The 57,671-nt window shown below is 54.6% G+C and carries 45 protein-coding genes and 1 riboswitch (2 of these 46 cut by a window edge); of the genes, 21 read left to right on the top strand and 24 right to left on the bottom strand.

Annotated elements, in window-relative coordinates; genetic code table 11:
- A protein-coding gene (gene apbC / locus ACQE3Y_RS02385) for an iron-sulfur cluster carrier protein ApbC (RefSeq protein ID WP_426971987.1) crosses the window boundary here: on the top strand, positions 1-653 show its 3' portion. It extends 460 nt beyond the left edge of the window; the window shows 653 of its 1,113 coding nt (coding positions 461-1,113); the start codon falls outside the window, past its left edge; its stop codon occupies positions 651-653.
- Positions 654-656: 3 nt separating this feature from the next.
- On the opposite strand, the gene fucO is transcribed toward apbC, so the two are convergent.
- From fucO to ACQE3Y_RS02410, 5 genes are all read right to left on the bottom strand, one after another.
- Positions 657-1,805 carry a lactaldehyde reductase gene (fucO, locus tag ACQE3Y_RS02390; protein WP_426980771.1) on the bottom strand — a complete coding sequence of 383 codons (1,149 nt, stop codon included), beginning with the start codon at positions 1,803-1,805 and terminating at the stop codon, positions 657-659.
- 233 nt (positions 1,806-2,038) lie between these two features.
- Complete coding sequence (locus ACQE3Y_RS02395; protein WP_426971991.1) at positions 2,039-2,494, bottom strand: N-acetyltransferase family protein; 456 nt, start codon at positions 2,492-2,494, stop codon at positions 2,039-2,041.
- A 141-nt stretch (positions 2,495-2,635) separates the two neighbouring features.
- On the bottom strand, positions 2,636-5,113 hold the full coding sequence (gene torA / locus ACQE3Y_RS02400; protein ID WP_426980772.1) for a trimethylamine-N-oxide reductase TorA: 2,478 nt from the start codon (positions 5,111-5,113) through the stop codon (positions 2,636-2,638).
- A complete protein-coding gene (locus ACQE3Y_RS02405) occupies positions 5,110-6,276 on the bottom strand; it encodes a NapC/NirT family cytochrome c (protein ID WP_426980773.1) in 1,167 nt (388 codons plus the stop codon). The genes torA and ACQE3Y_RS02405 overlap by 4 nt, the downstream gene beginning before the upstream one ends.
- A gap of 321 nt (positions 6,277-6,597) precedes the next feature.
- Positions 6,598-8,016 (bottom strand): sugar porter family MFS transporter, encoded by a 1,419-nt coding sequence (locus ACQE3Y_RS02410; RefSeq protein ID WP_426971995.1) that lies wholly within the window; start codon positions 8,014-8,016, stop codon positions 6,598-6,600.
- A gap of 299 nt (positions 8,017-8,315) precedes the next feature.
- Here ACQE3Y_RS02410 and eco point away from each other — a divergent pair, with 299 nt between their 5' ends.
- From eco to ACQE3Y_RS02430, 4 genes are all read left to right on the top strand, one after another.
- The gene (gene eco / locus ACQE3Y_RS02415) at positions 8,316-8,816 is read left to right on the top strand and encodes a serine protease inhibitor ecotin (protein WP_426980774.1); all 501 of its coding nucleotides are present in this window, start codon (positions 8,316-8,318) and stop codon (positions 8,814-8,816) included.
- Positions 8,817-8,866: 50 nt separating this feature from the next.
- On the top strand, positions 8,867-9,103 hold the full coding sequence (locus ACQE3Y_RS02420) for a putative hemolysin (protein WP_426971997.1): 237 nt from the start codon (positions 8,867-8,869) through the stop codon (positions 9,101-9,103).
- 196 nt (positions 9,104-9,299) lie between these two features.
- Positions 9,300-10,379 carry a lytic murein transglycosylase B gene (gene mltB, locus ACQE3Y_RS02425; RefSeq protein WP_426971998.1) on the top strand — a complete coding sequence of 360 codons (1,080 nt, stop codon included), beginning with the start codon at positions 9,300-9,302 and terminating at the stop codon, positions 10,377-10,379.
- Positions 10,380-10,558: 179 nt separating this feature from the next.
- Positions 10,559-10,981 (top strand): GFA family protein, encoded by a 423-nt coding sequence (locus tag ACQE3Y_RS02430; RefSeq protein WP_426980775.1) that lies wholly within the window; start codon positions 10,559-10,561, stop codon positions 10,979-10,981.
- A 92-nt stretch (positions 10,982-11,073) separates the two neighbouring features.
- Here the strand turns inward: ACQE3Y_RS02430 and ACQE3Y_RS02435 are convergent, their stop codons facing one another.
- A complete protein-coding gene (locus ACQE3Y_RS02435; RefSeq protein ID WP_426980776.1) occupies positions 11,074-11,583 on the bottom strand; it encodes a GNAT family N-acetyltransferase in 510 nt (169 codons plus the stop codon).
- 266 nt (positions 11,584-11,849) lie between these two features.
- Positions 11,850-11,946, top strand: a riboswitch (TPP riboswitch).
- A 32-nt stretch (positions 11,947-11,978) separates the two neighbouring features.
- Between ACQE3Y_RS02435 and thiM the strand changes: the two genes are divergently transcribed.
- From thiM to fbaB, 3 genes are all read left to right on the top strand, one after another.
- On the top strand, positions 11,979-12,770 hold the full coding sequence (gene thiM, locus ACQE3Y_RS02440) for a hydroxyethylthiazole kinase (RefSeq protein ID WP_426980778.1): 792 nt from the start codon (positions 11,979-11,981) through the stop codon (positions 12,768-12,770).
- A complete protein-coding gene (gene thiD / locus ACQE3Y_RS02445; protein WP_426980779.1) occupies positions 12,767-13,567 on the top strand; it encodes a bifunctional hydroxymethylpyrimidine kinase/phosphomethylpyrimidine kinase in 801 nt (266 codons plus the stop codon). Before thiM ends, thiD begins: the two co-directional genes overlap by 4 nt.
- Before the next feature lie 152 nt (positions 13,568-13,719).
- Positions 13,720-14,772, top strand: a complete 1,053-nt coding sequence (gene fbaB, locus ACQE3Y_RS02450) for a class I fructose-bisphosphate aldolase (RefSeq protein ID WP_250650342.1) — start codon at positions 13,720-13,722, stop codon at positions 14,770-14,772.
- Positions 14,773-14,809: 37 nt separating this feature from the next.
- On the opposite strand, the gene ACQE3Y_RS02455 is transcribed toward fbaB, so the two are convergent.
- The 13 genes from ACQE3Y_RS02455 to ACQE3Y_RS02515 form a co-directional block, all read right to left on the bottom strand.
- Complete coding sequence (locus ACQE3Y_RS02455; protein WP_085071150.1) at positions 14,810-15,496, bottom strand: GntR family transcriptional regulator; 687 nt, start codon at positions 15,494-15,496, stop codon at positions 14,810-14,812.
- Between the two features lie 88 nt (positions 15,497-15,584).
- The gene (locus ACQE3Y_RS02460) at positions 15,585-17,057 is read right to left on the bottom strand and encodes a mannitol dehydrogenase family protein (protein WP_426980780.1); all 1,473 of its coding nucleotides are present in this window, start codon (positions 17,055-17,057) and stop codon (positions 15,585-15,587) included.
- A gap of 53 nt (positions 17,058-17,110) precedes the next feature.
- A complete protein-coding gene (locus ACQE3Y_RS02465; RefSeq protein ID WP_426972005.1) occupies positions 17,111-18,394 on the bottom strand; it encodes an MFS transporter in 1,284 nt (427 codons plus the stop codon).
- Positions 18,395-18,463: 69 nt separating this feature from the next.
- Positions 18,464-19,474: a Zn-dependent oxidoreductase gene (locus ACQE3Y_RS02470; RefSeq protein ID WP_426980931.1), complete on the bottom strand. Its 1,011-nt coding sequence runs from the start codon at positions 19,472-19,474 to the stop codon at positions 18,464-18,466.
- Between the two features lie 10 nt (positions 19,475-19,484).
- Positions 19,485-20,699: a D-mannonate dehydratase ManD gene (gene manD / locus ACQE3Y_RS02475; protein ID WP_426972006.1), complete on the bottom strand. Its 1,215-nt coding sequence runs from the start codon at positions 20,697-20,699 to the stop codon at positions 19,485-19,487.
- A gap of 250 nt (positions 20,700-20,949) precedes the next feature.
- A complete protein-coding gene (gene yegS, locus ACQE3Y_RS02480; RefSeq protein WP_426980781.1) occupies positions 20,950-21,849 on the bottom strand; it encodes a lipid kinase YegS in 900 nt (299 codons plus the stop codon).
- Between the two features lie 326 nt (positions 21,850-22,175).
- Positions 22,176-23,558, bottom strand: a complete 1,383-nt coding sequence (gene yegQ / locus ACQE3Y_RS02485) for a tRNA 5-hydroxyuridine modification protein YegQ (protein WP_426980782.1) — start codon at positions 23,556-23,558, stop codon at positions 22,176-22,178.
- Between the two features lie 110 nt (positions 23,559-23,668).
- A complete protein-coding gene (gene baeR / locus ACQE3Y_RS02490) occupies positions 23,669-24,373 on the bottom strand; it encodes a two-component system response regulator BaeR (protein WP_250650335.1) in 705 nt (234 codons plus the stop codon).
- 10 nt (positions 24,374-24,383) lie between these two features.
- On the bottom strand, positions 24,384-25,766 hold the full coding sequence (baeS, locus tag ACQE3Y_RS02495; protein ID WP_426980783.1) for a two-component system sensor histidine kinase BaeS: 1,383 nt from the start codon (positions 25,764-25,766) through the stop codon (positions 24,384-24,386).
- Positions 25,766-27,178 carry a multidrug transporter subunit MdtD gene (gene mdtD, locus ACQE3Y_RS02500; protein ID WP_426972013.1) on the bottom strand — a complete coding sequence of 471 codons (1,413 nt, stop codon included), beginning with the start codon at positions 27,176-27,178 and terminating at the stop codon, positions 25,766-25,768. The genes baeS and mdtD overlap by 1 nt, the downstream gene beginning before the upstream one ends.
- Before the next feature lie 36 nt (positions 27,179-27,214).
- A complete protein-coding gene (gene mdtC / locus ACQE3Y_RS02505) occupies positions 27,215-30,283 on the bottom strand; it encodes a multidrug efflux RND transporter permease subunit MdtC (RefSeq protein ID WP_426980784.1) in 3,069 nt (1,022 codons plus the stop codon).
- A complete protein-coding gene (locus tag ACQE3Y_RS02510; protein WP_426972015.1) occupies positions 30,280-33,402 on the bottom strand; it encodes an MdtB/MuxB family multidrug efflux RND transporter permease subunit in 3,123 nt (1,040 codons plus the stop codon). Before ACQE3Y_RS02510 ends, mdtC begins: the two co-directional genes overlap by 4 nt.
- Positions 33,402-34,634, bottom strand: a complete 1,233-nt coding sequence (locus ACQE3Y_RS02515) for an MdtA/MuxA family multidrug efflux RND transporter periplasmic adaptor subunit (RefSeq protein ID WP_426972017.1) — start codon at positions 34,632-34,634, stop codon at positions 33,402-33,404. Before ACQE3Y_RS02515 ends, ACQE3Y_RS02510 begins: the two co-directional genes overlap by 1 nt.
- A 269-nt stretch (positions 34,635-34,903) precedes the next feature.
- Here ACQE3Y_RS02515 and ACQE3Y_RS02520 point away from each other — a divergent pair, with 269 nt between their 5' ends.
- Positions 34,904-35,866 carry an aldo/keto reductase gene (locus ACQE3Y_RS02520; protein WP_250652745.1) on the top strand — a complete coding sequence of 321 codons (963 nt, stop codon included), beginning with the start codon at positions 34,904-34,906 and terminating at the stop codon, positions 35,864-35,866.
- Positions 35,867-35,929: 63 nt separating this feature from the next.
- Here the strand turns inward: ACQE3Y_RS02520 and ACQE3Y_RS02525 are convergent, their stop codons facing one another.
- From ACQE3Y_RS02525 to ACQE3Y_RS02540, 4 genes are all read right to left on the bottom strand, one after another.
- Entirely contained in the window at positions 35,930-36,199 is a 270-nt protein-coding gene (locus ACQE3Y_RS02525) for a hypothetical protein (RefSeq protein ID WP_426972018.1), read from the bottom strand.
- 70 nt (positions 36,200-36,269) lie between these two features.
- A complete protein-coding gene (gene yegD, locus ACQE3Y_RS02530) occupies positions 36,270-37,622 on the bottom strand; it encodes a molecular chaperone (protein ID WP_426980785.1) in 1,353 nt (450 codons plus the stop codon).
- Between the two features lie 100 nt (positions 37,623-37,722).
- Positions 37,723-40,698, bottom strand: coding sequence for a diguanylate cyclase domain-containing protein (locus ACQE3Y_RS02535; protein ID WP_426980786.1), 2,976 nt, complete (start codon positions 40,696-40,698; stop codon positions 37,723-37,725).
- A 112-nt stretch (positions 40,699-40,810) separates the two neighbouring features.
- Entirely contained in the window at positions 40,811-41,452 is a 642-nt protein-coding gene (locus ACQE3Y_RS02540; protein WP_085071169.1) for a phosphatase PAP2 family protein, read from the bottom strand.
- Positions 41,453-41,774: 322 nt separating this feature from the next.
- Between ACQE3Y_RS02540 and udk the strand changes: the two genes are divergently transcribed.
- From udk to asmA, 3 genes are read left to right on the top strand one after another with little or no spacing between them, the layout of a single operon-like run.
- Positions 41,775-42,416, top strand: coding sequence for a uridine kinase (gene udk, locus ACQE3Y_RS02545; RefSeq protein ID WP_249891531.1), 642 nt, complete (start codon positions 41,775-41,777; stop codon positions 42,414-42,416).
- Positions 42,417-42,450: 34 nt separating this feature from the next.
- Entirely contained in the window at positions 42,451-43,032 is a 582-nt protein-coding gene (dcd, locus tag ACQE3Y_RS02550) for a dCTP deaminase (RefSeq protein ID WP_426972021.1), read from the top strand.
- A 20-nt stretch (positions 43,033-43,052) separates the two neighbouring features.
- Positions 43,053-44,876, top strand: coding sequence for an outer membrane assembly protein AsmA (gene asmA, locus ACQE3Y_RS02555; RefSeq protein ID WP_426980787.1), 1,824 nt, complete (start codon positions 43,053-43,055; stop codon positions 44,874-44,876).
- A 71-nt stretch (positions 44,877-44,947) separates the two neighbouring features.
- Here asmA and ACQE3Y_RS02560 read toward each other — a convergent pair whose 3' ends face one another.
- Positions 44,948-46,522, bottom strand: coding sequence for a TerC family protein (locus ACQE3Y_RS02560; protein WP_426980788.1), 1,575 nt, complete (start codon positions 46,520-46,522; stop codon positions 44,948-44,950).
- A gap of 978 nt (positions 46,523-47,500) precedes the next feature.
- Here ACQE3Y_RS02560 and ACQE3Y_RS02565 point away from each other — a divergent pair.
- The 9 genes from ACQE3Y_RS02565 to ACQE3Y_RS02605 form a co-directional block, all read left to right on the top strand.
- On the top strand, positions 47,501-48,631 hold the full coding sequence (locus tag ACQE3Y_RS02565) for a polysaccharide export protein (RefSeq protein WP_426980789.1): 1,131 nt from the start codon (positions 47,501-47,503) through the stop codon (positions 48,629-48,631).
- Positions 48,632-48,636: 5 nt separating this feature from the next.
- The gene (locus tag ACQE3Y_RS02570) at positions 48,637-49,071 is read left to right on the top strand and encodes a protein tyrosine phosphatase (protein WP_250650325.1); all 435 of its coding nucleotides are present in this window, start codon (positions 48,637-48,639) and stop codon (positions 49,069-49,071) included.
- A gap of 12 nt (positions 49,072-49,083) precedes the next feature.
- Positions 49,084-51,261: a tyrosine-protein kinase Wzc gene (wzc, locus tag ACQE3Y_RS02575; protein ID WP_426972026.1), complete on the top strand. Its 2,178-nt coding sequence runs from the start codon at positions 49,084-49,086 to the stop codon at positions 51,259-51,261.
- Between the two features lie 70 nt (positions 51,262-51,331).
- Positions 51,332-52,237 carry a glycosyltransferase family 2 protein gene (locus tag ACQE3Y_RS02580; protein ID WP_250650323.1) on the top strand — a complete coding sequence of 302 codons (906 nt, stop codon included), beginning with the start codon at positions 51,332-51,334 and terminating at the stop codon, positions 52,235-52,237.
- A 47-nt stretch (positions 52,238-52,284) separates the two neighbouring features.
- Positions 52,285-53,364, top strand: a complete 1,080-nt coding sequence (locus ACQE3Y_RS02585; protein WP_426972028.1) for a hypothetical protein — start codon at positions 52,285-52,287, stop codon at positions 53,362-53,364.
- Positions 53,365-54,447, top strand: a complete 1,083-nt coding sequence (locus ACQE3Y_RS02590) for a glycosyltransferase (protein WP_426972029.1) — start codon at positions 53,365-53,367, stop codon at positions 54,445-54,447.
- Positions 54,448-54,520: 73 nt separating this feature from the next.
- The gene (gene wcaJ / locus ACQE3Y_RS02595; RefSeq protein WP_085072328.1) at positions 54,521-55,921 is read left to right on the top strand and encodes an undecaprenyl-phosphate glucose phosphotransferase; all 1,401 of its coding nucleotides are present in this window, start codon (positions 54,521-54,523) and stop codon (positions 55,919-55,921) included.
- A 280-nt stretch (positions 55,922-56,201) separates the two neighbouring features.
- Positions 56,202-57,437 (top strand): glycosyltransferase, encoded by a 1,236-nt coding sequence (locus ACQE3Y_RS02600; protein WP_426972030.1) that lies wholly within the window; start codon positions 56,202-56,204, stop codon positions 57,435-57,437.
- A 47-nt stretch (positions 57,438-57,484) separates the two neighbouring features.
- Positions 57,485-57,671, top strand: the 5' end (the start) of a protein-coding gene (locus ACQE3Y_RS02605) for a glycosyltransferase family 2 protein (RefSeq protein ID WP_426972031.1). It continues 818 nt past the right edge of the window; only the first 187 of its 1,005 coding nucleotides appear in the window; it begins with the start codon at positions 57,485-57,487; its stop codon lies off the right edge, out of view.

Genomic DNA, 57,671 nt, shown 5'->3' on the forward strand with positions numbered 1-57,671 from the left:
CCATGCTGGGCACCGAAGATCAGCGTCCCTCTTCACCGGACGGCAAGCATATGGCACCGATTATGGTGCATGGCCTGGCCACCAACTCAATCGGCTATCTGGTTACCGAAGATAACGCGATGGTATGGCGCGGCCCGATGGCCAGCAAAGCGCTGATGCAGCTGCTTAATGAAACCCTGTGGCCAGATCTGGATTACCTGGTGCTGGATATGCCGCCGGGCACTGGCGATATTCAACTGACGCTGGCGCAAAACGTGCCGGTGACCGGCGCGGTAGTGGTAACGACGCCGCAGGATGTGGCATTGATCGATGCCCGCAAAGGGATTGTGATGTTTGAAAAGGTTGACGTGCCGGTGCTGGGCGTGGTGGAAAATATGAGCATGCATATTTGCAGCAACTGCGGCCATCATGAAGCGATTTTTGGCAGCGGCGGAGCAGAGATGCTGGCGGAAAAATATCATACCCGCCTGCTGGGCCAGCTGCCGCTGCATATTACGCTGCGTGAAGATCTTGATGCCGGTCAGCCCACAGTGATCCGCCGACCGGAGAGTGAATTTGCCGAGATCTATCGTCAACTGGCGGGCGCGGTGGCAGCTGAGCTTTACTGGCAGGGAGAGGTTATCCCTGGCGACATCGCTTTCCGCGCCCTGTAACCGTTACAGCGCCTGGAGATAGAGTTCCCGTACCTGCTCACGCGTGGCAGGGCGGGGATTCGCGGGCGCGCAGGGATCGGCCAGCGCTTTATCCAGCCAGCCTTCGATATCGTTTTCATTAATGCCCAGCTGGCGGAAGCCGGAAGGGATGCCAACCTGTGCTGCCAGCTGGCGCAGCGCCTGAATCGCGGCATGGCTGGCAGCCTCATCGTCCATAGCGGAAGTATCGACCCCCAGCGCAACGGCAATACGGGCGAAACGGGCCACGCTGGCGGAGCGGTTAAAGGCCGCCACTACCGGCAGTAAAATTGCGTTGCAGACGCCATGCGGAAGATTGTGAGTAGCGCCCGGCTGATGGGCCAGCGCATGCACCAGACCCAATCCGGCGCTGTTAAAAGCCATGCCTGCCAGATACTGCGCGCAGGCCATCATTTCGCGCGCCTCGCGATTGTCTCCTTCCTCAACTGCGATCGGCAGCCAGCGGCGGATAAGAGCCATCGCTTCCAGCGCTGAAGGATCGGTGAGAACATGCGCACCCAGCGAAACATAGGCTTCCAGCGCATGCGTCAGCGCATCCATACCGGTTGCAGCGGTGACATCAGGCGGAATGCCCAGCATCACCGCCGGATCGTCAACGGCAATATCAGGGATCAGGTGAGTATCGATAATAACCTGCTTAATTTGACGATCGCTGTCGGTGATCACCGCATTGCTGGTGGCTTCGGCGGCGGTACCGGCGGTGGTATTAATCGCCACCAATGGCACGCCGGGCTGACGCACTTTGCCAACGCCCGCGTAATCCACCGCGCGGCCCGGATTGGCGGTGAGAATTTTAATGGCTTTGGCGGTATCAATCGGGCTGCCGCCGCCAAAGGCGATCAGAAAATCGCACTGCTGCTCACGAAAGGCGGCAATACCGGCCTGCACCTGTTGTTCTGTGGGATTGGGCGCGACGCCGGTAAACAGCGCATAAGGAATCGCCTGTTGATCCAGGCTTTGGGTCAGGCTGCGGGTTAAACCCAGCTGCGCCAGCTGCGCGTCGGTCACAATCAGCGCCTTGCCCCAGTTTTTTTGCGTCAGCAGGCGCGCCATATCGGCAATCGCTTCATAGCCATGCAGGCTGATGCCCGGTAATGCCAGTTGAAAACTCATGTTTATCTCCATCAAGATCTGAAACCTGCCTGCGCCGGAACCCGCAGCGCAATCGGCAGCCTGAAAATGCGTCTTTCGATTGATAGAGATAAAACTAACGAAGCAAGTCGGGGGAAACCTTTCCGTTACGGTCACCGGCTCAGGCAATCTGGCACTGGCAGTAAGAAACGATGCTGAGAGTTCACGCTTTTAGGGGGTTAAATAAAATAATCAAATATTATCAATAGGTTAAATTATGCCTGCTGTTGTGCGTAGCGCAGTCGGGTCGCTTTACGATAGTGCATCAGCAGGTAGCGTCCATGTTCGCTTTCCCCCTCAGAAACGATTTGCCAGCCATGATGCAGATAAAATTGCTGGGCCGATTTATTTTCCAGCAGGCACTTTAGTGCGCCGGTAGAGGTAAAGCGCGCCTGAATTGCCTGGAGCAGCGCACTACCGACGCCGCGTCCCTGATACTGGGGATCGATAAACAGGCTATGCAGAAAATTGTCATTTTCCAGCCAGGCAGCAAAACCCAGCCGGTGCCCTTCCTCTTCGGCAACCAGCACCTTTTCGCCTAACACCACCTGGTCAAAATCTTCCAACTGCCAGCCCTCGGGATCAAGCCATGTCCAGTTTGCTTTACGCGAGGCAAGAAACAGCGTGCGCAAAAAAGGGCGGTCAGCTTCGGTAAAAGGTCGTATATGCATGCGTTCTCCTTATGCACCGTGCGAGATCAACAGATGTTAATAAAATTAGCATGATTAATGGCGGGTGGATGAAGCGGGGGGGAAGAAAGGCTTGTATCAGGTAAAACCGCCCCGGCTTCGGGGCGGCAGCGCAAACACCAATCAGACCACGCCGGACGGCATGGCGTGCGCTGTGTTGGGAGGCGCATCGCCCTGATACTTTTCAATCTCCAGCAGTGCCATATGGCCACAGTTGCCCTGCGCCAGCATAGAGGTACCGATATCAACGGTGAGGCAGTTTACGTTGCCGTTGCGACACAGCGTACCGGGCTGGGCGGGCTCGGCGGGATCGTACCAGGCACCTTCGCTGATACGCACCACGCCAGGACGGATATCTTCGGTAACCAGTGCGCCGACCAGAATCTGCCCGCGCGCGTTAAAGGCGCGCACCAGATCGCCGCTGCGAATTCCGCGCCGCGCGGCATCCTGCGGATTGATAAGGATCTCCTCGCGATTGGCAACCGCGTGCTTCTTGCGCAGCGGGGTATTATCCAGCTGTGAATGGAGCCGCAGGGCCGGATGCGCTGTGTTAAGCGACAGCGGCCAGCGTTCAGCCAGCGGGCTACCGTGCCACTCCTGCGGCGGTAGCCAGCCCGGTAGTCCCGGACAATCCGCGTACTGCATCGCAGCGATGCGCTGTGAGAAAATTTCAATCTTGCCGGAAGGCGTACCCAGCGGATTAAGCAGCGGGTCGGCGCGAAAATCGGCGAAGCGTACCCACTGTTTGTTAGCTTCAGGAACAGGAAAACGGATATAGCTGTTTGACTGCCAGAACATATCAAAAGGCGGCAGCGCCACGCCAGCAGTACGCGCCTGGCCTTTCATATTATCGTACATCGATTTCAGCCACAGCATCTCGTCCCGGCCTTCGGTAAAGGCCTGCTCCACGCCGAGGCGCGCCGCGATCGCCCGAAATATATCGAAGTCATTGCGAGCCTGATGCTGTGGCGCAACGCACTGGCACATCGGGAAAACATACAGCTGGGAGTAGTCGCCGCCCATATCGAGATCGTTGCGTTCATAGCTGGTGGTGCAGGGCAACACAATATCAGCGTGCCTGGCGGTCGCGGTCCAGTAAGGCTCCTGCACCACAATGGTTTCCGGCCGCCGCCACGCCTGCAGCAGATTATTGGTATCCTGATGATGATGAAAAGGGTTGCCGCCAGCAACATAGACCATTTTTACATCCGGATACGTCACCTGACGGCCGTTAAAATCAATTGTCTTGCCGGGGTTCGCCAGACAGTCGGCGATGCGTGCCACCGGAATCGGTGCGGGGGCGTTTTTGGGCGCGTCACCTGCGCTGATGCCGGAAATAATGCCGCCGCGCGCCGTGGGGCTGCCGCCGGAAGAGTAGTGATAGCTAAAGCCGAAGCCGCCGCCGGGCAGGCCAATCTGACCCAGCATCGCAGCCAGAGTAACCAGCAGCCAGTGCGGCTGTTCGCCATGGTGCTGACGCTGAATGCCCCAGCCAGCCATGATCATGGTGCGCTTTTGCGCCATATCACGCGCCAGCTGGCGGATGGTTTCCGCTTCAACGCCGCAGATTGTGCTGGCCCATTGCGCATTTTTCACCACCCCGTCATCTTCACCCAGCAGACTGGCGCGGAAGCGATCGAATCCCACGGTGTAACGTTTCAGGAAGGCCTCATCATGCAGCTGTTCGCTGAGCAAAGTATGGGCAATGCCCAGCATCATTGCGCTATCGGTATAGGCATGCGGCGCGATCCACTCGGCATTCAGCGTTTTTGCCCCTGGCTGGCGAATCGGATCGATGGCGATCGTCCTGACGCCTTTTTTCGCCAGTTGGGCAAAGCCCTCCAGACCCATATGATCCGGCACGTTCCAGCTGTTTTTCAGCGTGGTTTGAGGATTACAGCCCCACAAAATCACCAGCTCGCTATGCTCCAGCACGTTGGGCCAGCTGGTTTGCTGCTCGTAAACCTCCATAGAGCCGACCACGTGCGACATAATTACCTGGGCTGCGCCGGTGGAGTAGTCGCCGCTGTAGCTGAGAAAGCCGCCGCACAGGTTCATTAAACGCTGTAGCAGGGCGCGGCAGTTGTGCAGCATACCGGTGCTTTTCCAGCCGTAAGAGCCAGCGTAAATAGCGGAAGGGCCGTAATCCTGCTGCAGTCGCTTAATTTCCGTGCTCACCAGCGCGATCGCTTTTTCCCAGCTGACTGCAACCCACTTATCGCGCCCGCGTCGTTCAGGATGGCTGCCAGGTCCGTTTTCCAGCCAGCTTTTACGTACCATGGGTGTTTTGATGCGGTTAGGCGCATAAACCTGCCAGGGCGCCATCGCTATTAGCTCATTTGGCGCCGGATCGTCCGAAACCGGCTGTACGCCAATCATCCGATCATTTTCGATAATCGCTTCGAAAGCGCCCCAGTGCGCGGCGGTAAGGATGCCTTTTTGCGCCGGACGCAGGGCGGTAAACTGTGGCAGTGCCTGACCAATCGCTTTAGCCAGTGCGGTTTTACTGTAACCGAAATGCAGTGCGCTGGTGGCCAGCAGGCCGCTGCCCGCCTGTAAAAAGCGTCGGCGTGACCAGCCGGAGGTGAGATTTTTTTTCATTTTTCACGTCCCTCTCTGTTGTTCATATCGCTGGCGTGCTTCTGCGCATACTGGGTCAGCAGGCGCAGCTGCTCCTGATCCAGCGAGGTGCGCGGTGCCATGCCTTTCATCACGCCAATCCATTGGTTCGCGTTGTAGTGATCCAACGCGGTCAGACCGTGGCAGCCGGTACAGTTGGCGGACATCAGTCCGGCGGCGTACTGCCAGATTTTCTGCTGGTCATCAATCAGGGCTTTTTGCGGCAGCCAGAAGGTAAGCGAAATCTGATTCCACTGCTGGCCGGTTTCGCTGTCGGTCTGCCTGTGCAGCACGACCACCTGCGCGGCGGCACGCTCATCCAGCACCGCGCTCATAATGCGTTTTCCCGGCGCGGCATAGATGGCACCGGGCACATCCTGCTGCTGCCAGCCGTTAAGACGCGCCTGCAGCTGTTCGCCGTTGCGCTCTACCACGGTGATTTCGCTGGAAGGGAACAGGGTGCCGTGAGTCTGGTCAGATTTGGGATCAAGACGGAACGGCTGCGTGGCGACGGCATAGAGGCGTGTCGCCTGAGCCGGGGTATGGGCGGCGGCGTTCAACAGCTGCGTGGCACCGCTGGCATTGCTGGCACGCATGTCCGGCAGAATATGGGCGACGCCGCGATGGCAGTCGATACAGGTTTGACCGTCACGGATGGCGACGGGATGCGCTTTACGCGCCTCCGGGCGCTGAGCCAGCACATCCATCGCATCAAAGCTATGACAGCTACGGCAGGTTGCTGAGTCGTTGGCTTTCATGGTTTTCCAGACCGATTCCGCCATCGTGAGTTTATGGGCGTTATATTTCTCCTCACTATCGATCTTGCCGCTGATTTCGCCGACTACATCCTTTAACGCCCCCATTTTTGTCAGCATATAATCCACCGGCTGGGGCGGAACATGGCAATCAGCGCACCCGGCTCGGATGCCCGCCGGGTTTTGAAAATGAATGCTGCCCTGATATTCCGCCAGCGGACGTTGCATGCTGTGGCATGAAACGCAAAACTCGCTGTCGCTGGTTTTATGCATTATCGTGACGCTGCCGGCTAATACCGCAACACCCACTATCGCTCCCAGCAGCAACAGCCCCATAATTCGCCAGCTTTTAAGCCACGCGAAGCGTAAAAAGCGCCTGTTCCTCGCCATGTAACCTCCTGGTTTATAATTATTTATTTAATGAACGTTGCGTCCGTTAAAAAAACACACCTGTATACCTCTATATGGGTAGTTGCAGGTTGTGCGGTATCAAAAAAGGGTGGTTTCAACGGAATCAATAGTGGAAAGCGTGACGGCGCTGGCGAATGCACAACGCTGCGCATTTTCTTAGTTACAACATACTAAAGGGAGAGATAAACATGCCAGGGGCGGCAGCGGTGATGCCATCATGCAAAAACGTTTGGGCCTGCTGTTCAGGCCCAAACGGTACAAAGGTAATTGATACAGCATTGGCACAGGATACCAAAGGTGTTACTGCCCTAAATCCCGCAGCTTTTTACCAGCCATCAGGTTCTTCTCGATATGTTCCAGCGTGACGTTTTTCGTTTCAGGGATCAGCCAGAAAGTGATCGCGATAAACACCAGATTAAAACCGGTATAGAGCCAGAACGTGCCCGCAGCGCCAATCACATCCAGCAGCGTCAGGAACGTTGCGCCAATGATCATGTTAGCCACCCAGTTAGTGGTGGTAGAGCAGGTGATACCAAAATCACGACATTTCAGCGGCTGAATCTCTGAGCAGAGGATCCAGACCACCGGTGCGGCGCTCATGGCATAACCCGCGATGCACATCATGGTCATTCCCACCGACAGCCAGGAGAGGCCGGGAGTGATATCGCCTTTGCCAGCCTGCATCAGGCAGTAGCCCAGCACCAGCGTGGCAAACGCCATCACCGAAAAGCCAATCTTCAGCACCGGTTTCCTGCCCGCTTTATCCACGGTAAACACTGCAATCAGCGTAGCCAGCATAAAGGTTAATCCAACTACTACCGTCGCCATCATCTGCTGTTGCGTATTGCTGAAGCCCGCCATTTTGAAAATTTGCGGTGCGTAATACATGATGATGTTCATGCCGGTAAATTGCTGCATCGCCTGCAGCAGCATGCCCAGAAACACCGCCCGGCGTACGTTGCTGTTGCGTTTGAACAGCGTCCAGCCGCCCTGTTTCATCTGCAGGCTTTGACGGATCTCATTCAGTTCGGCGCGGGCTTTATCGGAGGTATCGCGCAGCATACGCAACACTTCTTCCGCCTCGATATGTAAGCCTTTCGCCGCCAGCCAGCGCGGGCTGTTTGGCAGGAAAATCACCAGGCCGAATAACAGCACCGCCGGGAGCGCCAGAATACCCAGCATGGCGCGCCAGTTGCCGCTGTAGCTCAGCGCAGTATCGGAAAGAAACGCCAGCAGAATGCCGAAGGTGATCATCAACTGATACATGCTGATCATTTTTCCGCGAATATTTTCGCTGGCCATTTCAGAAAGATAGAGCGGGGCGGTGTAAGAGGCGATGCCTACCGCTACGCCCAACACCACGCGCGCCCCCAGCAGCACTTCAAGGCTATCGGCAAAAGCGGACCCCAGTGAGCCAAGGATAAATAATACTGCGCCTGCCATCAGGCTATATTTGCGCCCCAGACGTGAAGAGACCCAACCGTTACAGATGGCACCCAGCGCCGCGCCGAGCATCATGCTGCTGACCACCCACTCCTGCTGGTGGCTGGTCAGGGAAAAATGGTCGGTAATAAAAGGTAAAGCCCCGGCAATCACGCCGATGTCCAGCCCGAACAGCAGGCCAGCCAGCGCGGCGGAAACAGAGATAAACAGATTCATACGACGCACTTTGCGTCTGTGCATATCATCTATATCTAAATTACTGTTAACGTAAGACATTTACCGCTCCAGATTTATTTACTGCACCATAGGGCAACATACAAAATTCTTTGCGGCGGGCGTGATGTTAAATGGTCCATAGAGATGGATATTCTTGCTGGTGGGGGGAGTTTTGTGATGCAGATCTCGCTCCATGTCACAGATATTTTCTTTTCGTTGCATCAGCTCACAACAATTTTCCACATCGCTCACGAATAACGCAGTCTGGCTTTTTACCCTTTTTTTGATTAGGTTCAGCATTAACTACGGCTGTTTCGTGTTAGCCTGGATAAATGCATCAATAAAAGGCAGAAATGAAGATGAAAATGAAAGCAATATTGCTTAGTGCGCTCTGTATCACGGTATCAGCGTGCGCGCAGCAGCCGAAGAAAGCGGAGGGGCATCCTCAGTTGGAAAGCGTCGCGCCTTATCCGGCTGCGGAAAAAGGCCAGGTCCGGCAGGTCATCTGGCTGCCGCAGCAGCAAAACGAAGAGTTGTATAAAGTAGAACTGCTGATCGGTAAAACGCTGGAAGTAGACTGTAACCAACATCTGATGGGCGCGCAGATAGAGCAGCAGACGCTGAACGGTTGGAGTTACAACTATTATGTGGTTAAAAACCTGACCCCTCCGGCCTCTACGCGGATGGCCTGTATCAATAGCAGCAAACATCAGGCATTTGTTACCGCCAATATCGGCGCCCACAGCCTGCAACGCTATAACAGCAAGCTACCGATTGTGGTTTATACGCCAGCCGACGTTCAGGTGAAATATCGCCTGTGGCAGGCGGATAGCGCCGTCAGCGACGCGGTTACGCAATAATCAGGTTTGGCGGTGAGCGATCGGCACGCCGCCCTGACAATGGGGTGAATATGAAAAAAAGTATCATGCTGCTGACTGCACTGGCGGTAACAGGGTGCAGCCACCAATCAGTGCCGCAGAAGGGGCAACCGCTGATTGGCATGCCAAATCCCGCCTCGGCTTACTGCATTAAGCAGGGGGGCACGCTGGAAAGGGTGCAAACCGCAGAAGGCGAGAAGAGCTATTGTCGTTTACCGGGCGGCGAGCGCATTGAAGAATGGACGCTGTTTCGGCGCGACCATCCGTAACAACAGCGGCAAGGAGGTCTGTGCTGACCCCCTTGCCGCGCTGTTCAAAACGCTTTGCATATTACCCCGCAACGCCGGTTATTTACACTTTCTCAACGCCATCAGAAATTTTCAGTAAATTAGGAATTTTCTTTTACGTATTACCAATCCATGATTACCATTAATTCTTTTTTATCGCTGAATATATGGATTTGTAATGCGTCATGCTCGCCTTCTTCTACCGCTGATTCTGACCCTGGCTGCCTGTAGCAGCAAACCGACGCCGACCCCGCCGCAAAGCGGCAACCCTTTTCTGGGAGAAGGTGGATTTTTACTTAAGCCCGCACACGAAATTCATCCGTTAAGCGGTGATTTTGCCGGTAATCCGGAGACCGAACGCTTTATCGATAAAATGGTGCGGGAGCATGGTTTTAATCGCCAACAGCTGCACGATGTGCTGGCGCAAACAAAACGCCTGGGCTGGGTGCTGCGCCTGATGGATCGCCAGGCGCCGACGCCCGGTTATCAGCCGCCTTCCGGGCCGAACGGCGCATGGATTCGTTACCGCAATAAATTCATTACGCCAGATAACGTACAGAACGGCGTGGTCTTCTGGAATCAGTATCAGGATGCGCTACAGCGCGCGCAGCGGGAATATGGCGTTCCGCCGGAAATCATTGTTGGCATTATTGGTGTGGAAACACGCTGGGGCCGCGTCATGGGTAAAACGCGCATTATCGATGCGCTGGCTACGCTTGCATTTGCCTATCCTCGTCGGGCGGAGTTTTTCAGCAGCGAACTGGAAACCTTTTTGCTGATGGCGCGTAAAGAACAGCAGGATCCGCTCGATCTGCGTGGTTCCTATGCGGGTGCGATGGGCTATGGACAATTTATGCCCTCTTCTGAAAAACAGTATGCGGTCGATTTTAACGGCGACGGACATATCAACCTTTGGGATCCGGTTGATGCCATTGGCAGCGTAGCAAACTATTTCAAACAGCACGGCTGGCAGCCGGGTAAAACCGTTGCGGTACCGGCCAGCGGTCAGGCGCCGGGGCTGGAGAATGGCTTTAAGACCCGCTACAGCCTGTCCAGCCTGGCGGCAGCGGGACTGCGTCCACAAGCCGCTATTAACGGTAATCCGCAGGTGAGCCTGCTGCGTTTTGATATGGGGAAATCTTATCAGTACTGGTACGGCCTGCCGAACTTCTATGTGATCACCCGCTATAACCACAGTAATCACTATGCGATGGCGGTATGGCAACTGGGTGAAGCGGTAGGCCTGGCGCGCCAGTAAGGCGGAAAGCTTAAGTATCTTGCCTGCCGGACGAATTATTTCCCGGCAGGCGAGGGACATCGCGTCTGTTTTCTTTTTCCGCTCCTGCTGGAATTCTATAGGCTATATGACCTGGCGGCGGAGCATTCTGCTGGAGCTGGGAACAGTGATAAAACAATAGCGTTTAAGGAAGGGATTTTATGGATGGTTCATGTCTGTGTGGCAGCGTAGGGTTTAGATTAGTTGTCCCGCCAAAGGCATTTTATCGCTGTCACTGTTCACTCTGTCGCAAGCAAACGGGAGTTGGCTTTAATCTGGCCACGCTGGTTAAGCTGGAAAACTTTGCCTGGATAAAGGGTGAGGGCGCGATCAAAAGCTGGACAAAACCAGGCGGTTACCGCACCGATTTTTGTTCGGCGTGTGGCTCAACGGTTCCTAATGTCTTAAGGGGAATGCCTTACGTATGGATCCCTGTGGGCTTGCTGGATGAGGATGCAAATATTCCCTGCATCGCTGATTACTGCACGGATGATGCAAAGTCCTGGGATACAACCCGTTCAACGGTGAATCACAGCGGCCCGGTAGCGTCACTGGATGCTCTTTTACGGTTGCTTGAGGTATAGGCAGGAGAGGATACGGCGTAACGCGCAGCACACCCGCGCTTTTCGCCGCTGACCGCCATTTATTGTTGAGTGCCCTGAAAACCAACCCGATATCAATAGAAGAGTTGCATCGCAACACGGCGTTGCGGGTTTAATCCTGATGCGACTTCCGCTGTGAGTAATTCTCTCAGACGGGGCTGAATGACCCTACCTTCAGCGATTTGAAACCCAAGCGAGGCGTAAAAAGGAGCATTAAATGGCGCATAGCGATCGGTTGTCAGCGAGGCACCCGTTAAGCCACGCCGCTTCCCTTCTGAAAGCAGCGCATTCATTAATTGTCGGCCAATCCCCTGACGCTGCCAGATTGGATGGACATCAGCTTCGGCGATATGCAGCCAGTTATCAACAATAAAGGCACCGGCGAACCCGACCGGAGTTTCTCCCGGAATAAAGGCAGCGAGCAGCAACCCTTCATGCAATAGCCTGCTGAATTCTTCCATACTGCCTGCGGCAGGCGATCCGGCAACGGCACCTGCGTTGCGTAACGTTTCAAACGATGCTAATTCAATAGCTTGTAGCGCGGCTAAGTGCTCAGCTCGCGTAGATCCGATCAATATATTCATGACATGAGGGCAGCCTGGCATCCTGTGATATCACTATCTGGCACAGCCGGATAGCCCGTTGCAGTTTGTGGTTTCGTTACAGATCCCGGTGAATAAAATAGTGTCAGGCCCATGGTTGTTCTCGCATTAGTTAGTGATTTTTCACAGACTGCGGCAAGTATCATTTATGCCTCTTCCTGTACTGATTTTAAAACTTGTTTCTCCTTGTTCCCACTGGCATTATCCTTAACAGGTCTGAACAAGACGCTAATCACAACCTATTGATTTTAAATGACTCGGGGTGCCCTTCTTTGTGAAGGCTGAGAAATACCCGTATTACCTGATCTGGATAATGCCAGCGTAGGGAAGTCAGATGCCTGGCCGGCATTGCTTCCTGAACGTCGGCCAGGAGCATTATGAAACAGCCTGATCTGCCTGATAACGCGCTTGTTGCGCACACACTCTCCCTGTTCCGCCAGCGCGCGCCGCTGATCCACTGCATGACTAACGATGTGGTGCAATCCTTTACTGCTAACGTCTTGCTGGCGCTGCACGCCTCGCCCGCGATGGTTATCGATGCCGAAGAAGCCGCGCAGTTTAGCGCTATCGCCGATGCGTTGCTGATTAATGTCGGGACGCTGACCCAGCCGCGTGCCGCAGCCATGCTGGCGGCAGTCAACGCCGCTAACGCAGCCGACACGCCCTGGACGCTCGATCCGGTAGCGGTAGGGGCGCTGCGCTTGCGTAGCGAATTCTGCCAGCAACTGCTGACGCTGCGGCCCGCAGCGATTCGTGGCAACGCCTCTGAAATTCTCGCGCTGGCGCTACAGCAGGGCGGCGGACGCGGCGTGGATACGCAGCACTCGACGGAATCAGCGCTTTCTGCTGCCCAGCAGCTGGCCCGGCGCTATGCCACCATCGTTGCCATTACCGGCGAGGTGGATTACGTCACCGATGGCGAGCGCACGCTGAGCATTCCAGGCGGCTCGCCGCTGATGACGCGCGTGGTTGGCACCGGCTGCGCGCTTTCGGCGGTGGTGGCTGGCTTTGCGGCGCTGCCGGGCGATCGGCTGCTGCATGTTGCCAGCGCCTGCCGGATTATCTCCTGCGTCGGCGCTCAGGCGGCAGCTTCAACAAGCGGGCCGGGCAGTTTTATCCCGGCCTTTCTTGACGGACTCTGGAACCTGAATGAGGAGGCGCTGGCATGATCCGCATCAACGCATTAACCATTGCCGGTACCGATCCCAGCGGCGGCGCAGGTATCCAGGCCGATCTGAAAACCTTTTCTGCGTTGGGCGCTTATGGCACCAGCGTAATCACGGCGCTGGTAGCGCAAAATACCTGCGGCGTGCAGTCGGTTTACCGTATCGAACCTGACTTTGTCGCCGCACAGCTGGATTCAGTATTAAGCGATGTGCATATTGATAGCGCCAAAATCGGCATGCTGGCGGAGAGTGATATTGTCGAAGCGGTAGCAGAAAGGCTTCGCCACGCCGCAATTCCCTGGGTAGTGCTGGATACGGTGATGCTGGCGAAAAGCGGCGATGCGCTGTTGTCGCCGCAGGCGGTCGAGACATTGCGCCAGCAGTTGTTGCCGCAGGTGTCGTTGATTACGCCTAACCTGCCAGAGGCGGCGGCGCTGCTGGAAACGCATCACGCGCGTAATGAGGCGGAAATGAAGCAGCAGGGCAGAGCGCTGCTGGCGCTGGGCTGCGAGGCGGTGCTGATCAAGGGCGGCCACCTCAGCGATGCCGAAAGCCCGGACTGGCTGTTTACCCGTGAAGGCGAGCAACGTTTTACTGCGCCGCGCATCGCCACGCGTAATACGCACGGTACCGGCTGTACGCTCTCTTCGGCGCTGGCTGCCCTACGCCCGCGTCATAATGACTGGGCCACTACGATTGCAGCGGCTAAAAGCTGGCTACAGGGCGCGCTGGAACAGGCTGATACGCTACAGGTAGGAAAGGGCATCGGGCCTGTGCACCATTTTTATCGCTGGTGGTAGGCGTAACGTAAAATTTACCCACGAATATTTCTGAAAAATGGAGTCAGCAGTTTGCGTTAGTGAGGGAAACGAGGTCAGTCTGTGCCGGGTCGTCGGGCGGTGGGAACCCTGCCCGACCAGTCAAGCCTCGCCTCAACCTTACAGGAGCAAACATGACGGACATCGTACAGTTATTGGGCAAAGAAGCAGACAGCCTTTTGCAACATCGCTGCATGACCATTCCAGCGGAAAGCCTTTACCTTCCGGGCGCGGATTATATCGATCGGGTAATGATTGATAACAATCGTCCTCCTGCGGTGCTGCGCAATATGCAGACGCTGTACAATTCCGGGCGGTTGGCGGGCACCGGCTATCTCTCTATTCTGCCGGTCGATCAGGGCGTGGAGCACTCCGCCGGTGCCTCTTTTGCCGCCAATCCGCGCTATTTCGATCCGAAAAACATTGTTGAGCTGGCTATTGAGGCGGGCTGTAACTGCGTGGCCTCAACCTATGGCGTGCTGGCATCGGTATCGCGCCGCTATGCGCATAAAATCCCGTTTATGGTAAAGCTGAACCATAACGAAACCCTGAGCTATCCGGCACAGTATGATCAAACCCTCTACGCCAGCGTTGAGCAGGCGTTTAATCTGGGCGCGGTAGCGGTGGGCGCCACTATTTATTTTGGCTCTGAACAGTCTCGCCGTCAGATTGAAGAGGTTTCCGCCGCCTTTGAGCGTGCACATGAGCTGGGAATGGTAACCGTGCTTTGGGCCTATCTGCGCAATAACGCCTTTAAAAAAGAGGGCGTGGATTATCACGTTAGCGCCGACCTTTCCGGTCAGGCCAACCATCTCGCCGCCACCATTGGTGCAGATATCGTAAAACAGAAAATGGCGGAGAATAACGGCGGCTACAATATGGTGAAATTTGGTCACACCGATGAACGCGTTTACAGCAAACTCACCAGTGAAAACCCGATTGATCTGGTGCGCTATCAGCTGGCTAACTGCTATATGGGCCGTGCCGGGTTGATTAACTCAGGCGGCGCATCGGCGGGCGAGACCGATATCGCTGAATCGGTTCGTACAGCGGTGATCAATAAACGCGCAGGCGGCATGGGCCTGATTCTGGGCCGCAAGGCGTTTAAGAAATCGATGAAGGATGGCGTGGCGTTAATCAATGCCGTGCAGGATGTCTATTTAGCTAACGACATTACTGTCGCCTGATTGCTGGCCGGGCGGCCTGGAGCCGCCCGGCCAGCCGTTAAACCTGCTCAAACCATTCGCTGTTCTGCTCGGCGATAGGCGTAATAGAGAAAATCATCTCCTGCAGATGTCGACGCATTGCCTGTTCAGCGCCGTCGGCATCTTTATTGCGCAACGTGCTGAGGATCTCCTCATGCTGTTCAATCAGACTCTCCGGCGGCGAAACTTTGCTGAGCGTTAGAAAGCGCACGCGGTCCATGGTGGCTTTGATATTTTCTACCGTCTCCCACGCCAGCTCACAGTGAATACTTTGTGCAATCAGCAGATGAAATTCATCGTCCAGCATTAAAAAAGCCTGTACGTCATGGCGCTGCGCCGCCATTTTTTGCAGCTGAAGGTTATGTTCCAATGCCATTAACGCTGCGGGCGCCGCTTCCATTGCTGCCCGACGCACCACGGCAATCTCTACCGCTTCGCGAATAAAGCGGCCATCTGCCACGCGCTGAGCGGAAATTTTACGGACAAAGGTGCCGCGCTGCGGCAGGATTTGTACCAGTCCAGCCTCCGCCAGTTTGATAAAGGCTTCCCGCACCGGCTGACGTGACACGTTAAAACGTGAAGAGACCTCTTTTTCTGACAGCAGTGAACCAGGGTGAATGACGCAGGTGACAATATCCTGACGCAAAAAGCGATAAATCTGCTGGTTAACCGGCTCGTTAGCGGTAATGGTGTAGGCTATTGACATACGACAACTTTCCTGGACAGCTGGACGCGAAAGCCTTCAGTCTAAACAGCCCGTTAGCTCCGCGCCAGCCCTTTTGTCAAAGGAACAATTAATAGCTTGCGATAAGCTGCTTAACCGTTTCTTTCGCCCCGGATTTCAGTAGTTGCTGATAAAAATCCAGCACCCGCGTGGTGAACTGCTCATTAGCCGGCAAGTCGTCGCCAAATACTTTCTGTAGCGAGAGCAGGGCAGCAATACGCGCTTCGCCTTCAGCACTTTCACTGACGCGCTGTGCCAGCGTCTCTTTTAACGGATCGTTAATTTCAATCGCATTGCCCTGTTCATCAACGCCGCCGACATAGCGGATCCAGCCCGCCACGCCCAGCGCCAGCAGATCGAAACGGCTGTTATGCGCCAGATGCCAGCGGATGCTGTCAAGCCAGCGCTGCGGCAGCTTTTGCGTACCGTCAGAGGCGATTTGCCAGGTGCGATGCTTGATGGCGCGGTTTTGATAGCGCGCAATCAGCGAATCGGCGTAGGCGACCAGGTCCACATTTTGGGTACGCAGGGTTGGGGCCTGTTCCGCCAGCATCAGCGTGCGGGCGGCACGCAGGAAATTTTCATCTTCCATACAGTCGCTGATGTGTTGATAGCCTGCCAGGTAGCCGAGATAAGCCAGAAAGGAGTGGCTGCCGTTAAGCATACGCAGCTTCATCTCCTCGAACGGCAGCACATCCTCTACCAGTTCTGCGCCAGCCTTTTCCCAGGCAGGGCGACCATTAACGAAATTATCTTCAATCACCCACTGGAAAAAGGGTTCGCACTGCACGGCAACCGGATCGTAGCAGCCCAGCTTTTCGCCCAGCGTATCCAGCGCTTCCTGGGTCATTGCCGGAACAATGCGATCCACCATGGTAGAGGGAAAGGTCAGATGATGACGAATATAGTCTGCCAGTCCGGCATCCTGTTTCTCTGCCAGCTGTAACACCACATTGCGCGTGACATGACCGTTTTCCGGCATATTATCGCAGGACATCACGCTGAAAGGCGGCAGATCGCGTTCGCGGCGGCGCTTCACGGCAGCCAGAATCACGCCGGGCAGCGACTGGGGCGCATCAGGGTGGGCGATATCGTGCTGGATAACGGGATGCTCAAGGTTAAGCTGGCCGGTGGCGGGATGGTGGCAGTAGCCTTTTTCGGTCACGGTCATTGAGACGATAGCGATATCTGGCTGACACATCGCCTCAATCACCGCGTCGATTCCATCGGTACGCGCATTTACGGCAGCGGTAATCACTCCTACCGCACGTGATGTTTTACCGCTGTCCGCCATCTCCGTCACGGTGTACAGATGATCCTGCTGACGCAGCGATTCCACCAGCGTGCCGGTGCTGTGGAGATTGATCTCGCACTCGATATAACCCCAGTCGCTCTGCTGCTCCCGCGCCAGCCGGTCAGCGCATACTGCCTGATGGGCGCGATGAAAAGCGCCAAAACCGATATGCAGAATGCGTGCGCGCAGCCGGGAACGATCGTAATCGGGAACCAAAACATCGTCTGCCAGTGTCTCAACGGATAGCATGAGAAAATCCTTCTTACTTAACGTAAAAGGCGCGCCATGCGCGCCGGAAGTGGTTATACAGAAACAGGTTTGTTGGTGGCTTTCGGGCTTTTGATTACAAACAGCACCAGCATCGCGCCTAACGCGGCAATCACGCCCGCCAGCACAAAGGCGCTGTCAAATTTGCCGGTATGCTGCACAATAAAACCGGTAACGATCGGGCCGATAATCCCGGACAGGCTGCCAATCAGATGGATAAAGCCGCTAATGCCGCCGACACGGCTTTTATGCACCACATCCTGAATAATCGCCCAGTAGATCGCGCCGGTGATATACAGGAAGAAGATAGAGACCGACATCAGCAATACCGCAGAAGTTACCCCTTCTACCGTACCGGCCAGCGCCACACAAAGGGCAGCGGCGAGTAACGAGACCACCAGCACAATTTTTCGCGACAGCAGCAGACGACCGGTGATGTTGAAAATCTTATCGGAGATCCAGCCGCCCAGCGCCAGACCGACAAAACCCACAATCCAGGGGATAACGGTGGTCATGCTCATCGATTTGATGTCCAGGTTGTGCGCCTGCACCAGATAAGCCGGGAACCAGCTCAGGAAGAAGAACAAAATGTAGTTGTAGCAAAAGAAGGCGAAGGCGGTAACCAGGATAATCGGCTGACGCAGATAGTAGCCCAGTCCGTGCGCTGCCTGATCCAGCTCCGGCTCGTCGCCCGGCTGTGCCTCTTTGAGTTTATCGATTAATGCGTGTTCCTCCGCGGAAACACGTTTACTGCGCGCCGGATTATCCGCAGCAATGAAAAACCACACCACCATCCAGACGATGCCAATCGAACAGATAATGATAAACGCCGGTCGCCAGCCGAACGCCAGCGCCAGATAGCCGATAATCGGTCCGGCTACTGCGCCGCCCAGCGGCGAACCGGCGCTCAGAAAGCCCATCGCGGTGGCCGCCTGTTTTTTCGGGAACCAGCCGTTAATTGCCTTGTTGGCGGAGGCGCAGATCGGGCCTTCTGCCATACCGAACAGCACGCGAAGGATCAGCATCGACCAAAAGCCGGTCGCAATGGCGGTCAGGCCACAGAACAGCGACCACATGCCAACAGCGATGCCCAGCACCAGCGTCGGGCCATATTTATCGGTGGCGAGGCCGCCAATAAAGTTAAACAGGGCATAACCGAAAAAGAAGCTGCCGAAAATCATGCCGAACTGCTCGGCGTTCAGCATCAAATCTTTTTCAATCATCGGTACGGTGAGGGAAAGCGCTACGCGATCGAGGTAATTGATCATGTAGACCAGAAACAGCAGAAGTACTATGGTCCAACGTAAATTCTTGAACATGGTATCTCCGTAATCGTTTGATAATTATAATAATTTACGGGAGGGCGACAGCGTCGCCCAACCCCTGGATTATTCAACAGATAAAATAACTTTGCAGCAGGTACGCGGATCTTTTTCAAACAGGGTCATGGCTTGCTCAACCTCGGCAAGCGGGAAATAGTGCGTGACCAGCTTCTCTGGCTGGATAGCGCCGCGCTCAATCCATTCAATGACCTGCGGGAAACGATGGCTGTTTAAGCGCGAGGTAAACAGCGACAATTCTTTACTGGTCAGGCTTTGCTGCGTTAGCGTGCAGGGTTCGGCAGAGAAACCAAGCAGGCCGATACGTGCCGCCGGTGAGGCCAGCGCCGCCGCTTCCGCCAGAATCGATGGATGGCAGGCGGCGTCAATAATCAGCGTCGGCTGTACGCCTTCCAGCTGGGCCGCCAGCGGCACCTCGCTGTTATTAAAGACCACATCCGCGCCGCTTTGTTGCGCTAACGCCAGCCGCTCCGGCAGACGATCCACCACCAGCACCTGCCGCACGCCATACACGCCTTTTAACACCTGGATCGCCGTCAGGCCCATTGGACCTGCGCCATAGACCAGCGCAACGTCCTGCGCGGTGGGCTGCAAAAAGGCGGTGATATTGGCGGCAATGGTAAAGGGCTCAATCAGGCTGGCCAGCTTATCGGGAATGGCATCCGGCACGCGGTAAGCATTGCGGGCTGGCGCAACGGCATATTCGCTAAAGCCGCCGTCGCGATGCACGCCAATCACCTGTAGCTCACGGCAGACGTTCGGGCGGCCCACCGAGCAGGGATAGCAGTGGCCGCAGCTCACTACCGGATCGACCGCCACGCGTTCGCCGATGCGAGCGGCATCAACGCCTGCGCCGACGGCGTCGATCACGCCAAAAAATTCATGACCGATAACGCGCGGATAGCGCGCAAAAGGGTTATGGCCGTGCCAGATATGCACATCTGAACCGCAAATGCTGGCGTAGCGCACTTTTACCCGTACTTCGCCTGCGGCTGGTTCCGGTAATGCGCGCTGTTGTAGCTGCAGTTCACCGGGTTGTTGGATAACCACGCTTTTCATCATCATTTCCTTACCAGTTCCACAGGGTGCCGTCTTCAAGGCGGGCGACCGGCAAATAGGCGGGTTCATAGGGATATTTCGCTGCCAGCTTTTCATCAAACTCAATGCCCAGGCCTGGCTTATCGCCCGGATGCATATAGCCGTTATCGAAGGTCCAGCTGTGCGGGAAGACTTCCAGCATCTGCTCGGAGTAACCCATATATTCCTGTACGCCAAAGTTCGGTACCCAGAGATCGAAATGCAGCGCCGCAGCCATGCAGATCGGCGACAGATCGGACGGGCCGTGCGATCCGGTGCGAACCTGATACAGCGAGGCAAAATCAGCGATGCGGCGCATGCCGGTGATGCCGCCCGCATGGGTAATGGTGGTGCGGATATAGTCGATCAGCTGCTCTTCAATCAGCTGTTTGCAATCCCAGATGCTGTTAAATACTTCGCCCACGGCAATTGGCGTAACGGTATGCTGGCGGATCAGGCGGAAGCACTCCTGGTTTTCTGCCGGAGTAGGATCTTCCATCCAGAACAGGCGGTAATCTTCGATGCGCTTGCCAAAGCGTGCCGCTTCAATCGGCGTCAGGCGATGGTGCATGTCATGCAGCAGGTGCTCATCGAAGCCAAAGCGTTCACGCACGGCAGCGAACAGTTTTGGCGTAAAATCGAGATACTTTTCGCTCGACCAGAGCTGCTCTTCCGGCCAGTCGCCTTTAGTGGCGGGTTCATAGGCCATGCCTTTGCCTTTTGCCATGCCGTAGGTGGTTTTCATGCCCGGCACGCCGCACTGCACGCGAATCGCCTTAAAGCCCATCTCTTTATGACGCGCATAGTCATCCAGCACTTCATCAATACTGTGGCCGGTGGTGTGGCAGTAGACCATAACGCCGGTACGCGATGCGCCGCCCAGCAGCTGATAGAGCGGCATGTTGGCGGCTTTGGCTTTGATATCCCACAGCGCCATATCAACGGCGGAAATCGCGGACATCGTGACCGGGCCGCGTCGCCAGTAGGCGCCTTTATAAAAGAACTGCCAGATATCTTCGATTTGATGCGCGTCGCGGCCAATCAGCTGCGGACAGATATGATCTTTCAGATAGGAAGCGACCGGCAGCTCGCGTCCGTTGAGCGTGGCATCGCCAATGCCGGTGATCCCTTGATCGGTGGTAATTTTCAGCGTGACAAAATTCCTGCCCGGGCAGGTAACAAAGACTTCAGCGTTAACGATTTTCATTCTTCTGACCTTGATAGCGACTTCGGATGAACGAAATCTAAGCGCTGTTGTACTACCATACAAGTAGAGATGGGCAGGAGTTCGATCGCGATCACACTGTTTCGCGCTGTCAGGTTGTGTTGTAAAGAATATGTTTAACCCACCGTCTAACAGGCCAGAAACAAGGGCATCGGGTATGATTGGAAGCAGCGAAGAGAGAGGGTAACTGCCTGGTAGCTAAAACATTTTAGCCGCAGGCAGAAAAGTTATGTCAGGCGATAAGTTCACATTGCGGCGGTAAACGGCAAGTCAGCGCTCCGGCGATGACCTCAATATGAAACTCAGTGCCGCTGAGTGGCTCGCCGTCGAGGTTAAAGGTCATCTCGTTGGGTGAAGAGATCTTCAGCCACGGCAGCGAAGCGGAAATGATATTCGGATTCTGTTCATCGCTGGTTAAAGAGTGCAGCAGCGTGGAAAGCAGCTCTTGTGAATTGACGATACTCAGATCCAGTAAGCCATCGTTAATAAATGCCCGTGGACAAAGACGCTGGCCGCCGCCTGCCTGGCGTCCATTGCCGACGCCGATCGCCAGCGCATCGCCATTCCAGGAGAAGTCGGGACCGCTGATGGCGCAGCTGTCCGCCTTTAACGCATCCATGCGCATCAAACCATGAATAAAATAGGAGACGCCGCCCAAAGCAGATTTCAGCTTTTCCGGCGTTTCGGTGGTGATACGCGTGCCGAAACCGCCAGTGGCCATGTTAATGAAATAGCGATCCTGATTAACGCGCGCCAGATCGATATTGACGGTTTCTCCCGCAATCGCCAGCCGCAGCGCTGCCTCGGGATCTTCAGGGATACCGGCGCTGGTCGCGAAGTCATTAGCGGTGCCCAACGGTAAAATCCCTAAAACCGGCCGGGAAGAGGATGCAATCTTGATCAGGCTGTTCGCCAGTTCATTAATGGTGCCGTCGCCGCCGCCCGCCACCACGGTCGTGGCATGCAGGGCAATAGCTTCCTGCAGATAACGCTCGCTGTCGCCTGTTTCCCAGGTTACGCGCACTTCAATGGGATAACCTTCAGCGCGTAGCGTAGCGATCGCCGTACGCAGCGCCTCGTTTCCCGCCCCTTTTCCATTCAGGATCACCAGTGTCAAAGCCTGTTTTTCCATGCTATTTCCCTTGGCAGCAAATATTGTAGTAAGAGTGACATCAAAACAACGCACCTGCGCAGGGGCCTGAATCCTCCACGCGTTGAGTCGCTCACTCATCTTTGTCAGACTGTTTTTATAGCACAGAAGCAGGGAAACGCTGTGCGTACGGGTGGGCTTTAAGAGCAACACGCAAAGAAAAACCCGCGCGGGGGAGCCGGGCGGGCGAATGAGGTGGTTCCTGGTATAGACTGCCGTTTCTTTTTGCTCGTTTTAGCAAGCGCGATGTTATCGACAAACCGCGCCGGCTAATGTGATCAAATTCTAAAAACTGTTATGGCGGATCATTAATTTGCGCTGGAGACGTTCGCCTCCGCGTGCGGATTACGCGTAGTGGTGCCGTTAAGATTGCGCATCAGCAGGGCAAAGTTCAAATCTACCTCCTCCGGTACCGGCAGCCAGACCATATGGCCATTGCCCGGTGCAACCTCAGCCGACTGACCTTTACTGTTTTCCAGCGCCGTCAGCGTAAAGTGCAGGTTACCGGCGGGGGTCATCAGCTCCAGGCTGTCGCCCACGGAGAACTTATTTTTCACGTCAACCTGCGCCAGCGCGCCGCGTCGTTCGCCGGTAAACTCGCCGACAAACTGCTGACGCTCAGAGATCGAATAGCCATAATCGTAGTTTTGATAGCTGTCATGGGTATGGCGGCGCAGGAAACCTTCGGTGTAACCGCGATGCGCCAGGCCTTCCAGCGTAGTGAGCAGCGAGGGATCGAACGGCTTGCCAGCAGCAGCGTCGTCGATAGCGCGACGATAAACCTGGGCGGTACGGGCGCAGTAGTAAAATGATTTGGTGCGTCCTTCGATCTTCAGCGAGTGCACACCCATCCGCGTCAGGCGCTCCACGTGCGCCACGGCACGCAGATCTTTGGAATTCATGATATAGGTGCCGTGCTCATCTTCGAACGCGGTCATATATTCGCCGGGCCGCATCGCCTCTTCAATCATAAACACTTTATCGGTCGGCTGACCGGCACCGAGCGTCGGGGTGACATCCTGCACCGGAATCGGCTCATACTGATGTACAATATTGCCGATCTCATCCTCTTTGCCTTCCTGAACCTTGTACTCCCAGCGGCAGGCGTTGGTGCAGGTGCCCTGGTTGGGGTCGCGCTTGTTGATATAACCAGAAAGCAGGCAGCGCCCGGAATAGGCCATGCAAAGCGCACCATGCACAAAGATCTCCAGCTCCATTTCCGGCACCTGCTGGCGGATCTCTTCAATCTCTTCCAGCGACAGCTCGCGGGACAAAATAACGCGCGACAGCCCCATCTGTTGCCAGAATTTCACCGTCGCCCAGTTAACCGCGTTGGCCTGAACCGACAGATGGATCGGCATCGCGGGGAACGCGTCGCGCACCATCATGATCAGGCCGGGATCGGACATAATCAGCGCGTCCGGCTGCATATCAATCACCGGCTGGAGATCGCGGATAAAGGTTTTCAGCTTGGCGTTATGCGGGGCGATGTTCACAACCACATAAAATTTTTTACCCAGCGCGTGCGCTTCCTGAATACCCAGCGCCAGATTCTGATGGTTAAATTCGTTGTTGCGCACCCGCAGGCTGTAGCGTGGCTGACCGGCATACACGGCGTCTGCGCCATAGGCAAAGGCGTAACGCATATTTTTCAGCGTACCGGCCGGAGAGAGGAGTTCCGGTTTAAACATAATATTCTCAGTCTGATGTCAGGTCAGATATTGCTGACGGGCACAGCAAAATTGATGGCCCGTTAAAAGGTGAGAAATTCTAAGCGGCTGAAGCAGCGATGTAAATTGCGCTAGATCAAGCGACACGCATCCGCCTCCCAGCGGTAGCCCATGCCGTAGACGGCGCGAATAAAGGGCTGATCGGCGTCCAGCGCCTCCAGCTTGCGGCGCAGGTTTTTGATATGGCTGTCGATGGTACGATCGGTGACCACGCGATAATCGTCATAAAGGTGGTTTAACAGCTGCTCGCGCGAAAAGACTTTACCCGGTTCCTGCGCCAGCGTTTTCAGCAGACGAAACTCGGCGGGCGTCAGATCGAGCGCTTTTCCCGCCCAGCTGGCCTGAAAACGCGCTTCATTTACCAGCAGCGGCGACGGCGGTGCGGTATCTTCCTGGCTGCGCTGACAGCGACGCAGAATCGTTTTTACGCGCGCCACCACTTCACGCGGGCTGAAGGGCTTACAGATATAATCATCCGCGCCAATCTCCAGCCCCAGCAGGCGATCGATCTCTTCGATTTTTGCGGTAACCATTACAACCGGCAGATCGGAAAAGCGGCGTAGCTCACGACAGACGGAAAGGCCATCCAGCCCGGGCAGCATCAAATCCAGCAGGATCAGGTCCGGCGGCGTTTGTTTTACAAAAGCAAGAACCTCGTCGCCACGTGCCAGATGATGGGTGCGGTAGCTGGCCGCCTGCAGATAGTCGATCATCAGCTGAGCGATCTTTGGTTCATCTTCCACAATCAGGATAAGGGGCATGTTAAATTCGGTCATGGCTGGCTATTCAGGATTTATCGTGCGGCAATTCTACCCTGATTTGCAGTCCACCTAAATCAGAGTGATCCGCCGACATCGTACCGCCATGCGCTTCGACAATATTGCGGCAGATCGCCAGACCCAGCCCTGAGCCGCCGCTGGCGCGATTGCGGGAGCCTTCGGTGCGGTAAAAACGCTCAAATATTTGTTCCCGTTGCGCGTCAGCAACGCCCGGCGCGGAATCATCAATCAGCAGCTGCCAGCGATCCGTTGTGCTTTGCAGCGTCATTTTTACCGTTCCTCCCGCATCGGTGTAACGCAGGCTGTTTTCCAGCAGATTGGTAAACAGCTGGATCAGCCGATCGGGGTCGCCAAAAAAGGGTGCCTGCTCCACCAGCGACAGTTGCAGCCTTAAAGCATGACTGGCGTAGCGGGCATAGAAGTTACCGGCGACCAGCTCCAGCAGCGCCGTCAGGTCGGTTGGGCTTTTGCGATAGGCGAGGGCGCCTTCATCCGACAGTGACAGCTGATGGAGATCGTCGACCAGCTTGGTGAGCGTGGCGACCTCCATCAGCAGCGAAGTGACCGCTTCAGGCGTCAGTTTACGCACGCCATCCTGCATCGCCTCCAGCTCGCCGCGCAGGATCGCCAGCGGCGTACGCAGCTCGTGGGAAATATCTGCCATAAAGGCGCGCCGCATGCTTTCGTTTTTTTCCAGAGAGCTGGCAAGACGGTTAAAATCCTGCGCCAGTCGCCCCAGCTCATCCTGACTGCTTACCGCCACCCGACTGGTAAAATGACCTGCTGCCAGCTGGTGGGTGCCAGCAACCAGCCGCCTGACCGGAGCCAGCAGCCCACGCGACATCAGCCAGGTCACCGCCGCCGCCAGCAGCGTTGACAGTCCGACAATCAGCCAGCTGGTTCGCCGCTGCTGCTGATCGAAATTAATATCGGCGCTGCGCGTCAGGCGCTCCGGCGGCGATCCGATTACCCAGCCGACAACATGCCCGCTGTCGGTATTAATGGCGCGGCGGATCCCCTCCTGCGGCACCGGTGAGCGCGGGCCGATCAGCACATGATAGCGCTGGTCGATAATCCAGAACTGGGTGCGCCAGCCATGCGGCGGCAGATGATTACTGGTATCTGGATTCTGCTCCAGCGAGCGCAGAATAGAAAACACCAGCCGGTTATTGTTGCGCAAAAAATCCCAGTTGCCGTGCTGCTGATACTGATCTGCCAGCGCCTCGCTCAGCAGCGTCAGCCGCTGTTCATTGCCGCGCTTGATGTAATCGATAAAGCCGTGCTCAAAACTCAGGCGGACGCCCCAGTGCATGGTGATCAGCACCAGCATGCAGGTAGAAAAAATAGCGCAAAACAGCTTCGCGCTGATGCCAAAACGCAATTTACCCATTAGCGCGACGATCTCCCGCGGCCCAGCGCCGCATTCTTACTTGATGCTTTTGGTACGCGCCAGAAAACCAGCGCTGGCAGCGCGATCACCAGCGCCACGCAAATCCAGGTATAGATAAAGGTTTCATGGGCCATTTCGCTGTCGATAGCGGCGTGATGACCAAAAGCGCCCAACAGCAGGCCAGCAATGGTGACGCCAATACTCATCGCCAGCTGCATAATCATCGACAGCAGGCTGTTGCCGCTGGAGGCGAGATTATCCGGCAGCTCTTTTAACGTCAGCGTATTCATTGAGGAGAAGCGAATAGCGTTTACCATCCCCTGGAAAAACAGCACGATCGGCAGCGCCCAGACCCAGCCCATCAGCGCCACCAGCGGAAACAGCAATACCACGCCCGCCAGCGCCAGGGTGGAGCCTACCAGTACATTACGGTAGCCAAAGCGGTTAACGATCTGCACCACGATGCGCTTCATGCCCATATTGCCCAGCACCATCGGGATCATCATCAGACCTGCATGAAACGGACTGTAGCCCATGCCAAGCTGTAAAAACAGCGGGGTAAGAAATGGCAACATCCCACTGCCGATACGTCCGGTCAGGCTGCCCAGCAGGCCGATTGAGTAGGTGCGGTTGTTGAACAGCTTCAGGCTGAACAGTGCGTTATCATTGGCCCGCGCATGCATCAGATAGAACAGCAGCGAGAAGACGCCCGCCAGAATCAACAGCCCCAGCGCCAGCGGCGAATTGCCGGATCCGTGTTGCCCGTCCAGCGCCAGCGTCAATGTCGCCATGCCCGCCGCCAGCAGCAGAAAACCGGAAAAGTCGAAGCGGCGCGTCTGCATAGAATAGTTAGGCATCAGCATAATGGTCGCCAGCGCCCCCAGAATCCCCACCGGCAGGTTAATCAGGAAAATCCAGTGCCAGCTGGCATACTCCACCAGCACGCCGCCCAGCGCCGGGCCAACCAGCGGGCCAATCTGCCCCGGCAGCGTGACAAAGGTCATGGCCGCCATATATTGCTCACGCGGCACGATTTTCATTACCGTCAGGCGGCCCACCGGCACCAGCATCGCGCCGCCGAAGCCCTGTAGCACGCGGGCCAGTACCAGCTGATTCAGGGTTCCCGCCAGCGCACAAAACAGCGAACCGAGGCTAAACAGCACGATGGCAGCAAAAAAGATGTTGCGCACGCCAAAGCGGTCCGCCAGCCAGCCGCTGAGCGGCAGCGTTACCGCCACCGTCAGCACATAGGAAACCACCACCGAATGCATCTGGAGCGGATCGACCCCTAAATCGCGCGCCATTGTGGGCAGGGCGGTATTCACAATGGTGGTATCCAGCGTCTGCATAAAAAAGCCAATGGCAACGATCCACAGCTGCCAGCGTACCGATGCAGATTGTGCATTCTTCATAGTTCGCCCCGGTTATGTCTTAAGCCTGGCGGCCGGTTAACCGGCGACCGCCAGCGGTTTTTTCTGTCGCCGCAGCTTGTCCATATAGAGATAAACCACCGGCGTGGTATAGAGCGTTAACAGCTGGCTCATTACCAGCCCGCCAACAATGGTAATGCCGAGCGGCTGACGCAGCTCCGCGCCGTCGCCGCTGGTCAGTACCAGCGGCAGCGCGCCCAGCAGGGCGGCCAGCGTGGTCATCACTATCGGACGAAAGCGCAGCAGTGACGCCTGGAAGATTGCTTCGCGTGCGCTCATGCTGCTGTTGCGCTGCGCCTCCAGCGCAAAGTCCACCATCATGATGGCATTCTTCTTTACGATGCCAATCAGCAGCATAATGCCGATCAGCGCAATCAGGCTAAAGGGCGCGCCGAAAAGCTCCAGCGCCAGCAGCGCGCCAACGCCCGCCGAGGGCAGCGTAGAGAGAATGGTCAGCGGATGCACATAGCTCTCATACAGGATGCCCAGCACAATATAGACGGTAGCGATCGCCGCAAGGATCAGCCACAGCTGGCTGTTCTGCGTCTCTTTAAACACCTGTGCGGTACCGGCAAAGCTGCCGCGCACGCTGGAAGGCACGCCCAGCGCGGTAATGGTGCGCTCAATCGCCTCTGACGCCTGCGACAGCGAAACGCCTTCCGGCAGGTTAAAGGCGATGGTAGACGCTGCCGACAGTCCCTGATGATTCACCGAGAGCGGCGCATTGGCGGGCTGCCAGCGGGCAAACCACGACAGCGGAATGGGCTTGCCGTCGCTGTTGATCAAAAACATCTGATCCAGCGCACTGATATCCTGGGTATAGCGCGGATCCACTTCCATGACCACTTTGTACTGATTAAGCGGCTTATAAATGGTGGAGATCTGGCGCTGCCCAAAAGCGTTGTTCAGCAGGGCGTTAGCGTCGGAAACATCAATGCCCAGCCGCGCCATGCTTTGCCGATCGTAAGTCAGCGCCATTTCTGCGCCTTTGTCCTGCTGGTCGGAACTCACGTCCGCCAGCTCCGGCAGCTTGCTGAACGCCGCACGAATTTTCGGCTCCCAGTTGCGCAGGTCGCTTAAATTATCTGACAGCAGCGTGTATTGATAGCTGGCGTTGGCCTCTCGTCCGCCAACGCGAATATCCTGCACCGGCATCAGAAACAGGCTGGCACCCGGCTCCTTCGCCAGCTTGACGCGTAGCCGGGCAATCACCTGTTGGGCGCTTTCAGTACGCTCGGAGAGCGGCTTCAGTGAGATAAACATCGAGCCGCTGTTGGTGCGCGAACCGCCGGTAAAACCGGTTACGTTATCCACCGCCGGATCCTGACGAATGATCTGCATAAAGTCCGCCAGCTTGCCGCGCATTGCCTGGAAAGAGATACTCTGATCGGCAGAGATAAAGCCCATCAGGCGGCCAGTGTCCTGTTCAGGGAAAAAGGTTTTTGGAATGGTGATATAGAGATATACCGTCAGACCGATGGTGGCCAGCAGCAGCAGCAACGTCCAGCGCGCCCGCTCCAGCACCCAGTGCAGTGAGCGGCCATAGCCGCGTTGCAGGCCCAGCAGCAGGCGGTTAAAACCTCGGGTGCGTGGCTGGCTGCCAGCCCGTTTCGCCTTCAACAGCCAGGCGCACATCATCGGCGTCAGGGTGATAGAAATCACCAGCGAGATCATAATCGCTACCGACAGGGTGACGGCAAATTCGCGGAACAGCCGTCCCACCAGCCCGCCCATCAGCAGTAGCGGAATAAATACCGCCACCAACGAGATGCTCATCGACAGCACGGTAAAGCCCACTTCGCGTACGCCCTGCAGCGCCGCCTGCAAGGGTTTCATCCCCGCTTCGATATGGCGGGAAATATTCTCCAGCACCACGATAGCGTCATCCACTACAAAACCGGTGGCAATGGTGAGCGCCATCAGCGACAGGTTGTTGAGACTGAATCCGCACAGGTACATAGCGGCAAAGGTGCCAATCAGCGAGACCGGCACCGCCACTGCCGGAATCAGGGTCGCGCGACCTGAGCGCAGGAACAGAAACACCACCAGAATCACCAGCGCCACGGCAATCACCAGCGATTGTTCTACCTCTTCCAGCGAGGCGCGAATGGTCGGTGAGCGATCCTGTGCCACCGCCAGATTAATGGCGGCGGGAATAATTTCATGCAGCTCCGGCAGCTCGGCGCGAATGCGGTCAACGGTCTGGATCACGTTGGCGTCAGCGGTTTTGCGGATCACCAACAGCACCGCCGGTTTAGCGTTGGTCATCCCGGCGTTGCGCACATCCTGCACCGAGTCGGTAACCGTGGCGACATCCGCCAGGCGCACCGCTGCGCCATTGTTGTAATGCACCACCAGCGGCTGATATTCCGCTGCGGTTTTCAGCTCATCATTGGTTCTGAGCTGCCAGCGCTCTCCAGGGTTTTCCACTGCCCCCTGCGGACGGCGCACGTTGGCGTTGGCGATCGCCTGACGCACCGCATCCAGCGAAACGCCCTGATTAAACAACGCCTGTGGATTCAGCTGCACCCGCACCGCTGGCAGCGAGCTGCCGCCAACGGCCACGTCGCCAACCCCTTCAATCTGCGCCAGCTTTTGCGCCAGCTGCGTCGAGGCGTAGTCATACATCTGACCAGGCGTCCAGTCATCGGAGGTCAGCGTCATAATCATGATCGGCGCATCGGACGGGTTCGCCTTGCGCCAGCTGGGACGGGCGGGCATCCCGCTGGGCAACAGGCTTTGCGCGGCGTTGATCGCCGCCTGCACATCACGCGCCGCGCCGTTAATATCGCGATCGTAGTCAAACACCATAATGATGCGCGTACTGCCCAGCGAACTGGTGGAGGTCATTTCACTGACGCCGGCGATACGCCCCAGCGAACGCTCCAGCGGCGTCGCTACCGATGACGCCATGGTTTCCGGCGACGCGCCCGGCAGCGAAGCGCTAATCATAATCACCGGGAAATCGACCTGCGGCAGCGGCGACACCGGCAGCAGGCGAAAGCCAAGTATGCCGACCAGTGCAATCGCCAGCGTTAACAGCGTGGTGGCGACCGGGCGGTAGATAAACAGCGCAAAAAACTTCACGACTGCGCCTCCCCGCGCTGCAAACGGCGACGCGTGTAGTGCGCCAGGCGATCGAACAGCAGGTAAATCACCGGCGTGGTAAACAGCGTCAACACCTGGCTGAGGATCAGCCCGCCGACCATGGCAATGCCGAGCGGACGACGCAGTTCAGCGCCGACGCCGGTGCTCAGCATCAGCGGCAACGCGCCCAGCAGCGCCGCCAGCGTGGTCATCAGGATGGGACGAAAGCGCAACAAACAGGCCTGATAGATGGCGTCATAGGGCGTTTTACCCTGTTCGCGCTCGGCGGCAAGGGCGAAATCGATCATCATGATGGCGTTTTTCTTCACGATACCAATCAGCAGAATAATGCCGATGATGGCAATAATATCCAGCTCGTGACCGCTCAACAGCAGCGCCAGCAGCGCGCCTACACCGGCGGTGGGCAGGGTAGAGAGGATGGTGATAGGATGGATAAAGCTCTCATACAGTACGCCAAGCACGATATACATCGCCACAATGGCGGCCACAATCAGCCATACCGTGCTGCCCAGCGCCGCCTGAAACGCCAGCGTGCTGCCCTGAAAGCGGGTCATGATTTCCGACGGCATCGCCAGATCTTTTTCCGCCGCGCTAATCGCCTGCACCGCTTCGCCCAGCGAATAACCGCTGTTGAGGTTGAACGAGAAGGTGGTTGACGGGAACTGATCGAGGTGGTTAATCGTCAGCGCGCCATGCTGCTGCTCAACCCGGGCAATGGTGCTGAGCGGCACCGTGCCGCCGTCGCTGGTAGCGATGCGGATAGCCTCCAGCGCCTGCAGGCCAGGCGCGTTTTGCGTATCCTGCTCCAGCACCACACGATACTGATTGGCCTGGGTGTAAATGGTGGAAATCAGCCGCTGGCCGAACGCGTTATACAGCGCGTTATCAATATCGCTCATGCTGATGCCGAGGCGGCTGGCGCTGTCGCGGTCGACTTTAACATACGCCTCCAGTCCCTGATCCTGCCAGTCGCTGCTGACATCCTTCAGCTGCGGCAGCGTACGCAGGCGCGCCAACAGCTGCGGCACCCACTGGCTTAACGACGCCAGCGAGCCGGTTTGCAGCGTAAACTGATACTGCGTGCGGCTCAGCTGGGTATCGATAGTTAAATCCTGCACCGGCTGCAGCCACAGCGTGACGCCCGGCACGCGCGCTACCGCGCTTTGCAGACGCTCAATCACCGCCGGAATACGATCGTCACGCTCATCCAGCGGCTTCAGGTTAATCTGGACGCGTGCGCTGTTCAGTGCCGGATTGGTGCCATCAACGCCGACGAATGAGGTGACACTCTGCACCGCCGGATCGCGCTCAATAATCGAGGCGACATCGCGCGTGCGCTGCGCCATGCTGCTGTAAGAGACGCTTTGCGGTGCCTGCAGCGTACCCTGAATAATGCCGTTATCCTGTAGCGGGAAGAAGCCTTTGGGTATGAACATCCACAGCAGCAGCGTCAGGACCAGCGTACCCAACGCCACGCCCAGCGTGAGCCACGGATGGTTTAACACGCGGGTCAGCAAGCGACCATAAACGGCGATAATACGCTCGAACATCGCTTCGCTGGCGCGGGAGAAGCGGTTCTGACGGCGCAGCGATTCCGCATTTAGCATACGTGCACACATCATCGGCGTGAGCGTCAGCGAGACAATAGCGGAAATCAATATTGCCACCGCCAGCGTAACGGCAAACTCGCGGAACAGACGTCCGACGATATCGCCCATAAACAGCAGCGGGATCAGCACAGCAATCAGTGAGAAGGTGAGGGAGATAATGGTAAAGCCAATCTCACCAGCCCCTTTCAGCGTGGCGGCCAGTGGCTTTTCCCCCTGCTCGATATAGCGGGATATGTTCTCGATCACCACTATCGCATCGTCCACCACAAAACCAGTGGCGATAGTGAGCGCCATCAGCGTCAGATTATTCACTGAGAAGCCGAGCAGCCAGAGCACCGCAAAGGTGCCGATCAATGATAGCGGCACCGCTACCGCAGGAATAATGGTGGCGGGGACGTTGCGCAGAAACAGGTAAATAATCATCACCACCAGCGCCAGCGCCAGCAGCAGCTCCAGCTGCACATCATGCACCGAGGCACGAATATTGGTGGTACGGTCGGAAAGTAATTTTACTTCGACCGATTTCGGCAGCGAGGCGGTCAGTTCAGGCAGCAGGCTACGAATATTGTCGGCGGTCGCGATGATATTCGCTCCCGGCTGGCGCTGAACGTTAAGCACAATCGCCTGCTGCCGGTTGGCCCATGCGCCGAGCCAGCTATTTTCTGCACCCTGTTCAACGGTAGCGACATCGCCCAGCCGCACCGGCGCGTTATTGCTGTAGGTGATAATCAGCTGACGATAATCTTCCGCCGACTGCATCTGGTCGTTGGCCGACAGGGTAATTGAGCGCTCCGGTCCGTCAAGGCTGCCTTTCGCTGAGTTAACGTTGGCGTTGGCGATAGCGGTACGTACCGTTTCGCTGTCAAGACCGAGTGCCGCCAGCGCCTGCGCATTCATTTTTACACGCACTGCCGGACGCTGCCCGCCCGACAGCGTAACCAGCCCCACGCCGCTAACCTGGGAAATTTTCTGGGCGATACGGGTTTCCACCATATCCTGCACCTGCGTCATCGGCATGCTGGTGGTGGTCACCGCCAGTGTCATAATCGGCGGATCGGCGGGGTTGACCTTGCTGTAAACCGGCGGATTGGGTAAATCATCCGGCAGCAGGTTGGTGGCGGAGTTAATTGCCGCCTGCACTTCCTGCTCAGCGACATCCAGCGGCAGCGTAAGCTGAAACTGTAAAGTCACAACCGAAGCACCACCGGAACTCTGCGACGACATCTGCTGCAGCCCGGACATCTGTCCGAACTGACGCTCCAGCGGCGCGGTAATGGCGGAGGTGACCACATCGGGGCTGGCGCCAGGATAAAGCGTGACCACCTGAATGGTGGGGTAATCCACTTCCGGGAGCGCGGAAACCGGCAAAAAGCGATAGCCCAGAATACCGGCCAGCAGAATAGCGACCATTAACAGCGTGGTGGCGACCGGTCGCAGAATAAAGTGGCGCGATGGGCCGCCGGTGGCATTAGGAGGTAAAACCTGCATCAGGCGCGATCTCCTTTTGCGCGCGCGGGCTGAGTGGCTTTATCGCTGGCCAGCGGCGTTGTTTGCGGCGCTACCACCTCTACTTTTGCCCCTTCCGTCAGGCGATCCAGCCCGTCGGTGACCACCCGTTCGCCAGCATCCAGCCCGGCGCTGATAACCACTTTTTCGCTATCCTGTAGCCCTGGCTTGACGCTTTTCTTACTCACCTGGTTCTCGCTGTTGATGACCCAGACGAAATTGCCTTCGCTGCCCATCTGCAACGCGGCAACGGGAATTACCACTGCGTCATGCAGCGTATTGACCTTCAGGCGCGCATTCACAAACTGATTGGGAAACAGACGGTCATCCTCGTTGCTGAAACGGGCCTTCAGCTTGATGGTACCGGTGGTGGTGTCAATCTGGTTATCCAGACTAAGCAGCTCGCCCTGCGTCAGCATGGTGCTGTTACTGCGATCCCAGGCCTCTACAATCAGCGGCTGGCCCGCTTTCTGCGCCTGTAAAATTGGCTGAATGTTATTTTCCGGCAGGCTGAACAGCACATCGATCGGGTGCGTTTGCGTCAGCACCACCAGCCCGGTGCTGTCACCGCTGGTGATATAGTTGCCGACATCGACCTGCTTCAGGCCGACGCGACCGGCAATCGGCGCGGTAATGCGGCTGTAGGTGAGATTAAGCTCGGCGCTGGCGACGCTGCCTTCGTCCGCCTTGATAGTACCCTGGGTTTCACTGACCAGCGACCGCTGGGTATCCAGCTCCTGCTGAGAGACCAGGCTGCTCTTCGCCAGTTTTTGATAGCGCACCAGATCGCGCTGGGCGTTAGCCAGCGTTGCCTTATCACGCGCCAGCTGTCCCTGCGCCTGTGCCAGCGCCACCTGATAAGGACGTGGATCGATCTCCGCCAGCAGCTGACCCGCCTCGACCTGTTGCCCTTCCTGAAAATGAATCGCCATCAGCTGGCCGTCAACGCGGCTGCGCACCGTCACCGTATTGGCGGCGGTGACGGTGCCCAGACCAGAAAAGTATTGCGGTACGCTTTGCGTCTGCGCGGTGGCGGCCTGTACCGGCGCCAGCGGCATGTTACGCCTGCCGTTTTTGCCGCGCGGCTGCTGTTGGGAGGCGTTTGTGGTGCTTCCGCCATCACCTTTAGGCCATAAAAAATAACCGGCAACGGCGACCAGCGCGACAAGGATCAATAACAGAATTTTTTTAGATATAGAGCGTGAGGCATTCATTGCTGTTTATTGCTCTCCGGCAGTGTAATCAATAGTTCCAGGCGGGACAGTCAGGCTATTCCCGCAAAGTTAACCAGTGTAGTTACCAAACAGGATAAAAAAATGAAGGAAATAAGAATATCTGTAAGGCAGCCGTAAGGCTGACGTAAGTATCCGCAATCTCATCAGATGAGACAAATCAGAGCAGGGCATCAGAAACTGATACAGAAGCACAGATGTTTGCTACGCTCATCAACAGGTTGGCAATACATTAATTCAGGAGAACAATGATGAACCAAATTGAAACCCGTCAGCTTGGGCGCAGTGGCATTGAAGTTCCTACGCTTACCTTTGGCGGCAACGTTTTTGGCTGGACCGTGGACCAGGATACCTCTTTCTCACTGCTGGATGCGCTGGTGGAAAAAGGGCTGTGGTTCATTGATACCGCTGATGTTTATTCACGCTGGGCACCGGGCAACCAGGGGGGAGAATCGGAAACCATCATTGGCAACTGGCTGAAAAAAAGCGGCAAACGCGACAAAATTGTGCTGGCTACCAAAGTGGGCATGGAGCTGTCGCCGGAGAAAACCGGACTGTCAGCCAACTATATTCGGCAGGCGGTGGAAGATTCGCTGCGTCGTCTGCAAACCGACTATATCGATCTTTATCAGGCGCATCGCGATGACGATCAAACCCCACTGGAGGAGACGTTAAAAGCGTTCGACGATCTGATCCGGGAAGGTAAAGTGCGTGCGATCGGCGCCTCTAACTATTCAGCGGATCGTCTCACACAGGCGCTGAAGATCAGCGAAGAAAATGGCCTGGCGCGTTATGAGACCCTGCAACCGGAGTATAACCTCTACGATCGCCAGGAATATGAAAGCGGTCTGGAGCAGGTTGCCACTGAAAATGACATCGGTGTGATCAATTACTATTCGCTGGCCAGCGGCTTTCTGAGCGGCAAATATCGTCGTCCGGAGGATGCCAGCAAGAGCAAGCGCGGGCAGGGCGTGGTAGAGAAATACCTTAACGAGCGTGGGCTGCGTATTTTGCAGGCGCTGGACGAGGTATCTCAGGCGCGCGGCATTACCCCAACGCAGGTAGCGCTGGCGTGGCAGATTGTCCGTCCGGGGATCACTGCTCCCATCGTTAGCGCCACGTCGCTGGAGCAGTTAAATGAGCTGGTGAAAGCAGCCCAGCTACGGCTGAATCTGGATGAAGTGGAAAAGATCACGCAGGCCAGCCGCTATTAAGCCAGCCTGATAAAAATGCGCCTGCGGGCGCTTTTTTTATGCGGCTGCCTGGCCATTAGCCTATTACTGAACAAAAAAGCGGTTGGCTTTGCGCATTGAGCGATATCGCTCCGCGTAAAAAATCAGCACGCCCAATGCGCTACCGATAAGCAACAGCAGCAGTAACGCCGGTAAGGCTTCGCCGTAACAGACGCGCCAGAGCGAAGCGCCTGTAACCATCACTGCCAGACAAACCATCGCTCCGGTATAGCGATAAAGCAGCATCAGCAGCAGAGCAAAAGCGAGATACTGTTGAAAACTGAGATTCCACAGGCTCACGATAAATGTATCCATACTTTAATTACGGGGCTGAAATGCTAACATGCGCGCGCCAGGAAACCGCGTTAATTGTTTTAAAGCATCGTCAGGCAAACATAATTTGCGCCCAGCGAGCCAGCCCGGCGGTGACCGAGCCGAAATCATCGCCGGAGGCCAGCGGAATGGCAGGCAGCTGCTGCTGCAGCGCCTGACGCAACAGCGGCGAGCGGGCGCTGCCGCCGGTCAGGTAGATCATATCTGGCGTGGTGCCGCTGGTTTCCAGCGCCAGCCTGACCTGCTCCTGGATACGATCCAGCGGCGCGGCGATGGCCGCTTCCAGCCCTTTGCTGGCGATATCCGTGCGTAATCCGGCTTCGATAAACGCCAGCGCTGCGCTGGTTTCAGCCCGGTCGGAAAGGGCGATTTTGCTCTCTTCCGCCGCCCGCACCAGGCGATAGCTAAGGCGCTGCTGCCAGACTTTCAGCAGGCGCTGCACCTTTTCCGGCTGACGCGCATCGAGTATCAGATCCTGTAACAGTTTGCGGCAGGCGGCTGAATAAAAGTCGCTTTGCGCCGGAACGTCGTTGATCGCCACCGCGTTCCACCAGGGCAGGGCGGGCAGGGCGGTGCCTTTTTGCGTTTCTCCGCCCAGCCCCAGCAGCGGCATCAGCTCTTTATAAGCCAGCGCAATATCCAGATCGTTACCACCAACGCGGCAGCCGCTGTGCCCTAACAGGCTGCTGGTGCGATCGGCGCGATTGTGCCATTGCGGACCCATCAGCAGCATACTGCAGTCGGTGGTGCCCCCGCCGATATCCACCACCAGCACCCGCTTTTCTTCCTGCAGCGTGGCTTCAAAATCGAGCCCCGCCGCTACCGGTTCAAACTGAAAGATCACATCACGGAAACCGGCGCGGCTGGCAGCTCGCGCCAGAATGCCCTGAGCCTGACGGTTCGCCTCGTCGCCGCCTAATCCCTGAAAGTTAACCGGTCGACCAATCACCGCCTGATCGATGGATCCGCTCAGCTGCTGTTCTGCGGTTTGGCGAATATGCAGCATCATGGCGCACACCAGATCTTCAAACAGGGCGATCTGCTGCGGCTTCAAGCCGTTGGCACCGAGAAAGGATTTGGGCGATTTAACAAACCAGACCTCTTCAGAGTCGGTCATATACTGCGACAGCGCATCAAGACCAAAGTGGATGCTGCCGGGGGTTACTTCAATATCTTCATCGCGGTTAAAGGCGATGGCGCGCCGCAGCAGCGCCTGATTTTCCGCTTCCGGCGTCGGCACCTGATGATGGCGAAAGAGCCATTCGCTGATCGCTTCGCGCGTCGGCCCGCACAGCATTGAGGGCAGATAAGGAGAATCCTTTTCCAGTTTAAGCAGCCGCGGCGCGCCATTTTCTACCACGGCCACGGAACAGTTAGCCGTTCCGTAATCAAAACCGATAAACATAAAGATCCCCCTTAAGAAAAAAAGGGGGTGACTTTACCCGAGCCGATCGGCACTGGCAAATGTTTCACACGTTGCAAATTGCCCTGTGCTCATCGGCTGGCTATTTAATGGCGAAAAAGCTGTTTTCCAGCAGCGTGTTTAACGGCACGCTGCTGCTGAGCGCATCGCCCCAAACGCCATTAATGCCGATACTATTCAACGTTGACAACGCCATCGCCAGGTCCACTGGCCCGGCAACGGTAGCGATGTTCAGCCGCTGCGCCTGTCCGTGAATAATAGAAACCAGCATCTCGTCCATCAGATTAAAATGTACGTTGGCAGTAAGGTCGGGAGACAGCTGTATAAAATCGATCTGTTCATGAGCGATCTGCTTAAAGAGATCCAGGTTGCGGCCAAAATCACGCAGCAGGATACGGCAACCCTGCTGACGCAGATGCTGCAGGACAGGACGCAACGCCTCGCTATGCTGTAACAGCGCGCAGGTTTCCAGACTCATAATTAACGCATCACCATGCAGCGGACTGGCGTCAAGGTGGCTGAAAAGCGTCTTCTGCCATGCCACGTTCATCAAGCCTTCGACTGTCAGCGGCAACACGATTTGTAACCCTTTCCGGGCGATGCCCGGCGCGTAAAGAGAGAAAAAACTCTCAATCAGCGCGTGATCCAACGCCAGACGCCGCGTGTCATTTGGTAACGCGGCGCGATAGTCAGTGATATCGGCTTCATGCCCCTGTGCGTTGGTGAGTCGGGGTTGCAAAAGATGAAAACTGGCGGTTTGTGTCTTGCCAGGGGCCGATACCGACCAGGCCTGCCAGCGTAGCGGCTTATCAGGAGGTGTGGCCTGCTCTTTAAATGTAAGCGTAACCGGCGTCGCTGGCTGGGGCCGGGTTTCATACACGGTCAGTTGACCGCGTCCGTTGTGCTTGGCGTTGTAACAGGCCAAATCCGCCTGCGCCAGCACCTCGCTGCTCTGACAGTTATCCCCATTAATCAATGTTAGTCCGGCGCTGGCACCAATGCGGTAGAGCTTGCTTTCCCATAAAAAGCGGTAGTCATTAATGGCGTTGACAATATCCTGCGCCACCTGACGGGCCGCGCTTATTCCACAGTCGGCTATCAACAGGCCGAACTCATCGCCGCCAAGACGAGCCAGAAAATCGTTGCTACGCAGCCGGTGCGTCATTAATTCGGCCAGCTCAGTGAGCAGCGCGTCACCTGCCGCATGCCCGGCGCTGTCATTGACCGCTTTAAAACGATCGAGATCGATAAACACCAGAACGTGCTGTTGTTGCCTTTCGCTGGCGGAGAGCAGCAGCCGTTTAAGCTGGTGGTCAAAACTGGCCCGATTAGGTAGCCGCGTTAGCGTATCGTGTGAAGCGCTGTAATGCAGACGTTTCAGCATTTCACGCGATTCGCTTACATCCTGCATCACCATAACGCTGCCGATGTTTTTTCCCGTCACTGTTTTCAGCGGCGTCAGGCTGTACTGAATAGCGAAATGTTCGCCGGAAGCGTTATGCAACACCAGATCGCGATCGGGATCGTTCATGGTGCCGGGAAGGTTACAGCACAGAATATCCTCTACTTCCGGGCCGCGCGCGCCGTGGGTAATGCGCAAAATATCACCCAGCGATTTTCCTGCCGCCTGCTCCTGCGTCCAGCCGCTCATCTGTTCGGCGACCGGGTTCATAAACGTCACGCGCATCTCTTCATCGGTGCTGATTACCGCTTCGCCGATGGCGTCCAGCGTAATCAACATCTGCTCTTTTTCACGGTACAGCGCTTCGGTCAGCAGGCGCAGTTCGGTAATGTCCTGGTTAATGCCCAGCAGCCGCGCAATTTTTCCCTCGGCGTTGCGCTGGCTCTCCGCCTGCGTGCGGATAGAGCGCAGGCCGTTGCGGGTAGTAATCCGGCACTCCATGCTGAAAGGGATGTCATCCTCCAGCGCGCGCCGTACCGCCTCTTGCGCGAGGGGACGATCTTCCGGTAGCAGGCGGCTGAGCCAAAACGCATAGGTAGGACGCAAGGTTGGCTCCAGCTCATAAATAGTATACATGCGTCGGTCCCAGCTCATTTCATTGCGCATGACATCCCATTCCCAGACGCCGATGCCGCCCGCTTCATTAGCCAGCGTAATGCGCTCCATTAGCCGTCGGTTCGTCTCTTCGCTGGCGCGGATATGTTTTTTCTCTTCGCGGAAGGCGTGCATCACCATCGTCATCATGTGACTGGGGATCAAAATCAGCAGAAGCGGCAGCCAGGGCGCGGTGATCATAAATGAAGAATTGAACGCCGGCATGCTGACCAAACCCAGCACCAGCATCAGCGATATCAGCGAGACGTTGGCGAAAAAAACTAAAAATGCGGCGAGGCGCGGCAGACGTACCGCAACCCAAAACAGAATCACCATGACAAAAGTAAAGGGCCAGGGTAAAAAGCGCAGCGCCAGAAAGCTCATAAGCAATGAAGCGGCCAGGGCGATCAGCGTTGCCAACAGTACGTCCTGCTGCACCTGCAGACGCAGGTAGCGCGGCTGCCACAGCAGACAGATTGGGCCGAGCGCCAGCATGCCGATAACTTCTGATAATACCCAGACAGTAAAAAAGCGCAGGGTAGGCGTGCCGCCAGAAAAGTGGGACCACCAGAGCGCGACAAGCCCGCTGGCTAACGGCACCAGCATCCCCGCCGTAACCACTATCTTCAACCAGCTCATCAGCGAATCGAGCGCGGATTCAGGCTTGATCAACAGGCGCAGCAGGTAGCCGCCCAGCAGGCTTTGCAGCAGATTGATAAAGGCAAAAGAGAACAGCGGCCAGTGCGGCCCCAAAACCATAATATGCGCGCCCAGCGTACCGGCCAGGCAGGCCAGCAACAGCAGTGCCTGCTGGCGGCCACGGCTGCGAAAAACCACCGCCGTCATCAGCGCCGAAGCATACCAGATGGGCGAAATAGCATTATCGAGCACCCTCAGCGTCAGGCAAAACAGCGAGGCGATAAAGCAGATCAGGCCCAGCAGCAGAGCGGGCCTGAAAGAAGATAACGTGCTGTGCGCGGGCGAAATAGTATGGGTTGTCATTCACGGGTCCGGCGAGCCTGCCCGCAAAAGCGCGAGCAGGCGTTATATCACTTTGGTGATGCTAGCACAGGATGTTAAAACCAACCCGATGGCAACCGCTGAAATAGCCAGTTTATTCAAACGATTGATAGCCTGGCTGCCGCTGTTTTAGCAGATCCGCGCGTGTCCAGGGCTTTTCCAGCCCGGCAAGATCAGCAGAGAGGTGTGCAAGAAAGTTTTGCGTAGGGGCGATGCGTCCGTGACCAATAAGCACCAGCGGCAGCAGCAGCGCGGCGCTGACCTGCGGCAGGGAGAAGCCTTTCAGCTGCGTATTGCGCTGATTGATCAGGAATAGCGTGCTGAGCGTAAAGCCGATCAGCAAACCGCTGGCGACTTCGCTTTTCGAATGCGCGAGCAGCACCAGGCGTGAAGCGCCCACCAATAGCGGCACCATATAGCCAATTGTCACCGCCACGCCGCGCCAGAATGCGGGCAGCCGACCTGACAGCAGCCAGAGCATAACCGGCCAGAGAGTGGCTGACATCGCGCTGTGTCCGCTAAAGCCGGTGAAGTTAAAGCGGGCGCTACCGATGCCGAACCCCATAAACAGGATTTTCGACACGCTGACGATCAGTCCCGCTAGCCCAAAGGCCAACAGCCAAAACCAGACCGTGCGCCGATCGCTGCTTTTCCAGGGCAGGATCAGCGCGATAAGAATTGCTGTGGGGATCAGCAACATGCTGTCGCCAAAATAGGTAATCGTTCTCCAGGACATAGCCAACCTTTCTGTTATGAGTATGCTTCTCGCCAACTGGCGAGAAGGGGCGTCGCTACGCTGCCACGAAAAGTGAGAGCTGGATCGCGCGTAGCAGTTTATCGGTGAAATGGGGGCGCGCCAAAGGAGAAAGTCTGAAAAGCGGGCATTCCGTGCAGCGCTTCATCGCCCGGCGACGTGCAAGCTGCTTTTTTCTGGCATCAAACCGGCGATCTCCCTATAATTGCCGCCAGTTAATCCTCTCAATATCTGACTGAACGCTAAGGATGATGTTTCGACATCGCCTGGTGCCACGTCACACAGTTATCAGGTCTTTAATTTTATGACTGACAAGTCCCATCAATGCGTCATTGTAGGTATCGCAGGCGCATCCGCATCAGGAAAAAGTTTAATTGCCAGCACGCTGTATCGTGAAATCCGCGAACAGGTCGGCGATGAGCATATCGGCGTGATTCCTGAAGACAGTTATTACAAAGACCAAAGCCACCTCACTATGGAAGAGCGGATTAAAACGAACTATGACCATCCCAGCGCGATGGATCATGATTTGCTGCTGCATCATCTTCAGGCCCTGAAAGCGGGCCAGCATATTGAATTGCCGGTTTACAGCTACGTTGAACATACCCGCACGCAGGAAACCATTCATCTCAAACCGAAAAAGGTCATTATTCTCGAAGGGATCCTGCTGTTAACCGATGCCCGCCTGCGCGAAGAGATGAACTTCTCCATTTTTGTCGATACCCCGCTGGATATCTGCCTGATGCGTCGTATGAAGCGCGACGTGAACGAACGCGGCCGCTCAATGGATTCGGTAATGGCGCAGTATCAAAAAACCGTGCGTCCGATGTTCCTGCAGTTTATTGAACCCTCCAAGCAGTACGCCGATATCATCGTGCCGCGCGGGGGTAAAAACCGCATTGCCATCGATATTCTGAAAGCGAAAATCAATCAATTCTTTGAGTAAGCGCGTCAGCCCGAAGAAAAAGGAGTAAACGGCGATGAGATTATGCGATCGCGATATTGAAGCCTGGCTTGATAACGGCAAGCTGGCGATTACGCCGCGCCCGCCAGTAGAGCGCATCAACGGCGCAACCGTGGACGTGCGGTTGGGCAATCAGTTTCGTACTTTTCGTGGGCATACTGCAGCCTATATCGACTTAAGCGGCCCTAAACATGAGGTCAGCGCGGCACTGGATCGCGTGATGAGCGATGAGATTGTGCTGCCGGAGGGTGAGGCGTTTTATCTGCATCCGGGCGAGCTGGCGCTGGCCGTGACCCTGGAATCGGTCACGCTGCCTGACGATTTGGTCGGCTGGCTTGATGGTCGTTCATCGCTGGCGCGTCTGGGTTTAATGGTGCATGTGACCGCGCACCGCATCGATCCCGGCTGGCAGGGCCGTATCGTACTGGAGTTCTATAATTCAGGTAAGCTGCCGTTGGCCTTGCGTCCCGGTATGCTGATCGGTGCGCTAAGCTTTGAACCTTTGTCTGGTCCCGCCGCCCGCCCATATAACCGTCGTGAAGATGCTAAATACAAAGGGCAGCAGGGCGCGGACGCCAGTCGGATCGATAAAGACTAACTGCCTGAACAGGGGATGGGATGAGACGATTAATTACCACGCTGGCTATTTTATTCGTCGTGATTGTAGCGGGCATGACAGCGCTGGTACTGTTGGTTAACCCCAACGATTTTCGCAACTATATGGTGCAGCAGGTTGAACAGCGTAGCGGCTATCAACTGCGCCTGGAGGGCGATTTGCGCTGGCATGTCTGGCCGCAGCTTAGCATCCTTGCCGGACGTATGTCGGTTACCGCCCCTGGCGCACAGCAGCCGATGGTGATGGCTGAAAACATGCGGCTTGATGTCCATCTCTTTCCTTTACTGTCGCATCAGCTCAGCGTTAAGCAGGTCATGCTGAAGAACGCAGTGATCCGCCTGACGCCGGAGAGCGAAGCTCAACAGCCAGCCGATGCGCCGGTAGGGCCGACGGACTCAACGCCGCCGGAACCGGTAAAAGGCTGGACTTTCGATATCAGTCATCTTGAAGTGGCTGACAGCCTGTTAATCTGGCGTCAGCCGCAGGGAGAAGAGATTAACTTTCGCGATCTTAATCTCTCTCTGACGCAGGACAGCCGCCGTGAGGCGAGGCTGTCACTGGCGACGCGGGTTAGCCGCGATCAGCGTGAGCTGCAGCTGTCGCTGGATGGCGAGATGAATGTGGCCAATTATCCGCAGCGCGTAAGTGGTACGGTGAAGTCGCTGAGCTGGCAGCTACAGGGACCGGGTCTGCCTGCAACGGGATTGCAGGGCAAAGGCAGCCTGCAGGCGGAGTGGCTGAATGACAGCCAGCGTTTTTCATTGCAAAACGTGGCGCTGACATTGGGTGACAGCCAGCTGAACGGCGCTATCAGCGGCAAGCTTGGCAACGCGCCGGCGGTCACGATTGATATGCGCTCGCCGCATCTCGATCTGGATGCGCTTTCCGGCCTGAATTCGCCAACCAGCGCTTCGCCTGGCATGTCTGTCGCCACCGCCTTTAGCCGCGCGCCGGTGATCGCCGAACCCACCCGTTACGATCATCCCCTGAACAGTCTGAATGCAGCGCTGAAGCTTCAGGTCGATACGTTGCGCTGGCATGGCATGGATATGCAGCAGGTAGCGCTGGATGCGCAAAATCATCAGGGTAACATAGCGCTTAATACGCTGAGCGGACGGGTAGGCGAGGGCACTTTCTCGTTACCGGGCACCTTAAATCTGCATCAGCAGTCGGTTGCGGTGGCGCTGCGTCCGGCGCTGCAGAATATTGCATTAGCGCCGTTGCTGCAGGCGTTTGCTCTGCCGCCAACGCTGGATGGCCAGCTGACATTAACCGGTAACATGAGTGGAGAGGGACTGAGCGTTGTTGATTTTCATCGGCGCTGGCGCGGCGAAGCCGAAGTAGCACTGGATTCAGCTCGCATTATCGGCATGAATTTTCAGCAACTGGTCCAGCGGGCCGTGGCCCGTAACAGCGATCGGGTCAGCAGCGGAGATGAAACGGGCAACAGTAACGAAACCCGCCTTGATAAGCTGCAGGCACAGGCAACCTTAAAAGATGGCCTTATTACGCTTAAAAACCTACAGGGCGGGGCTTCCGGCTTCCGTCTGGGCGGCGCGGGTGAGATAGATATGCTGCGTCGTCAGTGCGATATTCATTTTGGCGTGCAGGTTACCAGTGGCTGGAAAGGGGATAATGACCTTATCGCCACACTGCAACAGACGGCGGTTCCGCTGCATATCTACGGCGGCTGGGATAATCTGCAATACAACCTGAAAGTGGATCAGCTGCTGCGTCAGAAGCTTGAGAGTCAAATCAAATCGCGCCTGGATGAGTGGTCACAGCGTAATCAGAAAAATGTGACGCCCGAAAAAGCGCCGCAATAATCGCTCTGGCGCAGGAATCGCCTGATATCCTGCGCCTGGCGCTCTCCTCAGCGGTAACGCGTTATGGCTGTTTACGCCTCGGTATCCGACTCGCGCTGAGCAAACGGAATAATCTGCACCTTATGCACGCGATGGCTTTCCACTTCTAAAGTGCGAATAAGCCAGTCGCCGATCTGCAGCTCTTCGCCCGCCTGAGGAATATGCTGCAGCTGATCCATCAGCAGACCGGCAATGGTGTGATAATCGCGCTTTTCGTTTAGCGGCAGGTCGATATACATCTCCAGATCTTCCAGCGGCATATGGCCATTGGCTATCCAGCTGCCATCCTCTTTCTGACGAATATCATAGCGCGCGTCCAGCTCGTCGCTTTCATTTGGTAAATTACCGGCAATGGTTTCCATGATGTCGCTCAGGGTCACCACGCCCTCCACCGAACCAAACTCATCCACCACAAAGGCGAAATGGGTGCGCGCGCTACGGAACTGCTCCAGCGCCAGCAGCAGCGTAAGCTGTTCCGGGAAAATTAGCGGCTGACGAATCAAAGCGCGCAAGTCGAGAGAGTTATGATGCAGCGACTGATGCAGAAGATCGATAATATGCACCACTCCCAGCGGCTCGCTGCCGTTTTCGGTAATTAAGATCCTGGTATGCTGATTACGGTCCAGCTGCGCCATTATCTTTTGCGGGCTATTACTCAGGTCAATATGTTCGATATCGTGACGCGAGGTCATAATACTGCTGACGCTGCGTTGCGCCATGCTCATAACCCGCACGACCATCTGGCGTTCCTGTTTATTAAAGACCGCGTGCTCATCGGCCTCTCCCACCAGCGAAGCGGTCTCCGCATCCAGCTCCGCTTCGGCGTGCTGACCGCGCAGCAGATGCAGTACCGCTTCGGCGGTGCGTTTGCGCAGCGGTATGGTCGATGAAAGAAAGCGACGGCGATTGAACTGCGACAGCTGATTAAGACATTCAATTAAGATAGAGAAGCCAATAGCGGCATAGAGATAGCCTTTGGGAATATGGAAGCCAAACCCTTCAGCAATCAGGCTAAAGCCAATCATCAGCAAGAAGCTCAGGCAAAGAATCACAATGGTTGGGTGGCCGTTAACAAAGCGGGTTAACGGTTTGCTGGCAAGGATCATCAGGCAGATGGCGATAGCCACCGCAGCCATCATCACTGGCAGGTGATCCACCATCCCAACGGCAGTGATAACCGCATCCAGTGAGAAAACGGCATCCAGCACGACAATCTGCGCCACCACCGGCCAGAAGCGCGCGCCATGCTTCTGTGGATTCTCATCACTGTCGCGTCCCTCCAGTCGCTCATTGAGCTCCATAGTGGCCTTAAACAGCAGGAATAATCCGCCGATCAGCATAATCACATCGCGGGTGCTAAAAGTGTGACTGAATAGCGTCAACAGCGGGCGCGTAAGCCCGGTTAACCATGCGATCGAGGTCAGTAGCGCCATGCGCATAAGCAACGCCAACAGCAGCCCGGTAACGCGGGCGCGATCGCGCTGCGCGGCAGGCAGCTTTTCCGCCAGGATGGCAATAAAGATCAAATTATCGATACCCAGCACCAGTTCAAGCACAATTAATGTAACCAGTCCGGCCCAGATTGATGGATCTGCGATCCATTCCATACCCTGTTTCACCTTTTATTGTTTATTTTGCTGAGAGATGATGGAATCTGAATAATGAAAACGCAATATTACCTGAGATAAATCCTAAACAAAAAAAGCGCAAGCCTTAATGTGCGCCTGATAGGCATATATTAGCACTCAAGCTTATTGGGATTTTACGGGGGCAGAGAGAGGTAATTATTAACATCTGCTGCAGAAATAAACGCCATCTGGTTGCATTATGTAATAAAAGTTATTATCAAGCCGGAATTATCTGGAAAAAAAAGAAAGGCGCTGTCGGGGTAACTTACTGAAAATTAACCATTATTTTTTATATTCTTTAGTCTTATTCTGAAAGTGCTATGGATCTGCTTTCCTGTGCTTGTCACAACCAGTCAATAGTATAAAAATCTAGCCATAACTTATGTGATCGGACCGAGATAATTGATGCGGCTCTTTTGCTGCGCTCAGATAAATGAGTAATCCCTTTGGCTTAATGTAGCTTATAAGAGCTAACCGATCCCTGCGCCTCAAATAGCACTGTTTCTGATTTAACAGCATTGGTAGCTGAAAGCCAGGGGCGGTAGCGTGCTTAAACTCTGGCTGTTGGGTTCAAATATGCCCGTCAAGAGTAATGTATAAATTTCTGTTGTTTTAAGACTAATGCTAAATAAATACGACAGAATAACTGATGCCATCATAAAACCTGATTCAGGCCTTAATGCCGGCATTACAGGACGAATTAATACCGATACGGTCAGTAAGCTGACCATTAATGGTCGAACTGCAGGACAGCGGGCCGCCTCTGTTTTTACCGGGCGTTGACAGAGTGGCTTTCGCAGCGGGGACATTTATGCATAAAACGAGGGGCAAACATCTCATGACGGAACAGCAATAGTTAGAGCAGATTGGTCGTGAATTGACGTTTATTCATGAACTTTTTTTTGCGGCGACACACACCGCTTTAGACAATAAATCAGCAATAGTGATGATAATTCAATGATGAAAACGAAACTAAAGTTGGCTCCGTTACTGGTGTCAATCTCACTTATCAGTGGCTGTACCGTAGTCCCAGGGCAAAATGTTTCTACCAGCGGTAAAGATGTTATCAAGCAGCAGGACGCTGATTATGACATCAACAAAATGGTTAACGTCTTTCCTCTTACCCCGATGTTGGTCGAGCAGCTGCGCAGAAAACCTATTGTTGCCCAGCCGAACCCGCAGCTCGATCGTGAGCTGGCTAACTATGAGTATCGTATCGGCGTAGGCGATGTGTTGAGCGTTACCGTTTGGGATCACCCGGAGCTGACGACTCCAGCCGGCCAGTACCGCAGCGCCAGCGACACCGGTAACTGGGTCCATTCAGATGGCACCATCTATTATCCTTACATCGGTAAGGTAAAGGTCGCCGGTAAAACCATCCAGCAAGTGCGCAGCGAGCTGCAGAGTCGTCTGGCCAGCTATATTGAAAGCCCGCAGGTTGATGTAAATATCGCGGCTTTCCGTTCGCAAAAGGTCTACGTTACCGGCGAAGTCGGTACCTCTGGTAAACAGGAAATCACCAATATCCCGTTGACCGTCCTGGATGCGATTAACGCCGCAGGCGGTCTCTCCGCAGACGCCGACTGGCGTAACGTGGTGCTGACCCACAATGGCCGTGAACAACGTATTTCTCTGCAGGCGCTGATGCAGAACGGCGATTTGACGCAAAACCGCCTGCTCTATCCGGGCGATATTCTGTACGTGCCGCGCAATGACGAACTGAAAATCTTTGTCATGGGCGAAGTGAACCGCCAGCAGACGTTGAAAATGGATCGCAGCGGCATGACGCTGACGGAAGCACTGGGCAATGCGGAAGGGCTGAACCAGGATGTCTCTAACGCCACCGGCGTGTTTGTTATTCGTCCGAACCGCGAACAGGGCGGCAAGGTTGCGAATATCTATCAGCTTAATACTGCTGATGCGACCGCGATGGTACTGGGCACGGAATTCCAGCTGCAGCCGTATGACATCGTCTACGTGACCGCAACACCGCTTACCCGCTGGAACCGCGTCATCAATCAGTTGCTGCCTACCATCAACAGTGTTCGCTACAGCATCAACTCAGCGAGAGATATCAAAAACTGGTGATGAATATGTTTAATTCAATTCTCATTGTCTGCGTGGGCAATATCTGCCGTTCGCCAACTGGCGAACGATTACTAAAACGCTACTGCCCGGATGTGAAAGTTGAATCAGCAGGATTAGGCGCGCTGGTGAACTATCCAGCAGATGAAAACGCCATCAAGGTGGCAGAGCAACACGATCTCTCGCTGGAAGGGCACCGCGCCCGCAAAATCACTTCAGCCATGTGCAGAGAAAACGATCTGATCCTGGTGATGGAAAAACAGCATATCAATGACATCAGTAATATCGCCCCGGAAGTTCGCGGCAAAACCATGCTGTTTGGTCATTGGTGCGCAGGTCGTGAAATCCCGGATCCATATCGAAAAAGTATAGAGGCTTTTGAATCTGTATACCTTTTATTGGATGACGCCGCTCAGAAATGGGCCCACGCATTAAATCGATAATCAGGCATAATAATGGTCAACAAAAAATCAGATAGCTCGCAGAAAATTGCAGATGCCAAAGATGAAATCGATGTAGCCCGTTTATACGGTTCAATTATCGATCATCGCTGGCTCATTATTGGCGTAACCGCACTATTCGCAGTAATAGGTATTATCTACTCCATCCTCGCCACCCCGGTTTATCGGGCCGATGCGCTGGTACAGGTTGAACAAAACCAGGGCAGCCTGGTGATGACTCAACTCTCCAATCTGATGCCGGATACCAAACCGGCTTCAGATGCGCAGATTGGTCTGATCATGTCCCGGATGGTGCTGGGTAAAACCATCGAAGATCTTAACCTGCAAACCACCGTCGCGCCGAAATATCTGCCGGTTGTGGGTGCTGGCTGGGCGCGCCTGATGGGCAACGACGATAAAAAACTCGCCGTTTCTCGTCTGGAATTACCGCCGGAACTGATCGGTCAGAAGCTTGAGCTGGTTATCGGTGAGAACCACACCTTTACCCTCTCTGGCGAAGACGGTGAACTGGTAAAAGGCAAAGTAGGCCAGTATGTAGGGCAGGGCAAAGTAAAAATCCTCGTCTCTGACACCAATGCCGGGCCGGGCGACGCCTTTGTTGTGCAGAAAAATGGCTATCTGCCGACCTACAATGATTTGGTAGGCCGTCTGAGCGTGGTGGATCAGGGCAAAGATACCGGCGTGCTGGCATTAACCCTGAACGGTTCCGATCCGCAGTTGACGCAGGATACGCTGCGCGCCATTACGGAAAACTATCTGCTGCAAAACGTTGAACGTAAATCTGAGGAAGCGCAAAAGAGCCTCGATTTTATTCAACGTCAGCTGCCGCAGGTGCGTCAGAAGCTGGATGATGCTGAGAACAAACTGAACGCGTTCCGTCAGCAAAACGATTCAGTGGATCTGACGCTGGAAGCCAAGTCGATGCTGGATACCATGGTTAATGTGGATAACCAGCTGAACGAACTGACTTTCCGTGAGGCGGAAATCTCCAAGCTCTATACCAAAGAGCACCCGGCCTATCGCACGCTGTTGGAAAAGCGTAAGACGCTGCGGGATGAGAAAAAATCGCTGGAGGGTAAAGTTTCAGCCCTGCCGCGCACTCAGCAAGAAATTATTCGTCTGACGCGTGATGTCGATGCAGGCCAGGCGGTGTTCATGCAGCTGCTGAACAAGCAGCAAGAGCTGAGCATCAACAAAGCCAGCACCGTGGGTAACGTACGTATCGTTGACCCGGCACTGGTGCTGAACAAGCCGATCGCTCCGCGCTCTGCCATTATCATCGCCGTTTCTCTGGTGCTGGGCCTGCTGGCTTCCACCATCTACGTGCTGATGAAAACCATTCTGATTCGTGGCATCGAGAGCCCGGAGCAGCTGGAAAACAGCGGCATCAACGTATACGCCAGTATTCCTATCTCTGAATGGCAGCAGCAACGCGATCGTAAGCTGGCGATGCTGGGCAAAGATAAGGGCAAAAAAGCGATACGCGGCGGTGAGTTGCTGGCGCTGGCAAACCCAACGGATCTGGCGGTTGAAGCGGTACGTAGTCTGCGTACTACCATGCACTTCGCTATGCTGGATGCGCCTAACAATATCGTCATGATCTCCGGTAGCAGCCCGGATATCGGTAAAACCTTTATCAGCACTAACCTGGCCGCCGTGGTTGCACAGTCAGGCCAGCGCGTACTGTTTATTGATGGCGATATGCGTAAAGGCTATTCGCACGAGCTGTTTAATACCGATAACCGTCACGGTCTGTCTGACCTGCTGTCAAATCAGGCAACGCTGCAGCAGGCGATTCGACCCACTAACGTCAGCGGGCTGGACTTTATTCCGCGCGGTCAGCTGCCGCCTAACCCGTCTGAACTGCTGATGAGTCAGAAGTTTATCGACCTGATGGCCAACGTGCAGAAGCAGTACGATATCGTGATTATCGATACCCCGCCGATTCTGGCGGTGACCGATGCGGCCATTATCGGTATGCAGGCCGGCACCAGTATGGTGGTGGCAGGATTTGAGAAATCCACGGTGAAAGAGATTGAAGTCAGCGTTCGTCGCTTTGAGCAGAACGGTATTGAGATTAAAGGCGCCATTCTGAACCTGGTGGTGAAAAAAGCTGCCAGCGCCTACGGTTATGGCTATTACCACTATAGCTACGAATCAACCAAGCCGTAAAACGAGAGTGCCAGCCGTTCGCGGCTGGCCTTTTAAGGTTTTTAAAACGAATCACATTGAGACTGATGTTATGACTGAGTCTACGCCTTTAATCAGCGTTGTTATTCCCACCTATAATCGTGCCGACATCATTTTAAAAACCCTAAACAGCGTTTTAAATCAAACCTGGCGTAACATCGAAGTGTTCGTGGTGGATGATGCTTCCACGGATAATACCGCTGAGGTCATGGCGGGCGTTAAAGATGAGCGCGTACATTTTATTCAGCTGGCGCAAAACAGCAGCGGCACGCGTCCGCGCAATGAAGGAATTGAGCGCAGCAGCGGTGAGTTTATCGCCTTGCTCGATTCCGACGATGAGTGGGTGCCAGAGAAGCTGGAAAAACAACTGGCCTATTTACGCCAGCAGCCGGGTAAAAACCGCGTTTGCATGACGGCTAAATATAATAAGCGTCCTGAGGGCATGCACCTGCGACGGAATAAAGACCTGAAAAAATATTCCTCGATCATGGAGTTCCTGCTGCTGGGCAACGATTTTCAAACCAGTACGCTACTGCTGGACGCCGCGATAGCCAAACAAACGCAGTTTGATCCTACGCTGCGTAAACATCAGGACTGGGATTTCGCCCTGCGTCTGCAGGAGAGGGGAGCCAGCTTTTTTTATCTCGACCTGCCGCTGACCATTTATGACGATTCGGACTCTACCGCGCGTATCTCTTCCGACGGTAAACGCGATAAATCGTTAATCTGGCTGGAGAGCATTAAAAAGCGCGTACCCAGCTATATCTGGTTCGGCTTCTACGCAAAGATTATTGCCGACAGTTATTTGCTCTCTAATGAAAAATCGAAAGGCGTGGCTATCTATTTAAAGCTGCTGCTGTCGAGAAAAATTAAATTCAGCCATTTTATGGCGATGATGAATGAAAGATTTAAAAAGTTAGCCACTATTACCGCGAAACGTTTTGTTCCGGGGAAGTGATTTAAAACAGCAATTGGAATGGCGAAAATAAAATGAAATTTTTATCGATGAAGATAGGTATAAGAAAGAATCGCTATCTCTATTTCGATCCACATATGACCTTTATGCTGTTCTTATTTATGATGTTGATGATGGTGGGAGTGGCGTTAGTAAAAGAGTCGGTGATGAAACCGTACTTCTTTTCAGACCAAATCACCATCTTTAGCTTTATGAAGTTTACCTATAGCTTCGGCCCCGGAAACTCCTACGGCAGCACAGCTTACTTTTATAAACTGTTGGGATTTGAACAAAGCTCGATTGTATTTGCGCTGATTTCAGCCATTCTCATCATCAGCACCTTTGTGTTTATTTTCATCAAGGTGCGCGGTGGTTCGATGAATATATTTGATATCGGCGTGTTCTTGTTTTTTTGCTTTTCTTCAATGATTAACCTGACGTGGCAGAGTAAAGACTTTATCGTATTTTTGATGATGATGCCGTTGCTCATCACCTTTGCGAATCGTACTGCCGGGCTATTAATATGGACCTGCTTTGCTCTGTTCTACGCCTATTATTTCAGGACATACTGGTTCCTGTTTTTAATAGAGTTTTATGCCCTGCTGTTAATGTCGCGTTATGTCCATAAAGGAAAGTGGATATTTATTTTATGTCTGCTTTCGCTGCTGGTACTGGCGCTTGGCTTCCAGTATGGTTTAGGCATTGACGTAGATAATTTCCGTAATGAAGTGAATGAACACCGACTGGAGAGAGAAGGTGACGGTAGCAATACCCTGATTCGTCCCTGGTTCCCGGCCGGTAATCCGTTATTTGGCTGGTTAAACGTTAGTCTGACGTGGATAACATTCTTTTTCCCGTTCCCACTGATTTTAATGTTGTCACCTTATTATGTGGTTATTTCTACCTTTATTATTTTGATGTTCAGAAGAATCTGGCAAACGCTTCATGCCGCCCTGCAGGACAGAACCTATCCGCTGGTTGTGGTGTTTGCGCTGGCGATTATTTCCTACACGGTTATTCAGAGCCTGTTTGAACCAGATTATGGCAGCTACCTGCGTCACCTGTCGCCATTCTATCCATTAATGTTTTACGTCTATTTAAGTTTTGGGAAATTCAAAAAGGAAGAGTAAATGAAAATCCTCCATGCTGCAGAGACAATAAAAGGTGGCGTTGCCACAGTTTTAAAACAACTCGTTGCGGCACAACAGGATGAGAAGAACAGTTATCAAATCCAGTGCCTGATCCCGGCGGATCAGGCCGGAGAACTGGATACGGCACATGCAGAAAACGTCGTGAAATGGCAACGTAAGGGCCGGTCGGTCGGCGCGCTGTTTTCATTTGCCGCTGCGTTTTGCCGCACGGTAATCAAATTCAAGCCCGACGTGGTGCATCTTCACAGTTCCTTTGCCGGCGTTATTGGCCGTGCCTGTTTGCTGTTGCTGTGGCCTGTTGTTCGTCCGAAAGTGGTTTACTGCCCGCATGCATTTAGCTTCCTGATGCAGACCAGTAACGGTAAGAAAAAGATCTATTCCTTTATCGAAAAAGCGTTGCTGCCAATGACGGACGCCATTATTTGCGTCAGTCAGTATGAAGCTGACCAGGCAAAGGCGCACGGCATTAGCGCTGATAAGCTGGTAGTGATTCATAACGGCGTGGCTGAACGGCAGATCGTCAAGGCGGATACGCTAGCCGATCCGCGTATTAACGTGCTGTTTGTTGGGCGTTTTGATTACCAGAAAGGCTACGATATTTTACTGAATGCCATGAAGCGTAATCAAAATCCCAATATTCACCTGACGTTGATTGGCGACAGCGTACACAGCGCCGAGAAAATTGAAAAGCTGCCGGGGGCGGAGTATACCGGCTGGCTTAAAGCCAGCCAGATGGAACCTTATTTTATCGCGGCGGATGTGCTGGTCATTCCCAGCCGTTGGGAAGGGTTCGCGATGGTGCCGCTGGAGGCAATGAGCTATTCAGTGCCAATTATTGCCAGTGACGCAACTTCACTGCCGGAAGTGGTAATTAATAATGAAACGGGTTATCTGTTTAAAAACGGTGACTCTGACTCCTTACTTTCTGTACTAAACCGCCTGGATAAATCTGATTTGAGGGAAAAGGGGCGAAAAGGAAATCAATTATTTACCAATAACTTTACTTCGCAGGCTATGATAGCCAAAACGCATGGTTTATATGCCGACATACTGAAACGTTGAACACCAATTAACTAGCGAGGTCTAAGACATGTCTTCAATCATGCATGAATTAGGCAGGGATGATAATAAAATGATGACGGCGAGTGGATTTCGTACCCGTACTAACGCGTCGATTATTTCCATAATACAGCGTTTTTCTGACATTTTTGTGATGTTTACCGGGCTGTATATTTTAGCACGCATTGAATCCCAGTCTTTTTCATCATCCTGGTGGCTACTTTCACTTACCGCTCTGGCATTATTCCAGATGATTGGCGGTATTACTGATTTTTATCGCTCCTGGCGCGGTGTGAGTTTCGCCCACGAGCTACAGCTTATTTTGCAAAACTGGGCATTAAGTATTTTGATTACTGCAGGCGTGATGTCGTTCGTCAGCGATCTGGATCTTAATTTTAAAGCTTATTTGTTGTGGTTTGGGATTGTGGCGATCGGTTTTATCGCCTGCCGTCTGGCAATTCGCTATTTTGCCCGTATTATTCGCAAGCTGGGATACAATACGCGCAATGTCGCCATCGTCGGAAATATGCCCATTGGCGTTTCACTTGCTAATAGTTTCATTAACGCACCCTGGATGGGTATGAACGTTGTCGGGCTTTATTCTGACGTTGCTAATGAATCTCGTAGTGATGCTGGCAATATCAACTACTGCGGCAATCTTGAGCAGCTGTTGGTTGATGCCCGGGAAGGGAAACTGGATAAAATTTATATCGCCATGGCGATGTCAGAAGAAATGGCGATCCGCGAGCTGGTGAACAAACTTTCTGACACCACCTGTTCGGTAATGCTTATCCCGGATATTTTCACCTTTAATATTCTTCAGTCGCGCACCGAAGAAATTAATGGCGTGCCGGTGGTGCCGCTGTTTGAAACGCCAATGAATGGCATCAATATGGTGTTGAAGCGTATCGAAGATATCGTGGTTTCATCCTGTATTCTGTTGTTTATCTCTCCTGCGCTGTTGACCATTGCCGCGCTGGTTAAATTCACCTCGCCGGGCCCGGTGATTTTCCGTCAGGTGCGTTATGGCATGGACGGTAAGCCGATTAAAGTGTGGAAGTTCCGCTCAATGTCGGTGATGGAGAATGGCGATACGGTTACCCAGGCCACGAAAGGCGATGCGCGTATTACACCTATTGGTCGTATTTTACGCTCTACCTCGCTGGATGAGCTGCCGCAGTTCATCAATGTATTAAAAGGCGATATGTCTATTGTTGGGCCGCGTCCGCATGCCGTTGCTCATAATGAACAATATCGCTCGATTATTCAGGGCTATATGCTGCGCCATAAGGTGAAACCAGGCATTACCGGCTGGGCACAAATTAATGGCTGGCGTGGTGAGACCGATACGCTGGAAAAAATGGAAAAACGTGTTGAGTTCGATCTGCAGTACATCCGTGACTGGAGCCTGTGGCTTGATATGCGCATTATTTTTCTGACTCTCTTTAAAGGCTTTATCAGTAAAACAGCTTATTAAAAAATACTTGTTTAATTTTCAACAGTAAATAAAAGCAGGCTGGTTTACTCTTGCAGGTAAGCCAGCAAAGCGATACATTGATTTTCTGACAGGATAGCAGGATTTTAATCTATATTTAGCGAAACAGCGTTAAGGCAAGGAATGTGCCGCTCGTCATTTTTGGCGACGCTGAATGAGCTTTACGATTATATTTGCTTAAAAAATAAGGAGGTGCCATCTTTAACGAAGATGGGTTATCTCCTTTTTTTTAGGTATTTAGCTATCGTAGACAGAGGTGGCAATGAAAATCTCTTTTTTTGTTTATACTTTTCCGGTGCCTTCAGAAACATTTGTAATAAACCAGATAACCTATTTTATAGAAAGAGGATTTGATGTCGAAATAATTGCGGTGCTGCCTGGACCGGCAATTGAAGAATTTGCAAAGAAAGATCGCTATGCGCTGTTGCAAAAAACGCACTATTTATTATCTGCTGAAGAAAATAAAACCAGCGCTCGCGCCATGAGTCGTTTGAAAACCATTGTGAAAGGATTGGTGCAGGCAAAATTCAACGTGCTGCCAGCCCTTAACTACAAAAAGTATGGCTACAGCTCCAAAAATCTCTCTCTGCCGGCGATTATTGCCGCTAATAAACAGAGTTATCATGCCGATCTGTTTATCGCACATTTCGGCACCGCTGGCGTACTGGCAAATAAGCTACGTAAATTTGGCGTCCTGAAAGGCGAGCTGGCAACAATCTTTCACGGCTACGATATTTCCACTCACCGTATTCTGGAAACCTACGCAGAGGATTACAGAGAGCTGTTTCAGGACAGTAAATTTATTCTGCCTATTAGCCGACTATGGGCGGAACGCATTCGCTCATTGGGCGGCGATGCGGCCAAAACGCATATTATGCGCGTCGGTATTGATACTGAAGATTTCGACTTTTCACCACTGACCCAGATTGGCGAGCCGATCCGCCTGCTGACGATTGCCCGTTTGACCGATAAAAAGGGCATTTTCACCTCCCTGGAAGCATGCCGCATCCTGAAAGAAGGCGGTTATTCCTTTATCTACAATGTGCTGGGCAACGGCCCGCAGCGCGATGAGGTTGAGCAGACCATCGCCCGTTACGGTCTGCAGGACCATGTCATTCTGCACGGTTTCCAGTCGCCGCAGGTGATTAACCAGTTTCTGCGTGAATCAGATGTTTTTATGCTGCCTTCGCAAACGGCGGAAGACGGTGATATGGAAGGGGTGCCGGTGGCATTGATGGAAGCGATGGCGCGTGGAATTCCAGTAGTTTCTACCTGGCACAGCGGTATTCCTGAATTGGTTGAAGATGGCAAGAATGGCTGGCTGATTAAAGAAAAGGATGCCGCTGCGTTGGCTGATGTCATCGCTAAAATCGCGGATGAAAAACCTGATTTGATGCCGATGCTTAAGGCGGCACGTTACAAGGTTGAGCAAGAGTTCGATAAGAAAAAATCTTATGACAGCCTAATCGCATTAATTAGCGGGCAACAGCCTGCATGAGTGTGGCGCTGATGTCAGATAAAAAATTGAGTAAGAGAGATCGTGCGATGTCTACTGAAGCTTTAGTAAGTGTACTGATCCCAGTCTATAACTGCGAAAAGTTTATCGAGAAAACGCTGCTTTCGATTATTAACCAGAGTTATAAAAATCTCGAAATCGTTATTATCGATGATTGCTCAACGGATAATACGTTCGCGCTGGTAGAGGCGGTACGCGATAATCATCCAGACGTGC

The organism is Pantoea sp. FN0305 (assembly GCF_050113845.1).
In the GTDB taxonomy this organism is placed as follows: Bacteria; Pseudomonadota; Gammaproteobacteria; order Enterobacterales; family Enterobacteriaceae; genus Mixta; species Mixta alhagi.

Excerpts from the sequence above, each read along its gene's own strand:
- fucO (WP_426980771.1), bottom strand. The coding sequence starts at position 1,805 with ATGAGTTTTCAACTGGCATTACCGGGCATCAGCCTGCATGGCTATGAA.
- ACQE3Y_RS02395 (WP_426971991.1), bottom strand. The coding sequence starts at position 2,494 with ATGCATATACGACCTTTTACCGAAGCTGACCGCCCTTTTTTGCGCACG.
- torA (WP_426980772.1), bottom strand. The coding sequence starts at position 5,113 with ATGAAAAAAAATCTCACCTCCGGCTGGTCACGCCGACGCTTTTTACAG.
- ACQE3Y_RS02405 (WP_426980773.1), bottom strand. The coding sequence starts at position 6,276 with ATGGCGAGGAACAGGCGCTTTTTACGCTTCGCGTGGCTTAAAAGCTGG.
- ACQE3Y_RS02410 (WP_426971995.1), bottom strand. The coding sequence starts at position 8,016 with ATGTCTTACGTTAACAGTAATTTAGATATAGATGATATGCACAGACGC.
- eco (WP_426980774.1), top strand. The coding sequence starts at position 8,316 with ATGAAAATGAAAGCAATATTGCTTAGTGCGCTCTGTATCACGGTATCA.
- ACQE3Y_RS02420 (WP_426971997.1), top strand. The coding sequence starts at position 8,867 with ATGAAAAAAAGTATCATGCTGCTGACTGCACTGGCGGTAACAGGGTGC.
- mltB (WP_426971998.1), top strand. The coding sequence starts at position 9,300 with ATGCGTCATGCTCGCCTTCTTCTACCGCTGATTCTGACCCTGGCTGCC.
- ACQE3Y_RS02430 (WP_426980775.1), top strand. The coding sequence starts at position 10,559 with ATGGATGGTTCATGTCTGTGTGGCAGCGTAGGGTTTAGATTAGTTGTC.
- ACQE3Y_RS02435 (WP_426980776.1), bottom strand. The coding sequence starts at position 11,583 with ATGAATATATTGATCGGATCTACGCGAGCTGAGCACTTAGCCGCGCTA.
- thiM (WP_426980778.1), top strand. The coding sequence starts at position 11,979 with ATGAAACAGCCTGATCTGCCTGATAACGCGCTTGTTGCGCACACACTC.
- thiD (WP_426980779.1), top strand. The coding sequence starts at position 12,767 with ATGATCCGCATCAACGCATTAACCATTGCCGGTACCGATCCCAGCGGC.
- fbaB (WP_250650342.1), top strand. The coding sequence starts at position 13,720 with ATGACGGACATCGTACAGTTATTGGGCAAAGAAGCAGACAGCCTTTTG.
- ACQE3Y_RS02455 (WP_085071150.1), bottom strand. The coding sequence starts at position 15,496 with ATGTCAATAGCCTACACCATTACCGCTAACGAGCCGGTTAACCAGCAG.
- ACQE3Y_RS02460 (WP_426980780.1), bottom strand. The coding sequence starts at position 17,057 with ATGCTATCCGTTGAGACACTGGCAGACGATGTTTTGGTTCCCGATTAC.
- ACQE3Y_RS02465 (WP_426972005.1), bottom strand. The coding sequence starts at position 18,394 with ATGTTCAAGAATTTACGTTGGACCATAGTACTTCTGCTGTTTCTGGTC.
- ACQE3Y_RS02470 (WP_426980931.1), bottom strand. The coding sequence starts at position 19,474 with ATGAAAAGCGTGGTTATCCAACAACCCGGTGAACTGCAGCTACAACAG.
- manD (WP_426972006.1), bottom strand. The coding sequence starts at position 20,699 with ATGAAAATCGTTAACGCTGAAGTCTTTGTTACCTGCCCGGGCAGGAAT.
- yegS (WP_426980781.1), bottom strand. The coding sequence starts at position 21,849 with ATGGAAAAACAGGCTTTGACACTGGTGATCCTGAATGGAAAAGGGGCG.
- yegQ (WP_426980782.1), bottom strand. The coding sequence starts at position 23,558 with ATGTTTAAACCGGAACTCCTCTCTCCGGCCGGTACGCTGAAAAATATG.
- baeR (WP_250650335.1), bottom strand. The coding sequence starts at position 24,373 with ATGACCGAATTTAACATGCCCCTTATCCTGATTGTGGAAGATGAACCA.
- baeS (WP_426980783.1), bottom strand. The coding sequence starts at position 25,766 with ATGGGTAAATTGCGTTTTGGCATCAGCGCGAAGCTGTTTTGCGCTATT.
- mdtD (WP_426972013.1), bottom strand. The coding sequence starts at position 27,178 with ATGAAGAATGCACAATCTGCATCGGTACGCTGGCAGCTGTGGATCGTT.
- ACQE3Y_RS02510 (WP_426972015.1), bottom strand. The coding sequence starts at position 33,402 with ATGCAGGTTTTACCTCCTAATGCCACCGGCGGCCCATCGCGCCACTTT.
- ACQE3Y_RS02515 (WP_426972017.1), bottom strand. The coding sequence starts at position 34,634 with ATGAATGCCTCACGCTCTATATCTAAAAAAATTCTGTTATTGATCCTT.
- ACQE3Y_RS02520 (WP_250652745.1), top strand. The coding sequence starts at position 34,904 with ATGAACCAAATTGAAACCCGTCAGCTTGGGCGCAGTGGCATTGAAGTT.
- ACQE3Y_RS02525 (WP_426972018.1), bottom strand. The coding sequence starts at position 36,199 with ATGGATACATTTATCGTGAGCCTGTGGAATCTCAGTTTTCAACAGTAT.
- yegD (WP_426980785.1), bottom strand. The coding sequence starts at position 37,622 with ATGTTTATCGGTTTTGATTACGGAACGGCTAACTGTTCCGTGGCCGTG.
- ACQE3Y_RS02535 (WP_426980786.1), bottom strand. The coding sequence starts at position 40,698 with ATGACAACCCATACTATTTCGCCCGCGCACAGCACGTTATCTTCTTTC.
- ACQE3Y_RS02540 (WP_085071169.1), bottom strand. The coding sequence starts at position 41,452 with ATGTCCTGGAGAACGATTACCTATTTTGGCGACAGCATGTTGCTGATC.
- udk (WP_249891531.1), top strand. The coding sequence starts at position 41,775 with ATGACTGACAAGTCCCATCAATGCGTCATTGTAGGTATCGCAGGCGCA.
- dcd (WP_426972021.1), top strand. The coding sequence starts at position 42,451 with ATGAGATTATGCGATCGCGATATTGAAGCCTGGCTTGATAACGGCAAG.
- asmA (WP_426980787.1), top strand. The coding sequence starts at position 43,053 with ATGAGACGATTAATTACCACGCTGGCTATTTTATTCGTCGTGATTGTA.
- ACQE3Y_RS02560 (WP_426980788.1), bottom strand. The coding sequence starts at position 46,522 with ATGGAATGGATCGCAGATCCATCAATCTGGGCCGGACTGGTTACATTA.
- ACQE3Y_RS02565 (WP_426980789.1), top strand. The coding sequence starts at position 47,501 with ATGATGAAAACGAAACTAAAGTTGGCTCCGTTACTGGTGTCAATCTCA.
- ACQE3Y_RS02570 (WP_250650325.1), top strand. The coding sequence starts at position 48,637 with ATGTTTAATTCAATTCTCATTGTCTGCGTGGGCAATATCTGCCGTTCG.
- wzc (WP_426972026.1), top strand. The coding sequence starts at position 49,084 with ATGGTCAACAAAAAATCAGATAGCTCGCAGAAAATTGCAGATGCCAAA.
- ACQE3Y_RS02580 (WP_250650323.1), top strand. The coding sequence starts at position 51,332 with ATGACTGAGTCTACGCCTTTAATCAGCGTTGTTATTCCCACCTATAAT.
- ACQE3Y_RS02585 (WP_426972028.1), top strand. The coding sequence starts at position 52,285 with ATGAAGATAGGTATAAGAAAGAATCGCTATCTCTATTTCGATCCACAT.
- ACQE3Y_RS02590 (WP_426972029.1), top strand. The coding sequence starts at position 53,365 with ATGAAAATCCTCCATGCTGCAGAGACAATAAAAGGTGGCGTTGCCACA.
- wcaJ (WP_085072328.1), top strand. The coding sequence starts at position 54,521 with ATGACGGCGAGTGGATTTCGTACCCGTACTAACGCGTCGATTATTTCC.
- ACQE3Y_RS02600 (WP_426972030.1), top strand. The coding sequence starts at position 56,202 with ATGAAAATCTCTTTTTTTGTTTATACTTTTCCGGTGCCTTCAGAAACA.